The organism is Streptomyces sp. NPDC102441, from assembly GCF_044765585.1.
Classification (GTDB): domain Bacteria; phylum Actinomycetota; class Actinomycetes; order Streptomycetales; family Streptomycetaceae; genus Streptomyces.
On record NZ_JBIWKH010000007.1, the window covers coordinates 228,696 to 285,033 of the forward strand.

The following is a 56,338-nucleotide window of genomic DNA, read 5'->3' on the forward strand; positions in this document are numbered from 1 at the left end:
GGCGATCGCGAAGTCGCCGGGCAGCACGGCGCCCGGGAGGACGACGACGACCTTGTCGCCGACGGAGAAGTTACGGGCGCCGCAGACGATCTCCTGCGGCTCGCCGGTGCCGTTGGCCGTGCCGACGTCGACGGTGCAGAAGCGGATGGGCTTCTTGAAGCCCTCCAGCTCCTCGATGGTCAGGACCTGTCCGACGACCAGGGGGCCCTTGAGGCCGGCGCCGGTCTGCTCGACGGTCTCGACCTCCAGGCCGACGGAGACGAGCTTGGCCTGCACGTCACGGCCGGTCTCCGTCGCCGGCAGGTCGACGTATTCCCGCAGCCAGGAAAGCGGGACGCGCATCAGATCTCCATCCCGAACGGCCGGGTGAACCGGACGTCGCCCTCGACCATGTCTCGCATGTCCTCGACGTTGTGGCGGAACATCAGCATCCGCTCGATACCGAACCCGAAGGCGAATCCGCTGTACTTCTCGGGGTCCACACCGCAGGCGACGAGCACCTTGGGGTTGACCATGCCGCAGCCGCCGAGCTCGATCCAGCCCTCGCTGCCGCAGGTGCGGCAGGGGCGGTCCGGGTTGCCGACGGACTCGCCGCGGCAGACGTAGCAGACCATGTCCATCTCGGCGGACGGCTCGGTGAACGGGAAGAAGTTCGGCCGCAGCCGGGTCTTCATGTCCGGGCCGAAGAGCGCCTGGACCATGTGGTCGAGGGTGCCCTTGAGGTCGGCCATGGTGAGGCCCTCGTCGACGGCGAGCAGCTCGATCTGGTGGAAGACCGGGGTGTGCGTGGCGTCGAGCTCGTCGGTGCGGTAGACCCGGCCGGGGCAGACCACGTAGACGGGGGGCTTACGGCTGAGCAGCGAGCGCGCCTGGACCGGTGAGGTGTGCGTACGCAGCACGACACCGGACTCGTCGCCCTTGGCACCGTCGGCGCCCTGCACGAAGAAGGTGTCCTGCATCTGCCGTGCCGGGTGGTCGGGCACGAAGTTCAGGGCGTCGAAGTTGAACCACTCCGCCTCGGCCTCGGGGCCCTCGGCGATCTCGTAGCCCATCGCGACGAAGACGTCGGCGACGCGCTCCATGATGGTCGTCAGGGGGTGGCGCGCGCCTGCGGGGGTGCGGTCGTAGGGCAGCGTGACATCCACCGCCTCCTCGACCAGCACCCGGGCGTCACGCTCGGCCTCCAGCTCGGCCTGGCGGGCGGCCAGTGCCTTGGAGACGGCGCCGCGGGCCTGGCCCACGCGCTTGCCCGCCTCGGCCTTGGCCTGCGGCGGCAGGGCGCCGATCTCGCGGTTGGCGAGCGACAGGGGCGAGGTACCACCGGTGTGCGCGGTCTTCGCCTGGGCGAGCGCGTCGAGGTCGCCCGCGGCGGCGAAGGCGGCGAACGCCTCGTCCCGCATGCGCTCGATCTCTTCCGGTTTCAGTGCCTCGACCTCGACTGGGTCGTACGACTTGTTCGGTGCCGACATCTCTTCCCGTGCTTCCGATTGGCTGGTGGCGACCTGGCTCGACGACTGAGGACGCAAAGGTGCCAAAAGTCGAGTCTACGGGCCGCCGGGAGGCGAAGAAGCCCGTGGGCAGCTCAGGCCAGGTAGGCCGGCATGCTCACGGGCAGGATAAATCGGAACTCGGCGCCACCGCCGGGCGCCCTGGCGACGGTGATCGTGCCGCCGTGCGCCTCGACGATGCCCTTGACGATGTACAGCCCCAGGCCGGTCCCGCCGCGCTTGCTCCCCCGCCAGAAGCGGGTGAAGACGCGGCCCATCGACTCCTCGGGGATGCCGGGACCTTCGTCGCTCACGGTGACTGCCGTTCCGCTCTCGTCGTCCTTGCCCGGTGCGGGTGCAGGGGCGATGTCAATGGTGACGGTTCCCTCGCCGTGCCGCACCGCGTTTTCCAGGAGGTTCCCCAGGACCTGGTCGACCTTGTCCGGGTCCGCCCAGAGCGCGGGCAGCGGCTGCCGGGTGTGCACGAGGAAGCGGCCGGGCGCCTGGCCGTTCGCGATGTGCGCCTGGATGTGGCGTTCGACGGCCGCGGCGACGTCGACGGGCTGGCGGCGCAGCTCGAGCCGGCCGGAGTCGATACGGGAGATGTCGAGCAGCTCGGCGATGAGCCGGGTGACCCGGTTGGCGTCGGCGTCGACGGTCTCCAGCATCAGCCGCTTCTGGTCGTCGGTGAACCGCTCCCACTTGGCCAGCAGCGTGGCGGTGAAGCCCTTGACCGAGGTCAGCGGGGAGCGCAGCTCATGGGCGACGGTGGCGATGAGCTCCGCGTGACTGAGCTCGGTGCGGCGGCGCGCCTCGGTGCCGCGCAGCGACACGACGAACCGGCGGACGGGCCCGGTCGGGGTCTCGCGTACGTACCGCGCGGAGACCAGGACCTCACGGCCGCCGGGGAGCAGCAGATTCTGCTCGGGCTGGCCGACCCTGATGGCGAGTCCGCCGTACGGATCGGTCAGGTCCCACCAGCGGCGTCCCTTGAGGTCCTCGAGGGGCAGCGCCTGGTCGAGGGAGCGGCCGAGCGCGTCCGTCGCGGGTGTGGCGGTGATCCGGGCCGCGGCCGCGTTGAAGCAGATGACCTTGCCGTTCTCGTCGGCGACGACGAGACCGTCAGGAAGATCGTCCGGGTCGATGCCCGTCATGGGGTCCCCGGCGGCACGGCTCTCGCCGGCCTCGTCGGAGAGGGCGCGCACGGCGGCCGTGTGTGTCGCTCGCGGCCTGCTCATGCCGACAGCCATCTTCCCGTACCCCACCTCTCGAACCGGTGCAGTGGGCCCCCGAGTTCGTCACCCTACTAGGCGTCGGCGGCCGGGCGACACCCTCCGGTCCCGCGCCGGCGGGGTCCGGCCCGAATCGATCGGTGGTGATCCCGCGGGGATCAGCCGGCCTGCCGCGGGCGCTGGGCCCGCGCGGAGGCGTAGAGGCAGACGGCGGCTGCGGTGGCGAGGTTGAGGCTCTCGGCCTTTCCGTGGATCGGGACCCGGACCACGGCGTCGGCCAGTGCGCGTGTCTCCTCGGGGAGGCCCCACGCCTCGTTGCCGAACACCCAGGCGGTGGGTCCGCCCATGGTGCCCGCGTCGAGCTCGTCGTCGAGGTCGTCCCCCGCACCGTCGGCCGCCAGGATGCGCACACCGGCGCCCCGGAGCCCCTGCACCGCCTGTTCCACGGGCACTCCGACGGCGACCGGCAGATGGAAGAGCGAGCCGACGGAGGCACGGACCGACTTGGGGTTGTAGAGGTCGACGGAGGCGTCGGTGAGCACGACCGCGTCCGCACCGGCGGCGTCCGCGCAGCGCAGCACCGTCCCGGCGTTCCCTGGGTCCCGTACGTGGGCGAGTACGGCGACCAGCGTGGGCTTCGCCGCGAGGATCTCCTCGAAGGGCGAGTCCAGGAAGCGGCAGACACCGATCAGGCCCTGCGGGGTGACGGTCTGCGACACGTCGGCCAGCACGTCGCTGTCCGCGAGATGCACCCGGGCGCCCGCCGCGTGGGCGGCATCGATGATGTCGGCGTACCGGTCGGCGGCTTCGACGGTGGCGAAGAGCTCGGTCAGCGTGGGCTCACCGTCACCGCCCCGGTGCGTGGCGGCCTCCCGCACGGCCTGCGGCCCCTCGGCGATGAACCTGCGCTCCTTGCCGCGGAAGTTCCGCCTGGCCAGCCGGCGTGCGGCGGCGATTCGCGGCGACCGCGCGGAGATCAGTTCGGGGGTGCCCATGGTCGGCGGCGAGCCTCTCTGCGTAACTCTGCTTCTCTGCGTACGTTTCTCCGCGTACGGATGACCACGTACACGGAGCGTGCTGCAACGCACCGGACCCGCAGACGACTTGCGCCTGCGGGTCCGGTCACACACCTGGAAGAGCTGCCTGGATCAGGCGGCCTTCGGGGCGTTGACGTCGCTCGGAAGGGCCTTCTGGGCGACCTCGACGAGAGCGGCGAACGCGTTGGCGTCGTTGACCGCGAGCTCGGCCAGGATCTTGCGGTCCACCTCGATGTTGGCGGCCTTCAGACCCTGGATGAGGCGGTTGTACGTCATGCCGTTCTGGCGGGCAGCCGCGTTGATGCGCTGGATCCAGAGCTGACGGAAGTCGCCCTTGCGCTTCTTGCGGTCGTTGTAGTTGTAGACCAGGGAGTGGGTGACCTGCTCCTTGGCCTTGCGGTACAGGCGCGAACGCTGACCGCGGTAGCCCTTGGCGGCCTCGAGGATCGCCCGGCGCTTCTTGTGGGCGTTTACTGCCCGCTTGACGCGTGCCACTTTTAACTCCTTGCAGCGGGGCCGTGGTTGGACTCACACGGCCCGGAAACGAATTGGTCCCGGTCGGATCGAGGTCGCGCCTCCGGGTTCACCGGAGGCGGCACCTCACTTGCCGAGAAGCTTCTTGACCTTCTTGACGTCGGCCGGAGCCACGACGACCGTGCCGGTCAGCGAGCGGGTCTTCTTGGACGACTTGTGCTCGAGCAGGTGGCGCTTGCCGGCCCTCTCTCGGAGCACCTTGCCGGAGCCGGTGATCTTGAAGCGCTTGCTGGCACCGCTGTGCGTCTTGTTCTTCGGCATCGCGCCGTTCTCTCCTCGTCAGTGGCGCCCCTCTCGGTGCGGAGCACCGGATTGCAGGGGCGTCAGATCTTTGGGTGGTTCCCGAGGGACCCGGGGGCGCCTGGATGGCAGCCCCCAGAGGTCACGCCTCGGAAGGTGTCTCGGCCGGAGCCTCGGCAGCTGCGGCCGGGGCCTCAGCGGCTTCGTCCTCGGGCTCGGCGTCGTGGGCGTAACCCTGACGCTCCGCCTTACGGGCGGCCTGGGCCTCGCGGGCCTCGGCCATGGCTTCGGTCTTCTTCTTGTGCGGGCCCAGAACCATGATCATGTTCCGGCCGTCCTGCTTCGGGTTCGACTCGATGAAGCCGAGGTCCTCGACATCCGAAGCGAGACGCTGGAGCAGTCGGAAACCCAGCTCGGGGCGGGACTGCTCACGACCACGGAACATGATCGTGATCTTGACCTTGTCCCCCTGCTTGAGGAACCGGACGACGTGACCCTTCTTGGTGTCGTAGTCGTGCGGGTCGATCTTCGGCCGGAGCTTCATTTCCTTGATGACCGTGTGCGCCTGGTTCTTGCGCGCCTCACGGGCCTTCATGGCCGACTCGTACTTGAACTTCCCGTAGTCCATGAGCTTGCACACGGGGGGACGGGCTGTCGCCGCCACCTCGACCAGGTCGAGGTCGTACTCCTGTGCGAGCTCCAGGGCCTTGGCAAGCGGAACAATCCCGACCTGCTCGCCGCTGGGACCGACAAGTCGCACCTCGGGAACGCGAATCCGGTCGTTGATGCGGGGCTCGGCGCTGATGGATCCTCCTCGGTAGCACCACGCGACCGCCTGGCGGACAGCCGCGTAACGTCTGTTTCGTAAGACCAACCGAGCCGGGAAAGGAAAAATGCCCCGGACGGGACACAGGCGGGGCTCCTGGAAATACCGGAACACCGCCGCGGTCAACCGCGGGGCGCATCGAGCAGCTCCATCGTCCGTACGGAACGATGGTCGCTACCTGACCGGTGACCTGCCATCCGCGAGGACGGCCAGGTGGGAGATCGGAGCCTCCACTTGTGGGCCGAGCACATAGGTGTCCGGCCGGTCGTTACACAAGGTTAGCAGCTCCCCGGGGCTACGGCGAACCCGCTGCCGGGAGGCTCCCGCAGGAGGAGCCGCGCCGACGTGGCCTTATCGTGTGGGGCATGAGCGACGCGACCACTCCCAGCACCGAGAACCCCGGCTTCGACGACATGGCCCGCGACATCGCGGAGGTCCCCGCGGTCGAGGTGATCGTGACCGTCGCCGTCAATCTGATGAGCGCGGCAGCCGTGAAGCTCGGCCTGACCGAGGAGGGCGAGCAGCACAAGGACCTGGACGAAGCCCGCAAGCTGGTCCAGGCCCTGGCCGGGCTGCTCGACGCGAGCGCCACGGAGATCAGCACCTTCCACGCCTCGCCGCTGCGCGACGGCCTGAAGTCGCTCCAGCTGGCCTTCCGTGAGGCCTCGCTCGTGCCGGACGAGCCCGGCCAGGGCCCGGGCGAGAAGTACACGGGCCCCGTCTACGGCTGAGCCCTCCGCACCTCACACCGCTGAGCCCGCTGCCTGCGACAGGCGGCGGGCTCTCGCGTGTGTCAGCGGGTGAAGAGCGGCTCACCGGGGGCCTCGGAACCGGCCGGCAGAACCGCCAGGTCGATCCCGCGCACCAGCCGGGCGCGCAGCACCTCGCTGGCCGACAGCGCGTCGGCGACCCGTCGGGCGGCGTCGCCGACCACGGCGTCCGGGGCGAGGACCAGGGCGAGAGTGCCGTCGGCCCGGCCCGGCCCGAGGTGGGCGCGCAGGACCGCGGGCTCGGCGGCGACCGCCTCCCGCACCGCGGCGACGACCGCGGGGTCGTCGAGCGGGTCCGCGCTGGCACGGTTCTCGGCCAGCGCCAGCAGGGCGGGGCCTGTCAGCTCGAAGGCGACGGGCCCGGCCAGGTCGAGCACCACCGTGTCCGCCTTCTCGTGCGCGGCGGCCTGCAGCGCCTGGTGCAGGGGTACGGCGACGGGGCGCGCCTGAGCGTCCCAGCGGGCCAGCGAGGCGGTGGAGGTGAAGGCAGGGAGGGCGCGCCGGTCACCGGCCTGGAGGGTCGGCACGGCCATGTCGCTGCTCTTCTCGCGGCGCAGGCCGCCCCCCCGTCGCCCGCCGCCACCCTTCTCAGGAGCTTCGCGCCCCTCCCCGCTGTCCTCCTCGGCCTCGCCGAGTACGGCGACGACCGGCACGAGGAGCCGGGCCGCACGGAGGGCCGCGAGGACCGGACCGACCGCCGTCCTGTCATCGGCCCACGCCGCGAGGGCCGCCGTCAGTTCGGGCGAGGCAGTGCCGTCGTCGTCGGAGAAGCCTGAGTCCGGGATGTTCTTGAGCGCCACACGACGAGCGTAGTGGGTCCGTTCTCCCACCCCGGCGACAGGTCGGGCACAGGCTGCTGCCAGCTGGGCTTTCCAGCGTCCGGGCCATGCCCCGTCACAGAACACTCAGGCCGCGCTGTCCGGCCTCATGACCGCTGCCGTCGTGCTGCTGGCCGGTTCCGCCGCGGGAGGTGCGTATCTGGTGGGTCGCTCCCCGGATGACGCGCCCGCGGCCGTGGCCGCCGTATCGTCCGCCTCGACCCCGTCGGCCCCGGCGGGCCGGAGCGAGGAGCCCGAGGTGCATCTCGACGCTGAGCTGGCGGACGCCCTGGCGCCACTGGCGGACGGCGCCGATGTGTCGGTGGCCGTGCTGGACACGGACAGCGGCGCGGGTGCCGCTTACGGGGACGGGACGTACGACGCGGCCAGCATCGTCAAGGTCGACATCCTGGCGGCTCTGCTGCTCCGGGCGCAGGACGAGGACCGGGAGCTGAGCGGCGCCGAGCAGGCGTACGCGGAGGCCATGATCCAGCGAAGCGACAACACCTCGGCCACCGAGCTGCTCAAGGTGATCGGCGGGGAGGACGGCCTCGACGCTGCCAACGTACGGCTGGGGCTGACCGGGACGGACGCCGCCCACGCGTGGGGGCTGACCCAGACCACGGCCGCCGACCAGGTGCGGCTGCTGGAGGCGGTGTCCGGGGACGATTCGGAGCTGTCGGCGGCCTCGCGTGCCTACCTGACGGGGCTGATGGGCCAGGTCGAGGCGGACCAGCGGTGGGGAGTGTCGGCGGCGGGCACCGACGCCGTGCTGAAGAACGGCTGGATGCCCCGGACGACGACCGGGCTGTGGGACGTCAACAGCATCGGACGCGTGGCGAGCGGCGGGCACACCGTACTGGTGGCGGTGCTGTCGCGCGGTCACGCGACGAAGGAGGCGGGCATCGCTCTCGTGGAGTCCGTCGCGAAGGCGGCGGTGGACGTGACCGGTGCGGCGGCCGCGTCGGGGTGACGCCGGTCCGCTCAGCGGAGGGGGCGGGTGGGGAACGGGGCGTATCCGGGGGTGGCGGAGTTCCTGCCGCCGGGCCTGCCGCCCGAGTGCCTGCCGCGCCACAGCACGACGGCCAGTGCGAGGAGCATCGCTCCGAGGCCGCCCGCGGAGGGGGCCAGCCAGCCGGCCGGGTCTCCGTCGTCGCCGCGGGGAGCGGGGCCTGAGCCGAAGTACTTCTCGCGGTAGCCGGCCCGGGCGGCCCGCGCGCTCAGACCGTCGGGGCGCAGCTTCGCCCCGGCCTCGATCGCGGCGGCGGGGTCGACCAGGCCGTAGCCCCTGGCGTCGTCGCGGCCACCCGAGGGGGCGTTGCCGGCGGTGTCCGCGAGCAGGGTCTTGATCTGCGCGGGTGAGAGACCCGGGTGTGCGGCGCGCACGAGGGCCACGGCTCCGGAGACGAAGGCCGAGGCGGCGGAGGTGCCCCACTCGATGTAGTAGTGCTGGTCCGGGTTGGCGACGACGATGTCGACGCCCGGCGCGCTGACGGTGGCGTACCAGCGCCGGGTGGAGAACGCGGCGTGTGTGCCGTACTTGTCGACGGCCGCCGCGGCGATCACACCGGGGTAGGCGGCGGGGTAGGAGGTCCGGTCCCCCTTCTCCCCGCTGTTGCCCGCGGAGGCGACGACGGCGACGCCCCTGCCGAGGGCGTACTGCACGGCGGCGTCCTCGCCGGCCTCCGGGTGGGCCGACTCGCTGTCGTCCCCGAGGGAGAGATTGATGACGTCGGCGCCGTGGTCGGCCGCCCAGCGGATCCCGTCGGCGAGCGCGGTCCCGCGTGACTCACGGGCCTTGGTGCGCGACGGGTCGCCGGACTCGAGGATCACCCGCACGGGCAGGATCTTCGCTTCCGGGGCGACGCCGAGGATGCCGTCGCCCTGCCCGGGGCCGTTGCCGCGGCCCGCGATGATGCCGGCCATCGCGGTGCCGTGCAGGGCCCAGGAGCGGTCGCCGGGTTCGGCACCGAAGCCGATGAGGTCCTTGCCTGGGAGCACCTGGCCGGTGAGGTCGGGGTGGTCGTCGTCGACCCCGGTGTCCAGGACCGCGACCGTGATGCCCTTGCCCTTCGTGGTCTGCCAGGCCTTGTCGGTGTGGAGGGCCTCCAGGCCCCACTGCTGGTCACGGATGGCGTCCGCCTGGGCTGGGACGGCGGGCAGCAGGGCGAAGGCGGTGGCCGTGGCCAGGGCGGCGAGCGCCCGAAGCCGGCGGGGACGGGTCATTCCGGCTTCTCCGTGAGGTCGGTGACGGTCCTGCGCAGGGAGCGCTCCACGCGGTCGGCGACCCCCTTCGCCTCGTGGCCGAGACCCGCCTGGGCGGGGGGCGTGGTGGCGTCCGCGGCCATGGCCGCTGCGGCGGGCTGCGGCTCGGTGACGGTGCGGCCGTCGGCGAAGCCGGAGACGGAGAACACGACGACGGGCAGCTCGGTCAGGACATGGACCGTCCAGCTGGCGCGCTGCCGGTCGCCGAAGCCCGCGGCGACGGTGTCCTTGGCCGGGTAGGTACGGGGCATCAGATCGGAGCGGTCGGCGAGGCGCTGGGTGGTGAACCGGGTGTCGAGCGCGCTCATCGCCTCGGCGCCGCCCTCGGTGAAGACGACGCCGACGGTGGTGACGCTGCTGCGGGTGGCGTCGGTGTAGGTGGCGCGTACCAGGCGTTCGCAGCCGACCGGGCGGAGCGTCTTGAGGAGCAGCGGGTCCAGGCCGGCCGCGCAGCCGCTGTCGCCCGCGACGGCGACCCTGGTCCAGACCCGGTCGGTGGCTCCGGGTCCGGCGCCGTCGCCCTTGAGCGTGGCCGGGAAGAGGGTGTCGACGGGCACGCTGTGCCAGAGGGAGCGGCTCACGGTGTACGCGCTCTCGTCGCCGGGCTCGGCGGCGGAGTCGCCGGTGAGCCAGCTGCCGGTGACCGCGCCGCCGATGAGCCCGAGGCCGAGCACGGCGCACACCGCGGCCGCGGCGGTCCTGACGGGGTTGCGGGCCTTCACGGGGCGGAGCCGGGTGGTGGTCTCGGCGGGGGTCTCGGCGTACGCGTAGTAGGCCCCCGGAGGGGCCGGGGTGGCGCCGGGGCGCGGGGTGAGGTCCACCGCGCCGACGGGCCTACGCCTGGTGGAGGCGGGCGGTGGCGGTACGGGACCACCGGCGGGCGGTGGCGGTACGGGACCGGCGGGCGGCACGGGGCGGAGCCGGGTCGTCGTCTCCACCGGCGGCACGGGGGCGCTGCCGGGCACGGGCGGCGCGGAAGTACTGCCGGGCACGGGCGGCGGGGAGGTCGGCCGGGGCGGCACTGGAGCGCGCTGCGCTTCGGTACTCATCCGTCCCCCTGGTCCACGTCCCCGCACCGCCCACGGACCACCGTTGCGCACGGGCCCGTCGGTCGATCGTGTGACGGTCACTCTACGGTGTGAACGGCGTCCCGTGGGAACGGGACAGGGAGCGCGGGACGATCTGTACCGAACGTCCCCTACCCAGTGGTACAGCCGTCTGGCAGGCTCCGACCATGACTGTCCGCACCGCAGACCGCACCCGTTACAACCGCGCCACCGCGCATCTCGACGCCCCGGTGGCCGTCGTCGACCTGGAGGCCTTCGACGCCAACGCCGACGACCTCGTGCGCCGGGCGGGCGGGAAACCCATCCGGGTGGCGAGCAAGTCCGTACGCTGCCGTGCCCTCCTGGAGCGCGTTCTCGCGCGTCCGGGCTTCGCGGGGATCATGTCGTTCACGCTCGCGGAGTCGCTGTGGCTGGCCCGTGCCGGATTCGACGACATACTCCTGGCCTATCCGTCGGCCGACCGGTCCGCCTACGCCGAGCTGGCGGCCGATCCCAAGCTGGCGGCGGCCGTGACGGTGATGGTGGACGATCACGCGCAGCTGGAGCTGATCGACGCGGCGCGGGCGGGCGGCACCGAGGAGATCCGGGTCTGCCTGGAGCTGGACACCTCGCTGCGGCTGCTCGGCGGCCGGGTCAGGATCGGCGCTCTGCGGTCGCCCCTCCGCTCCCCCGCCCAACTGGCCGAGCTGGCCCGCTCGGTGGAGCGCAGGCCCGGCTTCCGGCTGGTGGGGCTGATGGCGTACGAGGGGCACGTCGCCGGCGTGGGCGACTCGGTGGCGGGCCGGCCGCTGTGGTCGCGCGCGGTCCGGGTGATGCAGGCGGCGGCCCGCAGGGAGCTGGCGGCGCGGCGCGCGGAGGTCGTGCGGGCGGTCCGCGCGGTGGCGCCCGGCCTGGAGTTCGTCAACGGGGGCGGGACCGGCAGCGTGCAGCACACGGCCGCCGAGTCCGCTGTGACGGAGATCGCGGCGGGGTCCGGGCTCTACGTGCCGCGGCTGTTCGACAACTACACCTCGTTCACGGGCCGTCCTGCGGCACTGTTCGCGCAGCCGGTGGTGCGGCGTCCTGGCGTGGGCGTGGTGACGGTGCTCGGCGGCGGCTACCCGGCGTCGGGGGCGGCCGGCGCGGACCGGCTGCCGGTGCCGTATCTGCCGGAAGGTCTTCGCTACGACCCGCAGGAGGGTCCGGGCGAGGTCCAGACCCCGCTGCTCGGCGCCCCCGCGGACGATCTGCTGATCGGCGACAAGGTGTGGTTCCGGCACGCCAAGGCGGGTGAGCTGTGTGAGCGCTTCGACGAACTGCGGCTGATCGAGGGCGAACGGGTCACGGCCACCGTGCCGACGTACCGCGGCGAGGGCCGCACGTTCCTCTAGGCCCTCGGGTCAGGGCGCCACTGTGCTTCCCACGCCGCCGCCGGTGGCGTCGCCGATCGGGCGGATGCCCTCGGCGATGGTGTCCATGAGGGAGAGCGGCAGCGCGTCCTGGCCCGCGTCGAACGCGAAGCGCACGATCACCGGCGTCTCGCTGCCCACCGCGGAGGGGAAGACGAGCGACTCCACGTATCCGCCGGGGCCCCTGCCCGTGGTGACCTGACGGCGCACCAGGTACCCGGTGCGTCCTGCCACGGTCACGGACCTGGACGCCAGATCCTTGTGGGACGTGATGCCCCCGTGGATGCGGTCGCCGACGGTGTCCTCGCCGTAGGCGCGGTCGGACGCCGTCCCGATGTCCTCCTCGGCCGACGCCTTCATGTCCGTGAGGTCGGTGCCGCCGGCCGTTCGGACCGTGACGGTGCCGTGGTAGCAGAAGCTTCCCGAGTCGCCGGGGCAGGTGTAGGAGCCGACCGTACGCATCGTGGAGGCGTCGTCGAGGGTGTTCTCCGGCTTCTCCCAGCCGGCGGGAACCGGGACGGTGATCCCGTTGAGCTGGTCGACCAGCACCGTGGGGTCGTCCTCCGGGCCTTCGGCGGGCGTCGGGCCGGCCGCGCTCGCGCTGTCCGTCGCGGTGGGCGGCGCGCCGCTGCTGGGCGCGGCCGCCGGCGGCGTGCCGCCGCCGTCATCGCCCAGCACCAGGAACCCGGTGACGACGGCGGCCACGACAGCCAGGCCCGCCACGGTCATGGCGACGGCCCGGGTGGTGGTACCGGCCCCCGGGGGCGCGGCCTGCGGCCGGAGCCCCATCGGCCGGGTGCCAGCGGTCGAACGGGTGTAGCCGGTCCAGGCCGTGCCGTCCCACCAGCGCTCGGCTCCGGGCACGTTCACGTCCGGGTACCAGCCGGGCGGTGTCGCGTTGCTCATGGCGCCAGCCTAGGAGTGTCAGTCGAGGGGGGTCACGTACGCCCCCGAGATCCCGCCGTCGACGAGGAAGTCGGTCGCGTTGACGAACGAGGAGTCGTCGCTCGCGAGGAAGGCGACGGCGGCCGCGATCTCCGTGGCCTCGGCGAACCGGCCGAGGGGAATGTGCACGAGCCGGCGTGCGGCCCGGTCGGGGTTCGTGGCGAACAGCTCTTGCAGCAGCGGGGTGTTGACCGGCCCGGGGCACAGGGCGTTGACCCGGATCCCCTCGCGGGCGAACTGCACCCCGAGTTCGCGGGACAGGGCGAGGACACCGCCCTTGGACGCGGTGTACGAGATCTGGGAGGTCGCGGCGCCCATCCGGGCCACGAAGGACGCGGTGTTGATGATCGATCCGCGGCCCTGGCGCCTCATGTAGGGGAGGGCTGCCTTGCAGCAGAGGTAGACGGAGGTGAGGTTGACGTCCTGGACGCGTTTCCAGGCCTCGAGACCGGTGGTGAGGATGGAGTCGTCGTCGGGCGGCGAGATGCCCGCGTTGTTGAAGGCGATGTCGACGGAGCCGTAGGTGTCGTCCGCGGCGGCGAAGAGTGCCTCGACCTGGCCGGGGTCGGTGACGTCGACCGGTACGAAGGTGCCTCCCGCCTCCTCGGCGGCGGCCCGGCCCGCGCTCTCGTCGATGTCGCCGCAGACGACGTGCGCTCCCTCCGATGCCAGCCGGCGGGCGGTGGCGAGGCCGATGCCGCTGCCCGCGCCGGTGATGACGGCGGTGCGGCCGGTCAGGCGGCGGCAGATGTTCCCGGAGTCGGTGGTCATGTGAGCTCAGGCCTCCGTGCCGATGAAGACGTTCTTGGTTTCGGTGAAGGCCGCGAGGGCGTCGGGCCCCAGTTCACGGCCGAGCCCGGACTGTTTGTACCCGCCGAAGGGGGTCCAGTAGCGGACGGCGGAGTGGGAGTTGACGGACAGGTTCCCGGCCCGGACCGCCCGGGAGACCCGCAGGGCGCGGCCCACGTCACGGGTCCAGACCGAGCCGGCGAGACCGTGTTCGGTGGCGTCGGCCAGCCGTACGGCGTGGTCCTCGTCGTCGAAGGGCAGGACGACGGCGACCGGTCCGAAGACCTCCTCGGTGGCGACGGGTGCGTCGGGGGCGATCCCGGTGAGGACGGTCGGGGGGAACCAGAAGCCGGGGCCGGCGGGCGCGCTGCCCCGGATGCCGTCCGCGCCGGCCGGGACGTAGCCGTGGACGCGCTCCAGCTGGGTCCGGGAGATCAGCGGGCCCATCTGTGTCCTCTCGTCCGACGGGTCCCCCACGACGACGGAGGCGACGGCCGGGACCAGGAGTTCCAGGAAGCGCTCGTACGCGGACCGCTGGACCAGGATGCGGGTGCGGGCGCAGCAGTCCTGGCCGGCGTTGTCCAGGAAGGACATGGGGGCGGCGGCCGCGGCGGCCTCGATGTCGGCGTCGGCGAAGACGATGTTGGGGCTCTTGCCGCCGAGTTCGAGGGTCAGCCGCTTCACCCGGTCCGCGCACCTGGCCATGATCCGCTTGCCGACGCGGGTCGACCCGGTGAAGACGATCTTGGCCACGCCGGGGTGTTCGACGAGGGCGTTGCCCGTCACGTCGCCCGCGCCGGGCAGCACCTGGAAGAGGTGTTCGGGGAGGCCGGCGTCGAGGGCGAGCCGGGCCAGCCGGAGGGCGGTGAGCGGGGTGGTCTCGGCCGGCTTGAGGAGGACGGCGTTGCCGGCCGCGAGGGCGGGGGCGGCCCCCCATGCGGCGATGGGCATGGGGAAGTTCCACGGGGCGATCACTCCGACGACGCCCAGCGGTTCGAGGAACGTGAGGTCGATCCCTCCCGGTACGGGGATCTGGCGCCCCGTCAGGCGTTCCACTCCCCCGGCCGCGTAGTCCAGCAGGTCCCGGACGTTGGCCGCCTCCCAGCGGGCGTTGCCCAGGGTGTGCCCCGCTTCGGTGACCTCCAGCAAGGCCAGTTCCTCGATGTGTTCGTCGACGAGGACGGCGAAGCGGCGCAGCAGCCGGGCGCGGTCGGCGGGGGCCAGGGCCGCCCAGGTGCGCTGGGCGGCGGCGGCGCGGGTGACTGCGGCGCCGACGTCGGCGGCGGTGGTGGCGGGGACGGTGGCGACGAGCTCCTCGGTCGCCGGGTTCAGGACGCGGTGCTCTTGGATCACGGGTGCCTCACAGACGTTCGAAGGAGCGGCGGAGCTCCCAGTCGGTCACCGCCGCGTCGAAGGCCTCCAGTTCGACGCGCGCCATGTTGCGGTAGTGCGCGACGACGCCTTCGCCGAAGGCCTCCCGGGCCACGTCGCTGTTCTCCCAGAGGACGGCGGCCTCGCGGAGTGTGGCGGGGACCTGGTCGTATCCGGCGGTGTAGGCGTTGCCCTCGCAGGCGTCGGGGAGTTCCAGCTGGTTCTCGATGCCGTGGAGTCCGGCGGCGACGAGGCCTGCGACCGCCAGGTACGGGTTGACGTCGCCGCCGGGCAGCCGGTTCTCGAAGCGCATCGAGCGGCCGTGCCCGACGACGCGCAGGGCACAGGTGCGGTTGTCGTGGCCCCAGGCCACGGCGGTCGGGGCGAAGGAGCCGGGCTGGAACCGCTTGTAGGAGTTGATGTTCGGCGCGTACAGCAGGGAGAAGTCGCTCAGGGCGGCGAGCTGGCCCGCGAGGAACTGCCGCATGACGGGGGACATCGTGCCGCCCTCGCCCGCCATGACGCTGTGTCCGTCGGCGTCCTGGAGCGAGAGGTGTATGTGGCAGGAGTTGCCCTCGCGCTCGTTGAACTTGGCCATGAAGGTGAGCGAGACGCCTTCCTGGGCGGCGATCTCCTTGGAACCGGTCTTGTAGACGGCGTGCTGGTCACAGGTGACGAGGGCCTCGTCGTAGCGGAAGACGATCTCGTGCTGGCCGGGGTTGCACTCGCCCTTGGCGGACTCGACGGTGAGCCCGGCGGCCGCCATCTCGTTGCGGATGCGGCGCAGCAGGGGTTCGATGCGGCCGGTGCCGAGCACGGAGTAGTCGATGTTGTACTGGTTGGCCGGGGTGAGGCCGCGGTAGTTGCGGTCCCATGCCTGCTCGTAGGTGTCCTTGAAGACGATGAACTCGAGCTCCGTGCCGACATGGGCGGTCAGCCCGTGCGCGGCGAGCCGCTCCAGCTGCCGGCGGAGGATCTGGCGGGGTGCGGCGACGACCGGGGACCCGTCCTCCCAGGCGAGGTCGGCCATGACCAGGGCCGTCCCGTCGTGCCAGGGGATCCGGCGCAGGGTCGTGAGGTCGGGGCGCATCGCGAAGTCGCCGTATCCGCTGGACCAGGAGGACATGGCGAATCCGTCGACGGTGTTCATGTCCGTGTCGACGGCGAGCAGGTAGTTGCAGCCCTCCGTGCCGTGTTCCAGCACCTCGTCGAGGAAGAAGGACGCCGCGAACCGTTTGCCCTGCAGCCTGCCCTGCATGTCGGTGAAGGCGAGGACCACGGTGTCGATCTCACCGCGCTCGACGAGCAGGCGCAGCTCGTCGGTCCCCAGCGGGGGTGTTCGGTCTGCCACGGAACGCTCCTCGGTCGGTCAGCCGGAGGGCTTGGACTGCCCGGCAGTCTTAAGGTATGGGAGAAAACCATTAGGGGGAAGGGAATCGGGACGTGGCGGAAGAGACCGGTGAGCCCGGGTACTCCGGCCGGCTGCTGCCCGCCCTGCGGCCGGTCCGCGCGGGCAACGGCTTCGAGGAGGCCCTTGAGCAGATCCTCCAGGTGGTCCGGCTCGGCCTGGTGCCCGGCGGCGGGCGGCTGCCTGCCGAGCGCGAGCTGGCCGGGCTGCTCGGCATCAGCCGGGTGACCCTGCGTGAGGTGCTGAAGGTACTCCAGGACCAGGGCCTGATCGAGGCCAGACGCGGCCGGTACGGCGGTACGTTCGTGCTCCCCCGCACCGGCCCCGCCGACGGTGGAGAGCTGCGCCGCCGGACGGCCGGCACCGACATCGAGGACGTCCTGCTCTTCCGCGAGGTCCTGGAGTCGGGGGCGGCCGGGCTCTGCGCGTCGCGCGGCCTCGACGACGAGGGGGCGGACCGGCTGCGTGCGGCTCTGGCGGCGACTCACGAGGCACCTCTGCCCGACTACCGCAGGATCGACACCCTTTTCCATCTGACGCTGGCCGGGCTCTCCGGCTCCCCCTCGCTCGCGGCCCGTTACGCGACGGTGAGGGCGAGCGTCAACGAGCTGCTGGACTGCATCCCCCTGCTGGTGCGGAACCTCGAACACTCGCAGCACCAGCACACCGCCCTGGTCGCCGCGGTGCTCGCAGGGGACGAGGAGGGCGCGCGGACGGTGATGCGCGAGCACTGCGCGGGAACGGCCGCGCTGCTCCGCGGCTTCCTGGCTTGAACCGGCCCTTCCGGATCACTGCTCTTGCGCGACGGCCCGGTACGAACAAAGGTATGACGCAACACCATTGCACCGGGCCGGCCGGCAGACCGGCCGCCGGAGGGACCGCACCATGCACGAACCGCTCATCGGCGTCACGACCTATCTGGAGCCGGCGGCTCGCTGGGGCGTCTGGGAACTCCCGGCGGCGGTGCTCCCCTCCGCCTACCCCGCGCTGGTCCAGCGCTCCGGCGGACTGGCCGCGCTGCTGCCGCCGGACGAACCGTCGAAGGCAGCGGCCGTCGTCGCCCGGGTGGACGGCCTCGTGATCGCGGGCGGCGCCGATGTCGACCCCGGACTGTACGGCGCGGAGCGCGACTTCAGGACAGGTCCGCCGGCCCACGAGCGCGACACCTGGGAAGTGGCCCTGCTGCGCGCGGCGAGGGAGGCCGGCGTTCCGGTGCTGGGGATCTGCCGCGGTATGCAGCTGCTCAACGTGGCGCTGGGCGGCACGCTGACCCAGCATCTGGACGGCCACGCGGGCCCCTTCGGCAAGGCCGGTGTCCTGGGCGAGCACGCGGTGACGCCGGTCCCCGGGACGCTGTACGCCTCGCTCGTGCCCGAGGAGGCATCCGTACCCACGTACCACCACCAGGCCGTGGACCGGCTCGCGCCGGGTCTGGTGGCCTCCGCGCACGCGGCGGACGGCACGGTGGAGGCGGTCGAACTGACGGGCGACCCGTGGGTGCTGGGTGTGCAGTGGCACCCTGAGATGGGCGACGACCTGCGGATCATGCGGGCCCTGGTGGAGGCGGCCAGGCCGGGGGCGGCCGTGCCTCAGGTCTGACCCGCCTCCCGGGCGGTCAGGGAGAGCAGGTCCCGGGCAGGTCCCGTGGGCCGGTGGCCGGCGGGCCAGACGGCGCGCAGCTGCCTGCGCAGCCGGACGCCCGCGACCGGGACCTTGACCAGGCGCCGCGCCGAGAGCTCCTCGCCCAGCGCGAGCTCGCTCAGCACACAGGGACCGGCGCCGCTCTCGGCGGCCCCCTTCACCGCGGTCGTCGAGGAGAGTTCGAGCAGAGGACGCGCCAGTCCGCCGTGCACGGCGAGCGCGGCGTCCAGGACCTGGCGGGTGCCCGAACCGTGTTCCCGCAGGATCAGGGGCGTCTCGGCGAGTTCCCCCGGGGTCAGCCGCTCCCGGCGCGCCCACGGGTGGGAGGGCGCGACCACGACGACGAGCCGGTCGTGCGCGATGACGGTGCCGTCGAGCCCCTCCGGTATCGAGAGCCCCTCGACGAAGCCCAGATCCGCCTCACCGGCCAGCAGCCGCAGGGCGACCGCCGCCGAGTTGCCCGCGAGCAGGGACACGGCGGTCCCGGGGCGCTCGGCCCGCAGCGCGATCAGCCAGCCCGGCAGCAGATACTCCGCGATGGTCATGCTCGCGGCGACCCGCAGCCGGGAGTCGCGCCGGTCCCGCAGCGCCTGGGCTCCGGCGTCGAACGCCTCCGCCGCCTCGACGACCCTGCGCGCCCAGTCGGTGACGAGGGCGCCGGCGTCGGTCAGCCGGGAGCCGCGCGGTGAGCGGTCCAGGAGCGCGACGCCCAGCTGCCGCTCCATCGACCGGATACGGCCGGAGGCGGCGGGCTGGCTGATGCCGACGTCCCGCGCCGCCCTGCCCAGACTGCCGTGCCGCGCGACGGCGAGCAGCAGCACCATGGCTCCCAGGTCGGGAACACGGTGGGGCAGGGAGGACGTGGGCGCGGGACCGGACATAAGGCCAGCCTATGACCTCATAGCTCCGCGCTCCCTGGTGGGCCACGGTGCACCCGGCGAGAATCGTGGCATGGCCATCCTTCCGCAGACCAAGACCGGGGCTCCAGCCTCCCGCCCCGTCGCCCCCCGGCTGCCGTCCCTGCGTCATCTCGGCCCCAACTGGTACGCGACGGTGATGGGAACCGCCATCGTCGCGACAGCCGGTGCCGCGCTGCCCGTGGGGGTGCCGGGTCTGCGGACCGCCTGTGTCGTGGTGTGGGCCCTGTCCGCCGTGCTGCTGGCCCTCGTGCTGGCCGCCCGTGCCGGGCACTGGGTCCTGCACCGCGACCAGGCCCGCGCCCACCTCCTGGATCCTGCCGTCGCCCCGTTCCACGGCTGTCTGTCCATGGCGCTGCTCGCCGTCGGCGCGGGGACCCTGGTGGCGGGCCAGGACGTCATCGGTCATCCGGCCGCCGTCGCCGTGGACGCGGTTCTGTTCACGGCGGGCACGGTCGCCGGCCTCGCCGCCGCCGTCGCCATCCCGTACCTCATGGTCGTACGCCACCGTCCCGCACCGGGCACCGCGTCGCCGGTCTGGCTGCTGCCTCTGGTGGCCCCCATGGTCTCGGCCGCGGTCGGCCCCCTGCTGGTGCCCGAACTGGCCCCCGGGCAGGCGCGGGAGGCGCTCCTGCTCGCCTGTTACGCGATGTTCGGGCTGTCCCTGCTGTCGACCCTGGTGGTCGTTCCGCTGGTCTTCGCGCGGCTGGTCCACCAGGGACCACCGCCGCTCGCCCTGACCCCGACGCTGTTCCTCGTGCTCGGACCGCTCGGACAGTCCACGACGGCCGTCACCCAGCTGGCCGATGTGGCGCCCGGCACGGTCTCGGCGCCGTACGCCTCGGCCTTCGGCGCGTTCGCCGTCCTCTACGGGGTCCCGGTGATGGGCTTCGCACTGCTGTGGCTGGCCCTGTCGGCCGCGCTCGTGGTGCGCGCGATGCGGCGCGGCATGCGGTTCACGATGACGTGGTGGGGCTTCACCTTCCCGGTGGGCACGTGTGTCACCGGCGCGGCGGGGCTGGCGAGGCACACCGGTCTTGACGCCTTCACCTGGCTCGCCGTGGCGCTCTACGCGCTGCTGGTGACCGCCTGGGCGGTCGCCGGCGTACGGACGCTGGGCGGGCTGTTCAGCGGAGCGCTGCTCGCGGCGCCGCGGCCGCTCCGGCCGGTGTCGGTCCCTACCACGTGAGGTACGCCCGTCGACGCGTGGGGCGGGACGACGCGCATCGGCACTCCTCCGTCAGCGGCGTGAGTCGTACGTCGCGTCGATGTGCTCGGCGACCGAGACGACCAGCAGCCGGGTGCCCGGTACGGTCGCCCGCCACCGGTGCCTGACCCCGCCGGAGAGGAAGAGGGTGTCGTTCCGGCCCAGCCGGTGGGCCCGGCCCTCGGCCTCGACCTCGACGGCGCCCTCCACGACGTACATCACCTCGTCGTTGCGGTGCTGGAACTCGCGCCCCAGGTCCTGCTCGCCGATGAACTCCAGCGCGCTGAGCTGGTGCCGCCCGCGCACCAGCCTGCGTACGCCGTTCTCGTCGTCCGCCCGTACGACGTCAACGGAGCGTGCCGAGTCCGCCGCGGCCCGCAGCCGCTCGGTCGTGGTCTCCAGCGCCTCCGCCACCCGGTGCAGGGAGCGCGGGCTGGGTCTGGCCCGTTCGTTCTCGATCTGGCTGAGAAACGGTACGGACAGTCCGCTGCGCCCGGCCACCGCGGCCAGGGTGAGTCCGAGCGTCCTGCGGCGTCGGCGGACCGCCGCGCCCACTCGAAGGGCTTCCTTGTCGTCCATGTCCGGCTCCCTCCCCGGATCGCCATCCTCCCGGTTGCCAGCACCCTACGCATGTAGTTTGCGCAGACGGAGAGGAAGCCGACGTACGGGGCCGGGCGGGTAACCCTCGGGGATCCCCTCCGACCAGCCTGAAGGGGACGGCCCCGGTCCGCTACCGGGGCCGTCCCCTTCATCGTGACGGCTGTGTCGATCCGCTGATCAGCTGCCGACGGGTGCCATCTTCGCCACCACATCCGGGTTGGCGTCCATCCAGCGGCGGGCGGACTCCTTCTCCTTGCCGGCGCCGCCCTTCTGCATCTCCACCTCGAGCGAGGCCAGCTGCGCCTCGCTGAGCTTGAAGTCCTTCAGCCATCCGGTCAGCTCCGGGAAGTCCTTGGCGAAGTCCTTCTTGGCGACCGTGTGGATCTGCTCGCCCTTGCCCCAGGCACCCTTCGGGTCCTTGAGCTTCTTCAGGTCGTGCTTGCCGTAGGCCCAGTGCGGCGACCACAGGGTCACCACGACCGGCTCCTTCTTCTTGATCGACCGGTTCAGCTCGGCCAGCATCGAGGAGGTGCTGGACGAGACGACCTCGTACTCACCTTCGAGGCCGTACTCCTTGAGCACCTTCTTGTTCAGCGTGCCCATCATCCCGGCGCTCGACTCGATGCCGATGATCTTGCCGTCGAACTTCTTGCCCTGGCCCTTGAGGTCCTCGAGCGAGTCGATGCCCTTGACGTACGACGGGACCGACAGCTCCAGCGACGTCGGGCCGTACCAGGAACCGAGATCGACGAGGTTCTCCTTGTACCGGTCCCAGTAGTCCTTGTGGGTCGTCGGCAGCCAGGAGTCGAACTGGACGTCGAGCTGGCCCTGCGCGAGACCGGTGTAGAGCGGGCCCGGGTCGAGCTGCTTGACCGACGTCTTGTAGCCCCGGTCCTCCAGCACGTTCTGCCACAGGTAGGTGCTGGCGATGGCCTCGTCCCACGGGAAGTACCCCATGTTGACGGTCTTGCCCGCGTCCTTGCCCTGCTGCGAACCGCCCGCGCCTCCCGGCACCGGAGCCAGCTTGTCGATCAGGCCGGAGTTCTTCTTCAGCCAGGTGCGGACGCCGTCCTGCTCCTTGCCCTGGCCGGCGTTCTGGATCTCGTTCTCGAGGCTCGTGAGCTGCTTCTCGGTGAGCTTGAAGTCCTTGAGCCAGTCGGCGACGGCGGGAGCCTTCTTCGCGAAGCCCTTGTGGGCGACGGTGTGCACTTCTTCGCCCTTGCCCCAGGCACCCTTCGGGTCCTTGAGCTTCTTCAGGTCGTGCGCCCCGTAGGCCCAGTGCGGCGACCACAGGGTCACCACGACCGGCTCCTTCTTCTTGATGGAGGCGTTGAGCTCGGCGAGCATCGAGGAGGTGCTGGACGAGACGACCTCGTACTCACCTTCGAGGCCGTACTCCTTGAGCACCTTCTTGTTCAGCGTGCCCATCATCCCGGCGCTGGCCTCGATGCCGATGATCTTGCCGTCGAACTTCTTGCCCTGGCCCTTGAGGTCCTCGAGCGAGTCGATGCCCTTGACGTACGAGGGGACAGTCAGCTCCAGCGAGGTCGGCCCGTACCAGGAACCCAGGTCGTCCAGCTGGTCGCTGTACTTGTCCCAGTAGTCCTTGTGCGTGGTCGGCAGCCAGGAGTCCGTCTGGAAGTCGATGTCGCCACGGGCGACACCGGAGTAGAGCGGGCCGGCGTCGAGCTGGGTGATCCCGGTCTCGTAACCACGCTGTTCGAGGATCTCCTTCCACAGGAAGGTGGAGGCGATGCCCTCGTCCCAGGGGATGTACCCCATGTTGATCTTCTGGCCCTGGCCGACGTTGCCGCTGTCGGCCTGCGTGGCCTTCGAGTCGCCGGAACCGACGATGTTGAGGCCGCCCGCGACGAGCGCGAGCACGACGACACCGGTCATCGCGACGGCGGTTCCCGGCTTGTAGTGCGTGAACTTGAGGCGCCGCGCACCGGCGGCGACCTTGGCGGCGGCGCGGCGGCCGAGCGGGGAGACCCGCTCGTTGAGCGCGCCGGTCATCCTGTCCAGGTACATGGCGAGGATGACGACGGCGATCCCGCTCTCGGCGGCGAGGCCGACCTGGAGCTGGGTGATCGCCGCGTACACCTTCTCGCCGAGGCCGCCGGCGCCGGCCATGCCGCCGATGACGACCATCGACAGAGCCAGCATGATGACCTGGTTGATCCCGGCCATGATCGTCGGCAGGGCGAGCGGCAGCTGCACCCGGGTGAGGGTGTGCTTGGGCGTGGTACCGAAGGCCTCGGCGGCCTCCACCAGCTCCCCGTCGACCTGGCGGATGCCGAGCTCTGTCATCCGGACGCCGGGCGGCATCGCGAAGACGATCGTGGCGATCACACCGGGGGTGACGCCGACGCCGAAGAACATGACGCCGGGGATCAGGTAGACGAAGGCCGGCATCGTCTGCATGACGTCGAGCACCGGCCGCAGCGTGGCGCTGACCCTGTTGTTGCGCGCCGCCCAGATACCCATGGGCACCGCGATCACGATGGTGATGACCGCTGCGACGACGACCAGCGAAAGGGTCGCCATCGCCTCGTCCCAGAGGGCGAGGGAGTCGATGAGCGCGAAGCCCACGAAGGTGAGCACGGCGGGTACCACCCCGCGCAGCCAGAACGCGAGGACGGCGAAGATCCCGGCCATCAGCAGCGGCTCACCGCCGCCCAGCACGGCGTTGACGCCGTCGTACATCCCGCCGAGCACGGCCTTGATGAAGTCGAAGATCCAGGTGAGGTTCGACTGGAGCCAGTCGACCGCGTCCTCGACCCACGAGCCGAAGGTGAATCTAGGCACCGGCGATCACCTTCTTGACCTCACGCGGGGCCGGAACCTGGTTGTCGACCTGGGGTTCCTCGCCGAGCGCGGCGAGCAGCCGGGCGCGCGGGACGACGCCTATGACCTTGCCGCCCTCATCGGTGACGGCGACGGCCGACCCGCTGGTGGAGCAGGGGGTGAAGAGCTCGGCGATGGGCGTCTCGGCGGACACCGTCGCGGGTGCCTCGGCCTTCAGCTCGGCATCGGAGCGGCCCTTCCCGGGCGCCTCCATGATCGAACCGGCGGTGAGCACCCGGGAGCGGTCCACGTCCTGGATGAACGACGCGACGTAGTCGTTGGACGGCCGGACGAGGATGTCCTCGGCGGTGCCCTGCTGGACGATCTCACCGTCCCGCATCACGGCGATACGGTCACCGAGGCGCATGGCCTCGTTGAGGTCGTGCGTGATGAAGACGATCGTCTTCTTCAGGCGCTTCTGCAGTTCGAGCAGCTGGTCCTGCATGTCGCGCCGGATCAGCGGGTCGAGCGCGCTGAAGGACTCGTCCATCAGGAGCAGGTCGGCGTCGGTGGCGAGCGCGCGGGCCAGACCCACACGCTGCTGCATACCGCCGGACAGCTCGTCGGGCCAGGACTTCTCCCAGCCGGCGAGGCCGGTCATCTCGAGCGCCTCGGCGGCACGGGCCTCCCGCGCGACCCGCGGGACGCCCTGGACCTCCAGGCCGTACGCGGCGTTCTCCAGCACGCTCCTGTGGGGGAAGAGCGCGAAGTGCTGGAAGACCATGCTGATCTTCCTGGAGCGGACGGTACGCAGATCACGGGGACTCAGGGCTGTCAGGTCCTCCCCGTCGAACAGCACACGTCCAGCGGTGGGCTCCAGCAGGCCGTTGAGCATCCGCAGCAATGTGGACTTCCCCGAACCGGAGAGTCCCATGACGACGAAGATCTGGCCAGGTTCCACGGTGAACGAGGCGTCGATCACCGCTGCGGTCGTTCCGTCGGCGCGCAGCTCGTCGCGGTGGGTACCGCTTTCGAGCATCTGCACGGCTTGATCGGGTCGTCTGCCGAATACCTTGTACAGGTGCTCAGCTTGCAGCCTTGACACATACACCTCACGCGTTGAACCGAAAACGGTCTGCCATCCCCGTCGGCAGACCGTGGAGCGGTGCGGATTCGGTCCGCAGAGCACGTGCATTTTGTTGAAAAATGGACGTGGTCCGCTCCGATGCCGCGCCTTCCCCCACTTACGCGACCCAAACACATGTGTGATTCAGATCACTATGAACGAATCGCTGTCGCGGGAACCACTCCGCACCGCCCTGACTGTCGGAGCGGTGCGGCATCATCGAGGTGTGACGCGACGCCTGATGCTCCTCGACACCGCCTCCCTGTATTTCCGCGCCTATTTCGGCGTCCCGGACTCGGTGCGCGCACCGGACGGCACGCCGGTCAACGCCGTGCGCGGACTCCTCGACTTCATCGCCAGGCTGGTGCAGGACCACCGGCCGGACGACCTGGTCGCCTGCATGGACGCGGACTGGCGCCCGCAGTGGCGCGTCGACCTCATCCCGACCTACAAGGCGCACCGGGTGGCCGTCGAGACCACCGAGGGCGTCCCCGACGAGGAGGAGGTCCCCGACACCCTCTCCCCGCAGGTCCCGGTGATCGAGGCCGTGCTGGACGCTCTCGGGATCGCCCGGGTGGGCGTCTCGCCGTACGAGGCGGACGACGTGATCGGCACGCTGGCCGGGCGTGCCACCGGTCCGGTGGACATCGTGACCGGTGACCGCGATCTCTATCAGCTGGTCGACGACGCCCGCCGGGTGCGGGTGCTCTATCCGCTGAAGGGCGTGGGGACGCTCCAGGTGACGGACGAGGCGTGGCTGCGCGGGAAGTACGGCGTGGACGGCGGCGGATACGTCGACCTGGCCCTGCTGCGAGGCGATCCGAGCGACGGGTTGCCGGGGGTCCCCGGCATCGGCGAGAAGACGGCGGCGAAGCTGCTGGACGCCTTCGGTGACCTGGCCGGCATCATGGCCGCGGTGGACGATCCAGCCGCCCGGCTGACCCCGTCCCAGCGCAAGCGGCTGGACGAGGCCCGGGATTATGTGGCGGTCGCCCCGAAGGTCGTCCGTGTCGCCGATGACGTGCCCCTGCCCGAGTTCACCCCCGCGCTCCCTCGCGAGCCGCGCGATCCCGCCGCCCTGGAGGCCCTGGCGACACGGTGGGGCCTCGGGAACGCACTGCAGCGCCTGCTCCTCACACTCCAGACCTGAAGGTGTTAGCTTAGGTAAGCCTAAGTGGGCAGAGACTCACGTACGTCCAGAGCAGAGCAGGGAGAAACCCCGTGGCAGAGCGGCCGCAACGCCGGGCACCGAAGGCTCAGGGGGCGCAGGTTCTGCGCACCGAAGTGATCACCCCGCACATGGTGCGCGTGGTCCTCGGCGGCGACGGCCTGGCCGACTTCACCCTCGCGGGCTACACCGACCACTACATCAAGCTGTGCTTCGCCCCGGAGGGCGCCGACTACACGCACCCCTTCGACATGGCCAGGATCCGCGAGGAGTATCCGCGTGAGCTGTGGCCCACCACCCGGACGTACACGGTGCGCTCCTGGGACCCCGAGGCCCGTGAGCTCGCCGTCGACTTCGTGGTGCACGGCGACGAGGGCCTGGCAGGCCCCTGGGCGGCGCACGCACAGCGCGGCGACCAGGTGACCTTCCTGGGACCCGGCGGCGGTTACGCGCCGGAGGCCTCGGCCGACTGGCATCTGCTGGTGGGCGACGAGAGCGCCCTGCCCGCGATCGCCGCGTCGCTGGAGCACCTGCCGGAGGGTGCGGTGGTGCACGCCTTCGTGGAGGTTCCGGACCCCTCGGAGGAGCAGAAGCTCGCGGCGCCGGACGGCGTCTCGGTGACCTGGCTGCACCGCGGCGACCGCCCGGTGGGCGAAGCCCTCGTCGCGGCGGTGAGCGGACTGGAGTTCCCCGAGGGCGAGGTGCAGGCCTTCGTCCACGGCGAGGCCGGCTTCGTGAAGGAGATCCGGCGCCACCTCCGCCTGGAGCGCGGCATCCCTCTGCGGCAGCTGTCGATCTCGGGTTACTGGCGTCTCGGCCAGAACGACGACGCCTGGCGCGAGGTCAAGCGCGAGTGGAACGAGCAGGTGGAGCGCGAGCAGGAGAGCGCAGCGTAGGCGCGCCTCCCCCGCACCCCCGTAACCCGGTCGCCGTCCTGGACGGCGACCGGGTTCACGTATGTCACTCCCGGCCCGTCTCCCCTCCACCCCCGTACGCACGGGCGGAGGCGTCCACATGGGCGAGCCGTCGCAGGGCGCCGAACATGGCCTCCCCGCTGACCGTCCTGCCCTTGCTCACTCTCTGGGCGGTGATGGCCGCCCCGGTGCGGTGCTCCCGGAGCTGTGGACGGCTGTGAGCAGTCCGGACATCGACACCTTCCGCGATCTGACCGCACTGGCGAACGGCGCCGGGGCGGTCTGGGCGGTCTGGGCGGTCTGGGCGCAGATCATCGCCTGGGATCTGCTGCTCGGGCAGTGGATCTTCCTGGAGGCCCGCAGACTGGGGATGTCCCCGCTGGTGGCGGGCCCGCTCCTGGTCCTGACGATTCTGCTCTCGCCGCTCGGGCTGGCGCTCTTCCTCGTCATCCGCGCGGCCCGCAGGACCCGGCCCCGGCCGGCCCCGCGTGCGTACGAGAAGGTGGGCGGGGCGGCGAAGCCCTGAGCTGCCGGACCAATCCTCCGGGCCGCCGGCTCCGAATTACCCAGTAAACCGATGCGTGCTCCGGGAGGACCGTCCGCGTGAGAGAAGCCGTACACATCAGTGGGGTCCCTTCGTCGGGCCCCGGCCTGCAGGAGCTGCTCGGCCAGGTCGCCCGTGGCGACCAGTCCGCCTTCACGCAGGTGTACGACCAGGTCAGCGGGCCGGTCCTCGGCCTGGTGCGGAGTGTTCTCCGCGACCCCGCCCAGTCCGAGGAGGTGGCCCAGGAGGTCCTGGTCGAGGTGTGGCGCACCGCCCCCCGCTACCAGCCGTCCCGTGGCAGCGCCATGAACTGGGTGCTGACGCTCGCCCACCACCGCGCGGTGGACCGGGTCAGGTCGGCCGAGGCGACCGCGGCGCGGGAGCACAAGGCCGCGCTGCTCGACCGCACCCCGGAATTCGACGAGGTGTCCGAGCAGGTCGAGAGCCGGCTGGAGAGAGAGCAGGTCCGGCGCTGTCTGCGGACGCTCTCCGAGCTCCAGCGGGAGTCGGTGAAGCTGGCGTACTACCGCGGACTGACCTACCGCGAGGTCGGCGAGCTCCTGTCCGTACCACTGGGAACCATCAAGACACGGCTGCGCGACGGGCTCATCCGGCTGCGCGACTGCCTGGGGGTGAACGCATGAGCACGGCCGAGCTGCACACGCTGACCGGGGCCTATGCCCTGCACGCGCTGCCGGACGACGAACGCCTGGCGTTCGAACGGCATCTGGGTGCCTGCGAGGCGTGCGCCCAGGAGGTACGTGAGCTGTCCGCCACCGCCGCGCGTCTCGGACTCGCCGTGTCCGCCACCCCGCCGCCCGCACTCCGGGAGCGGGTGCTGCGTGACATCACGACCGTACGGCAGGAGCCGCCGCCCCGGGGCCGGAACTCCGGCCCCGGGGTCTCCGCCCGCCGGGCGGGCCGCTGGTCGACGTACGCGCTGGCCGCCTGCGTCGCCGCCGCTGCCGCCTTCGGCGGGGTGGCCGTGTGGCAGAACCAGGTCGCGCAGGACGCGCGTCAGGAGACCGCCCGGGCCGAGCAGCACAACGAGCAGGTGGCGCGGGTGCTGAGCGCCCCGGACGCCACGACCGGTGCCGCGGATCTCGGGGACGGTGCCCGGGGCACGGTGGTGGTCTCGCAGAGCGTGAACCGGGCGGTGTTCCTCGCGTCGGACCTGGCACGGCCACCCAGCGGCAAGGTGTACCAGCTGTGGTTCGACGACGGCGGCACGATGCGGGGGGCAGGCCTGATGAACCCGTCCGCCACGGATGACGCGGTCCTGCTGGACGGACCCGTGGACCGCGCGTCCGGCATGGGCATCACCGTCGAGCCGGCGGGCGGATCCGAACAGCCGACCTCGGATCCGGTGGCCCTGATGGAGTTCGGGGACGCCTGAGCCCGGTGGGCGCGCCCATGCCGGGGGCGCGCCCATGCCTCTCGTCTCAGCGCCGGACGGGCGGACGCGGGAAGAAGCCGCTGGTGCGGGCCCGGTACTCCTCGTACCCCGGCCGTCCGGCCATGTGCCGCTCCAGGAGCGCCTTTCCGCTGCCTCTGGTCAGCAGCAGGCTCATGACGACGGGCGATACGAGGGTCGCCGCGGCGACCGCGGGGTTCGCGCAGACGATCAGGAACAGCCCCCACCAGACGCAGAAGTCCCCGAAGTAGTTGGGGTGCCGGGTCCAGGACCACAGGCCCCGGTCCATGATCCGCCCCTGGTTCGCGGGATCGGCCTTGAACCGCGCCAGCTGGCTGTCACCCAGCGCCTCGAAGCCGAGCCCCACCGCCCACAGCGCGGTCCCCGCCCACGCCCAGCCGTCGAGCGGCCCGGTGAGGTGCTGAGCGGCCTGCACCGGCAGGGAGATAAGCCAGACGAGCGCACCCTGGAGGAGGTACACCGTGCGCAGGGCGTACAGGCCGGGGTTGCCCGGTGCCTTGGCCAGCATGGCCTCGTAGCGCGGGTCCTCCCCGTGGCCACGGCCCCGCCGGCCGATGTGCACGGCCAGGCGCAGACCCCAGACCACGGTGAGCACCGTCACCAGGACACGGCGCCCGTCGTCGCCGTCGCCGTCGGACATCGCGTACGTCACCAGAGCGACGGCCGAGAAGCCGATTCCCCATGCCACGTCGACGATCCGGTGCACCCCCTTGCGCAGGGCGATCAGGAACGTGACGACCATGACGCCGAGGGCGGCGCCCGCCGCGACCGGAAGGTGGCGGGCGAACTCCGCCCAGTCGAAGCCGCTCACCGGGCGTCCGGTGCCGTGGTCCGGAGGGGGGTGTCACCGGTCTTCGCGTACCAGCCGTGACGGGTGGCCGGAGGGCCGGCCGAGCCCGAGGCGTCGGGGCGCACCGAGAGGATCTGGTCGACACCCATGCGCCGTTCCTCGAAGGCGAGGGCGCCGCCCACCAGGTAGAGGCGCCACACCCGCGCCGTCTCCTCACCCACCAGCGCCACGAATTCGGGCCAGCGCTCCTCCAGGGTGCGGTGCCAGGCCTCGACGGTCAGAACGTAGTGCTCACGCATCGACTCGACGTCACGGACCTCGAAGCCGGCGCCCTCCAGCAGGCCCACGGTCTCGCCGAGCGGACGCATGTGCATGTCGGGTGCGATGTACGACTCGATGAACGCTCCGCCGCCGGGGGCGGTCGAGCCGCGGGACATCTGCTGGACCAGGGCACGCCCCTGCGGCCGGAGCACGGCGTGGAGCAGCGCGGTGAAGGCCGGGTACTGGGCGTCGCCCACGTGCTCCCCCATCTCGATGGTGGACACGGCGTCGTACCCGCCCCGGAAGCCGGGCAGGGCTGCGACGTCCCGGTAGTCGCAGCAGTGCACCTCGACGAGGTCCTCCAGGCCGCGCGCCTCCACCTGCCCGCGTACGTGGGCGGCTTGTTCGGCGGCGAGAGTGACGGCGGTGACCCGGACTCCGTGCCTGGCCGCGGCGTGGAGGGTCAGTGATCCCCAGCCGCAGCCGATGTCGAGCAGCCGCGAGCCTGCCGTCAGCCGGAGCTTGCGGCAGATCAGCTCCAGCTTGTCGCGCTGCGCGTCGGCCGGTCCGTAACCGGGGGCGTCGCTGGTCCAGTAGCCGCACGAGTAGGCCATGGTCTCGTCGAGCAGCAGGGAGTAGAAGGCGTTGGACAGGTCGTAGTGGTGGCTGACGGCCGCCCGGTCGCGTGCCTTGCTGTGCGGCGTGCCGTGAAGCCCCGCGCGGGCGGTGGGAGTCGGCGGGCGGGGCCCGATCGCACCGAGGCGCAGGGCGGTGCCGGCTGCCCGGAGACGGTCGGCGACACCGGGGCGGGGCAGCCGCGGGCCCTGCGGCCCCGACGCGCGGCGCAGCGCGCGCAGCCCGTCCGCCAGGTCGTCGGCGATGTCGATGTCACCGGTGATGTAGGCCTCGGCGAGCCCGAGTTCGCCCGGCTGCCACAGGAGCCTGCGCAGCGCCCTGCGGGAGCGCACCTGCACCGTGGGCGCGTCCCGCGGTCCGGTCTCGCTGCCGTCCCACATCCTGATCCTGACCGGCGGGGGACCGCCGAGGAACTGCTCGATGACGGGTGCGATCCGCTGCGCCGCTCGTCCCGGGGTGTCGGTCATGGTGTTCACGCGGTGTCCTCACGGGTCAGGAGAATCTGCTGCACGTCGAGATAGCCGGACCGGAAGCCGGCCTCGGAGTAGGCGAGATAGAAGGTCCACATACGGCGGAAGGTCGCGTCGAACCCGAGCGCGTCGACCTCCGCGGCCCGCTCGCCGAAGCGTTCCCGCCACAGCCTCAGGGTCTCGGCGTAGTGCGCGCCGAAGCTGTCGCGCCGCTCCGTCCGCAGGGAGGTGTGACCGGCGGTGACGCGCTCCATCGCCTCGGTGGAGGGCAGCAGGCCGCCGGGGAAGATGTACTTCTGGATCCAGGTGTAGGTGCTGCGGCTGGCCAGCATCCGGTCGTCCGGCATCGTGATCGCCTGGAGGGCGATCCGCCCGCCGGGGGCGAGGCAGCGCTCCAGGGTCCGGAAGTACTCGGGCCAGAACTCCTCCCCGACCGCCTCGATCATCTCGACGCTGACGACCGCGTCGTACTCCCCGGTGACGTCCCGGTAGTCGCGGAGCCGTACGTCGACCCGGTCCTGAAGGCCTGCCTCGCGGATCCGGCCGCGGGCCAGCTCCTGCTGCTCGCGGGAGAGGGTGAGGGTGGTGACCCGGGCGCCCCGTGCTGCCGCCCGTACGGCGAGTTCGCCCCAGCCGGTACCGATCTCCAGCAGCTCGGTGCCGTCGCCCACGCCGGCCAGGTCGAGGAGCCGGTCGATCTTGCGGTGCTGCGCGGCGGGCAGCAGGCCCTGTTCGGCCGGGAACCCGCGGAAGACGGCGGCGGAGTACGTGAGTGTGTCGTCCAGGAAGAGGGCGAAGAGGTCGTTCGACAGGTCGTAGTGGTGACTGATGTTGTCGCGGGCGCCCTCGGGGGTGTTGGCCTGCGCGGCGGGCTGCCGCAGCGCCCACAGACCCCGCAGCTTCTGCAGCGGTGCGGGGACGAGGCCGGCCGCGTTCCCCGCGAGGACCGTGAGGACGCCGACGAGGTCGGGCGAGTCCCACTCGCCCGCCATGTACGACTCGCCGAAGCCGATGAGGCCGCTCGCGCCGATCCGCCGGAAGAAGGCGTCGGGCCGGCGGATCTCCATGAGCGGTCCGCCGAGGCCGACGCTGTCGCGGCCCGCGAGCCGTGCACGGAGGGGGAGCCGGGCGAGCGCGTGGCGCACGAGCCGCTCGGCGACGGCGGTCCTCACCCCCGAGGACCGTGGCGGACGGGCGACATCCGGCCATCGGTCCGGGTCCACGCCGGCGAAGGGGGTCGTGGCGGCCCGGGTCTGCGCCGGGACGGCGCCGCCGCCGTGGGCCGGATCTACGGACGGGGTGGAGGAGGTGGGCGCCTTCACTGCATGCCTTCCTGGGTGCGATGACGGGGACGTGGCTGTACGGGATGCCGGCGCAGGAACAGCCTGACGCCGTGCAGCCGGATGGCGGCGGACACCACCACGGTGGAGAAGGGGTGGCGCAGGAACAGCCGGATCAGCTGGGCGGGCGTACCGGGGCGCCGGGTGCCGCGTACGGTCGCGGTGAACGGGCGTGCTTCCTCGCGCTCGAGGTGGACCGTCAGGTCGAGCCGTGCGCCCGGTTCGGGGAGCCGCATCCGGTAGTCGCCGTCCACGGGGAAGAAGGGCGACACGTAGAAGTCCTTGCCGGTCACCGCCCGGCCCGCCTCGTCCGTCCTCAGCAGGTAGCAGTGCCGCTCCCCGTAGGTGTTGTGGACCTCAGCGACGACGCAGAGCGGGGAGCCGTCGGGACGGTGGCACCAGTAGACGGTCAGCGGGTTGAACACATGGCCGAGGACCCGGGCCTGGGTGAGCATGGTGACGTTTCCGTCGGCGAGGTCGACGCCACGTGCCCGGAGGAACCGTTCCAGTCCTGCCCGGACGGTGGGGGCCGTGCCGCCGAAGTGGTCGCGGGCGTCGAAGCCGGCCAGCGGGCGCAGGACGGCCGGCAGCCGCGGCGGGCGGTCCGGGTCGATGAGCCACAGATAGGTACGGTGCCGCAGGGCGTACCTGCGGGGCGCGGTCCGTATGTGGGTGATGGCGCACGGGTAGAGGGCGTTCACCAGGTCACCCCCAGCGCTTGGGCCGCCCGCACACCCGAACGGCAGCCGTCCTCGTGGAACCCCCAGCCGTGGTACGCCCCCGCGAAGGCGGTGACCGGCCCGGAGAGCGCCGGCAGTCCGGCCTGTGCGGCGACCGACTCCGGGGTGAAGACGGGGTGTTCGTAGACCGTGCGGGCCCGAACGAGGTCGGGATCGACCCGCTCGGCGCCGTTCAGCGTGACGACGAACCGCTCGGGGGCGTCCAGCCGCTGGAGGCGGTTCATGTCGTAGCTGACGGTGACCCGGTCGGCGTCTGCCGCGCAGGACGGCATCAGGTAGTTCCAGGACGCCGCGGCACCCCGGCTGCGCGGCAGCAGCGTGGTGTCGGTGTGCAGCAGCGTGGGGTTGCGGGAGTAGCGGAAGGCCCCGAGGGTGCGCCGCTCCTCGTCGGTGGGGTCGGCGAGCAGCCTGAGTGCTTGATCGGGATGGGTGGCGACGACCACCGAGTCGTACTCCTCGGTGGCGCCGTCCTCGGTGACGATCTCCACTCCTCCGCCGCCGAGCCGCCGCACGGTGCGGACCGGGGTGGACGTGCGCAGCGAGTGCACCTGCTTCGCGACGCGGTCGACGTACTCCCGTGATCCGCCCGTGACGGTCCGCCAGACCGGCGAGTCCCCGACCGAGAGCATCCCGTGGTGTTCCAGGAAGCTGAAGAGGTAGCGGGCCGGGTAGCGCATCGCGGTCACCGGGTCGCAGGACCACACGGCTGAGACCATCGGCGTCAGGAAGTGCGCGGAGAAGTAGGCGGAGAACCGGCCTCGCGCCGCGAACTCGCCCAGCGTCATGACCCCCGTGCCTTCGGGCACGGCGAGCAACGCCCTGGCTGCCCGGTGGAAGCGGGGCACCTCGGCCAGCATCCGCAGATACGGGCCACGGAGCACCGACCCGGGCCGGGCGAACAGTCCTGCGGCACCGCGGGCGCCCGCGTACTCCAGTCCGCATCCCTCGCAGCGAACGGACATGCTCATCTCCGACTCCTGAGTGGCCACTCCGAGTTCGTCGAAGAGCCGGAGGAGATTCGGATACGTCCGCCGGTTGTGCACGATGAACCCCGAGTCGACGCGGTGTGTCCGGCCGTCCGACGAGCTCAGCTCATGGGTGTGCGCGTGCCCGCCCACGCGCCCGTCCGCCTCCAGGAGCGTCACGTCGTGCGCCCTCCCCAGGACGTGTGCGGCGGTCAGTCCCGCCACCCCGCTGCCGACTACGGCTGTGCGCCGCCGCTCCCGTGCCATTCGGGTTCCTTCCGGTGTCGCGTGCCTGGCCAGGGCGCTGTTGGAGTGCCCCTCAGAGGTCATTCGGGGCAGCGGTCGCCGCGGATTGGCCGATGATCGGACTTCCTTCGATCGGGTGAACGACCAATCCGCCGGGCGATCCGCACCGAACCCCTGGTGTGAGAACAGACCGAGACGTTTCGCAGAAGCAAGGGGCCCCCGGGTCCCGGCGGTCCCGCTGGGCACGTGCCGCGCTCGCCGCGCTCAGTGGTCTGATCGCCGGGTTCACCGCGCTGTGCGTCGCCGAACTGGTCGCCGCAGCCGTCCGTCCCGAGGCGGGTCCGGTCACGGCCGTGGGCGGGGCGGTCATCGACCGCACTCCCCCGGCCGTCAAGGACTTCGCCGTACGGAACTTCGGCACCGACGACAAGCTGGTGCTGCAGCTCGGGATCCTCGTCCTCCTGGCGGTCTTCGCCATGGCGGTGGGGGTCCTCGCACTGCGGCACCGGTGGACCGGCGCTGCGGCCGTCCTGGTCTTCGGCGTGGTCGGGGCGGTGTCCGCGGCCGGCCGGCCGGAGGGCCGGCCGGGCGACGCACTGCCCTCGGCCGTGGGCGCACTGGTCGCCGCAGGAGTGCTGTATCTCCTGGCCGGACGGCTGCGCGTCCCGGAAACCGTGCCGTCTCCCGCGGCCGGTGAGACGGACGGTGGGGCCCAAGGCGCCTTGGACGGTGGGGCGCAAGGCGCCTTCGACCGCCGCGGATTCGTGATCGCGGCGACCGCCGCCGCGGCGGCCTCGGCCGGTGCGGGGCTCCTGGGCCGACAGCTCCAGGCGTCCCAGCTGGCCGGGGTCTCCGCCTCACGCGGCGACATCACCCTCCCGGCACCGGCCTCGGCGGCACCCCCGATACCCAGCGGAGCCGACCTCGGCATCCGGGGCCTGAGCTCCTTCACCACCCCGAACAAGGACTTCTACCGGGTGGACACCGCTCTGGTGGTTCCGCGCGTCGACGCCGACCGGTGGCGGCTGCGGATCCACGGCAAGGGGGTGGCGCGACCCGTCACCCTCAGCTTCCAGGACCTCCTGGGACGCGAGCTCGTCGAGCGCGACATCACGCTGACCTGCGTGTCCAACCAGGTGGGCGGACCCTATGTGGGCACCGCCCGGTGGATCGGCGTACGCCTGGCCGATCTGCTGCGCGAGGCCGGGGTGAAGCCCCCGTCGAAGGGCGGGCCCGCGGACCAGATCGTGGCCCGCTCCGTGGACGGGATGACGATCGGGACTCCGGTCGAGGAGGTCATGGACGGCCGTGACGCACTGCTCGCGGTCGGTATGAACGGCGAACCGCTGCCGTTCGACCACGGCTTCCCGGTCCGGATGGTCGTCCCCGGCCTCTACGGCTACGTCTCGGCCTGCAAGTGGATCCAGGACATCGAGCTCACGACGTTCGACACGTACGACGCCTACTGGGTCAAGCGTGACTGGTCCCGCGAGGCTCCGATCAAGACCCAGTCCCGTATCGACACGCCGCGCCCCTTCGCCGCCCCGCGAGCGGGGACCGTACCGGTCGCGGGTGTCGCCTGGGCCCAACACCGGGGCATCGCCCGGGTCGAGGTCCGGGTCGACGACGGCGAGTGGCACACCGCGCGGCTGGCCGCGGAGGCCGGCCGTGACACCTGGCGCCAGTGGGTGTGGGAGTGGGCGGCCACCACCGGCCACCACACCCTCGAGGTCCGTGCGACGGACCGCACCGGCGCCACCCAGACCGACAAGCGGGTCGGCACCGTCCCCGACGGTGCGACCGGGTGGCACTCGGTGGTGGTCGACGTGACCTGACTACCGACCCGCACACCCTTTCTCTTCCCATTCCCTGATCAACGATCCACCCAGGAGAACATCATGAACAACCGTCACCTTCGCCGTATCGCCGTCACCGCCTCCGCCGCGGCCATGCTGCCGCTCGCGCTGACCGCCTGCTCCGGCGACTCCGAGACCTCCTCGTCCGACTCCGGTGCGGACAAGGCCGCGTCGAGCGCGCCGGCCAAGGAGACCCAGCCCATGGACGAGCCGTTCGGCCCGGGCTGTGCGACGGTCCCGAAGGACGGCGCCGGCTCGTTCGCGGGCATGGCGCAGGACCCGGTCGCCACGGCCGCGTCGAACAACCCGGCGCTGTCCACCCTGGTGACGGCCGTCAAGCAGGCCGGTCTCGTCGACACCCTGAACAGCGCCGAGAACATCACCGTGTTCGCACCGACCAACGACGCCTTCGCCAAGATCCCGAAGGCGGACCTGGACAAGCTGCTCGCGAACAAGGCCGAACTCACCAAGGTGCTCACCTCGCACGTGGTGGGCGAGAAGCTGACGCCGAAGCAGCTGGAGAAGGGCTCCTTCGACACCCTGGCGAAGACGAAGCTGACGACGTCGGGTTCGGAGATGTCCTACACCGTGAACGACTCCTCCAAGGTCGTCTGCGGCAACGTCCCGACCGCCAACGCGACGGTCTACATCGTGGACACCGTCCTGATGCCGGCGAGCTGAGCCGGCGGCCGTCGCGACACCGACGGCAGGACGTCACCGAGCCCCGATGCCCGCGCTGCTCCGACCACACGGCCGGAGCAGCGCGGGCCGCGGGGCTCCCGCCGTCGGCACGGTCGCCTTCGTGGTCGTCGCGACGGAACCGCAGAATTCGACCACCAGAAAAACTACACATAAGGGGCATATAAGAGCACACTGGTCTGGAGAGCCGATGACCGCACCCCCTGGTCGCGGTCGCTCCAGCAAGTGCGAAGGAGAACATCCTCATGAGTAACATCTCGCACGCCGGAAGGGATGTGTCCGGGAAGACCAGAGACGTTTCCGGACACACCGGAAAAGACATCTCCGGGCACCCCGACGCCGAAGAAATGCGGGCACGCCACGACCGCGTGGTAGGCGGAGGTGGCCGAACCACCGCCGGTGCGGACGCACCGGTGTTCCTGCTCGGCCTGTACTGCGCCGTCTCGCCGTGGGTGCTTCACTTCACCGCGAGCCAGCCCTCCCTGGTGACGCACAACCTCGTCATCGGTCTCGCGATAGCCGTGCTGGCACTCTGCTTCACCGCCATGCCCGAGCGGATGACCGGGATGAGCATCGCCATCGTCGCGCTGGGCGCCTGGCTCATCGTGTCGACGTGGATCGTCGGCCAGAGCCCCGACATGGGCGTCGTCCTCAACAACGTGATCGTCGGTGGTCTGGCGATTGTGCTGGGGGCAGCCTGCGCGGGACTCTCGATGAAGAACAAGAAGAAGACCTGACGGGAGAACGCACAGGAGTGGCCACAGGCACGCACAGCCGCCCGTGGCCACTCATCCGTTCGTTCGACCCCGCCTGGCGGGGTCCCGCTCACCCCACGGAGCTGTACGCCACCACACCCCGCAGCACCGCGTCGACGGCCTTGTGGGCGTTCTTCGCGACCGAACTCCCGTCCCGGGGCGCGGCGGCCGCGATCTGACCGAGTACGTCGATGACCTGCTTGCACCACCGCACGAAGTCGCCGGCCGGCATCTCCGCCTCGCGGAGGACCTCGTCCAGCGTCCGCCCGGAGGCCCACATGTAGACCGCCCAGGCGAAGCCGAGGTCGGGTTCACGCTGGCCGACCCCTTCCGTCTGGCTGATCTTGAAGTCCTCCTCCAGGGCGTCGAGACGGCCCCAGATGCGGATCATCTCGCCCATCGCGGCCTTCGCCGGCCCCGAGGGCAGCTTGGGTGCGACCGCGTCGTCCGCCTGGCGCGCCTCGTAGACGAGCGCCGAGACACACGCGGCGAGTTCGGCGGGGTTGAGCCCCTCCCAGACACCGTCCCGCAGGCATTCACTGGCCAGCAGGTCGAGCTCGCCGTAGAGCCGCGCCAGCCGCCGGCCGTTGTCGGTGACCTCGGTGCCCCGCAGATAGTCCAGCTCGGTCAGGAGCGCGACGATGCGGTCGAAGGTGCGGGCGATGGTGTTCGTCCGGCCCTCGATGCGGTGCTCCAGCTGCCGGGTGTCGCGCTGCAGCCGGTGATAGCGCTCGGCCCAGCGCGCGTGGTCCTCGCGCTCGTCGCACCCGTGGCAGGGATGGGCGCGCAGCTCCGTACGCAGCCGGGCGATCTCCTGGTCGTCGGCCGCGGCGGCCCGCTGCTTGCGGTGCCGTCCCGGATCGATGTGTCCCGCCTTGCTCCTCAGCGCGGACGCCAGGTCGCGGCGGGACTGCGGTGAACGCGGGTTGAACGACTTGGGCACCCGCATCCGCTCCAGGGCCTCGACCGGCACCGGGAAGTCGATGTGGGCCAGCCGCTTGACCTGCCGCTCGGCGGTGAGCACCAGAGGGCGCGGGCCGTCGTGGTACTCGAGCCCGCGATGGCCGTTGGTGCGCCCGGCGGGCAGCCCCGGGTCCAGGACCAGGGCGAGCCCGGCGAACTTGCCGGTGGGCACATGGATGACGTCACCGGGCTTCAGCTTCTCCAGGGACGCCGCGGCGGCCGCCCGCCGCTGGGACGCCCCCTGCTTGGCCAGCTCCGTCTCGCGGTCCTTGAGGTCGCGGCGCAACCGCGCGTACTCCTCGAAGTCCCCGAGGTGGCAGGTCATGCCCTCCTTGTAGCCCTCGATGCCCTCCTCGTTGCGCTGGACCTGCCGGGAGATCCCAACGACGGACCGGTCGGCCTGGAACTGCGCGAAGGAGGTCTCGAGCAGCTCGCGCGAGCGGTGCCGCCCGAACTGCTGGACGAGGTTGACGGCCATGTTGTACGAGGGGCGGAAGCTGGAGCGCAGCGGATACGTACGCGTCCCCGCGAGTCCGGCGAGCGCGCCGGGGTCCATCCCCCGCTGCCAGAGGACGACCGCGTGGCCCTCGACGTCGATGCCGCGGCGCCCGGCCCGCCCGGTCAGCTGGGTGTACTCGCCGGGGGTGATGTCGGCGTGCTGCTCGCCGTTCCACTTGACGAGCTTCTCCAGCACCACGGAGCGCGCGGGCATGTTGATGCCGAGCGCCAGGGTCTCGGTCGCGAAGACCGCCCTGACCAGGCCGCGGACGAACAGCTCCTCCACGACCTCCTTGAAGGTCGGCAGCATTCCGGCGTGGTGCGCCGCGATGCCGCGCTCCAGCCCTTCGAGCCATTCGTAGTATCCGAGGACATGGAGGTCCTCGGGGGGAATGGACGCAGTCCGCTCCTCGACGATCTCCCGCACCAGCCCGCGCTTGCTCTCGTCGTTCAGACGCAGCCCGGCCTGCAGACACTGCTGCACGGCCGCCTGGCAGCCGGCCCGGCTGAAGATGAAGGTGATGGCGGGCAGGAGCCCCTCGGCGTCGAGCCGGTCGATGACCTCGGGCCTGGACGGGGTCCAGATCCTGCTGCGCTGACGACGCTCGCGCTCCCGGTCCGCCTCGCGCACCATCTTTCCGCGCCGGCGCTCGCGCGGGTTGTACCCGCGCTGGTTCTCCATCCGGGCGAGCCGGACGAGATCCGGGCTGACCTCGCGGCGGCCGGTGCCCCGGCCGCCGTGGTCGGTCTCCTCCTCGAAGAGGTCGTACATCCGGCGTCCGGCCATGACGTGCTGCCACAGCGGCACGGGCCGGTGCTCGGAGACGATCACCTGGGTGTCACCACGGACGGTGTCCAGCCAGTCGCCGAACTCCTCGGCGTTGGACACGGTCGCCGACAGCGACACCAGTGTCACGGACTCCGGCAGGTGGATGATCACTTCCTCCCACACGGCGCCCCGGAAGCGGTCGGAGAGGTAATGCACCTCGTCCATGACCACATAGCCGAGCCCGGTGAGGGCCTGGGAGCCCGCGTACAGCATGTTGCGCAGGACCTCGGTCGTCATCACGACCACGGGTGCGTCCGCGTTGACGCTGTTGTCACCGGTCAGCAGACCGACCTTGTCCGCGCCGTAGCGCCGGACGAGATCGGTGAACTTCTGGTTGGACAGGGCCTTGATGGGCGTGGTGTAGAAACACTTGCGGCCCTGCTCCAGGGCCAGGTGTACGGCGAATTCACCGACGATCGTCTTGCCCGACCCGGTGGGGGCCGCGACCAGCACCCCCTTGCCGGCCTCCAGGGCCTGGCAGGCCTCGATCTGGAACGGGTCCAGTCCGAATTCGTACATCTCCCGGAAGGGCCCGAGGGCCGTGGTCTGCTCGGCCGCACGGACCCGGGACGCCTGGTATCGCTCAGCTGGTGAGAGGTCCTCTGTCATCTTGATACGAGCCTACCCGCCCCGTATGACAGTCAGCCCGATCTTTATTTCATGGTGCAAGGACCCGGACGGCACCGGGTACGCAGGTGGCGGTGAGCGGCAGCGCGCCCAGCGGCTCCCCGTCCGCGTACGCCGTGACACCGGCCGCGGCGAGCTCTATCGAGGACACCCGGTGCACGGTGACCTTCGGGTGGCCGAGGTGCGTGCCCTTGTACACCTTCGGGAAGACCTTCAGCAGCGTGGTCCGGCTGCAGTCACCGACCACGGTCACATCGAAGAGCCCGTCGTCCATGACCGCGTCCGCGCAGATCCGCATCCCGCCGCCGTACGTGCTGCCGTTACCCACCGCGATCAGCGTCGCCTCGATCTCCGTCACCGGTCCGCCGTCCAGCCTGACGCGGTACGGGATCGGCCTGAAGGAGGCCAGCTCGGCGAGGATCGCCAGGTCGTACTTGAAACGCCCCCCGGCCCAGCGCATCCGGTTCCCCCTGTCGTTGACCCGCGAGTCGAAGCCCGAGGCCAGCACGGAACCGAACCAGCGCTCCCCTGTCCGGCCCAGGTCGATCGCGCGCGCCGCCCCGGCCTTGAGCAACTCGGCGGCCAGCCGCCCGGCGGCGGCCGGATCACGGATCGGCAGCCCGAGGGCGCGGGCGAAGTCGTTCCCGGTGCCCACGGCCACGGCGCCGAGCGGTGTCGAGGTGCCCGCGACGGCCTGCAGGGCGAGGGACATCACGCCGTCCCCGCCCACGGCTATCAGAGCCCCGGTCCCGTAGGCCACCGCCTCCCGGGCCCGTCGCAGCGCGTCGTCGGCGTCCTCGCCCAGAACCGTCCGTACGGAGAAGCCGGCGTCCCGCAGAGCGGAAGCGGCCGGCTGCGCGGCACGCGCGCCCCGGCCGCTCCCCGCGGTGGGATTGACGAAGAGGGTGATCTCGCTGGTCACCCGCGGGACCTTACAAGGTCAGGTGATGTCGTCGTAACCGTTGAGCCGGTGCGAACGCCCACCGTCCGCGTCGCCGCCCGCCTGCTCGGGCAGGGCCGGCCGGGAGGCCACGGGTTCGACGGCGCCGACCGTCTCCGGGGTGAGATCCAGGCTGGACGCCTCGTCGTCGTCGAGCTCGGCGTCGGGGTTCGCACGCCGCTTGCGCTTGTCGTTGAGCAGCGAGAAGCCGACGGCCATGAAGTAGAGCACGGCCAGCGGGCCGGCCAGCAGCAGCATCGAGATGGGCTCGCCGCCCGGGGTGGCGACGGCCGCGAACGCGGTAAGCCCGACGAGCATCCCGCGCCACCAGCGCAGCATGCGGGCGCCGGACAGGGCACCGGTCAGGTTGAGCAGGATCAGCAGGAGCGGCAGCTCGAAGGCGAGCCCGAAGACGATCACCATGCGGGTGATCAGGTCCAGGAAGTCGTCCAGCGGCAGCAGGTTCTTCACGTTGTCCGGTGTGAAGCCGAGCATGATCTGCGCGGTCTGCGGGAGGATCGCGTACGCCAGGTAGGCACCGGCGACGAAGAGCGGCACCCCCGCCACGACGAAGGCGACCGAGTAACGCTTCTCCTGCTTGTGCAGGCCGGGGGCGACGAACCCCCACAGCTGGTACAGCCACACCGGGGTGGCCACCAGCACGCCTGCCATCAGGGACACCTTCAGCGCGATGGTGAACGGCGACAGCAGACCGTTGGTGGTCATCTCCGCGCAGGGCCGACCGTTGATCATGGTCACGGCGCCGTTCTTGCAGCCGACTGAGTCCAGGATCGGCTTCATCAGGAACTCGAAGATTTCCTTCTGGAAGAACGCCGCTACGATCACGGCGACGATGATCGCCAGGACCGACTTCAGCAGCCGGTTGCGCAGCTCACGCAGGTGATCGAGGAGGGGCATCCGCCCCTCGTCGTCCTTCTCCTGCTTGCGGGCAGACTTGAGCAACCCACTTCCCTCGTCTCGTGCGGCAGCGTCCGGAGTTCCGGATCAGCTGTCAGCTCTGGGTGGTGGGCTTGGCCTCGCTGACCGGGCGGGAGCTGGTGACATCTCCCGGAGCGGCCTGGATCGTGCGCGCGGTGGCCGCGGGCGGGGTGGTGTCCGCGACGTTCTCCGCAGTGGGCGCCGCGGGCTCCGCGTCGTCCTTCTTCATGGCCTTGGCCTCGCTCTTGAGGATGCGGGCCGACTTGCCGAGTGAACGCGCCATGTCGGGGAGCTTCTTGGCACCGAAGAGCAGCAGGACGACAGCGATGATCAGAACGATCTCGAGGGGCTTCAGATTGCCGATCATGTGCGACTTCCTTCTCACTGAGGCGTCTGGAGGGTGGGTCCGCTACCCGCTCGACCGGACAGGTGTCCGACCTTCGCGCTGGCAGCGATCGTAACCCGCAGGGGTAAACGTGAGGCAATGCCTGTGCGTACTCCCGCTTGCGGCCCACACCTCCCTGCCTGGGCCGCTCCAGCAGCGTACCCCCCGAACCGGTGAATCAGGAGGCCGCGCACTGCTATCGCAAGGCCTCTCCGGTATCGGCGAGGGTGGTGGCCGCTCGTTCGAGATCCTCCGCCGCTCGGTTGATCCGCCGCGTTGTCGCGGCGACCTGTCCGGCGAGCCGCTGTGCCTCGACGAAGACCTTGACGGCCAGCACGCCGAGCACGGCCAGGCCGGCGAATCCCAGAGCGATGGCGAGCATGGGCCAGAACATGGGCGGATCCTCGGTGTTTCTCGTTACCGCAGGGCGGTGTGCAGGCGCAGTGTCCGTACCCCGCCGCCGCTGAGGAGCTCGATGATGCGCTCCCCGGCCGGCTTGCGGACCGCGGAACCACACGCGGGACACGTGAAGGAGTAGAAGGTCGTACGGCGGCTGGCTCCTATGGCCAGGCGCAGTGCGCCCGCCACGAGCTCGAACCGCTCGCGGCAGTCCGGGCAGGCGGCCCGGAAGCGCACGGTGTCGGGCACCGGGACCGGAACCGGTCCCGTCCGTGTGCTCGATATCGCAGTCATATGGCCTTCGTCCCCTCGATGCACCGGTGGCCGCCCCCTCAGAGCGCGCCGTCGTAGGCGGCCAGCGCCTCACGCGCCGCCAGCCGGGCGCTCTCGGCCAGGTCCGGGGGCGAGGTGATACGTCCCTCGCCGCCCAGCCGCAGGGCGAGCCTGCGCAGCGAGGCCGGGGCGGGGGTGCGGAGGGTGATCCGCAGGCCACCGTCGGGCAGTTCCTCCGCACTGTCGTGCGGGTAGTACTCGGCGACCCACCGGCCGCCGGGGCCGACCTCGATCACGACCTCCGGGTCCTCGGCGGCCGGCTGCACCAGCCCCTCGGAGAGGTCACGCAGCTCCAGCTCCGGCGGGGCCGACGGGGCGTCGAGGAGTCTGATCTCGGCGACCCGGTCGAGCCGGAACGTACGCCGCGCCTCGGTGAGCCGGCACCAGCCCTCCATATAGGTGTGACCGACGGCGAACAGCCGGATCGGGTCCACCTCGCGTTCGGTCAGCTCGTCGCGCGCGGGTGAGTAGTAGCGCAGCCAGAGCCTGCGCCGCTCGGAGATCGCCCGGTCGACGTCGGCGAAGACACCGCCCTCGGACTCGAAGGTGACCGAGAGCCGTGAGCTGGCGGCCCCCACCTCACCGGCCGCCGTCTCCAGCTTCGCGGTCGCGCGCACCAGCGCCTGGCGGTCGCTCTCCCGCAGGCCGGGGAGCGTGGCGACGGCACGGGCGGCGACGAGCAGGGCGGTCGCCTCGTCCGCGGCGAGCCGCAGCGGCGCCGCGACGTCGTCCGGGTTGTGCCACCAGATCCGGTCGCCGTCGGTGTCGATGTCCAGCAGGTCACCGCCGCGGAAGCTGGTCCCGCACATGGGCAGCACGTCGAGGTCGGAGATCAGCTCGTCCTCGGTGATCCCGAAGGCCCGGGCCACGTCCTGGACGTGGGCGCCGGGGCGCTCACGCAGGTAGGTGACGAGGGAGAGCATCCGCCGGGTCTGGTCGATCGCGTTCGTGGCCACGAGTACGGGTCCCCTCAGTCCTTGGCCACGGCGCGCAGCCGGTCCATCACGTCGGCCCGCAGATCGGCGGGTTCGCTCACGATCACGTCGGGCCCGAACTCCACGAGCCAGGCGTCCAGGCCGTGTCCGTACGGGATCTCCAACTCGTCCCAGCCGTCGCCCAGTTCCCGTACCGATATCGCGCGGGAGCGCAGCGGGTAGCCGGAGCCCGTACGCAGTCTGATCCGGGCGGTCCTGGTGGCGGTCTCGCCCGCCCAGCTCTCCACCGTCTCGCGGACGGTCACGGCGTCGGGGACCTGGGCCGTGAAGGCCCCGGCGCGGGAGCGGACCCGCCCGGAGATCCGGGACAGCCGGAAGACCCGCTCGGCGCCCCGGTCGCGGTCCCAGCCGGCCAGATACCAGTGGCCGCGCCAGCATTCGAGCGTCCAGGGCTCGACCTGGCGCTGCTCCGGGCGGGCGGCGTTGCCCTTGCGGTAGTCGAAGGTGACGGGGCGGCGGTCACGGCAGGCCAGCATCAGCGGCTCGAAGGCGGCCTCGTGGACCGGGATGCGGGGTTCGAGGGCGCTGTGCACCTCGTAGGCGTCCTCGGCCTCCGGCATGCCGGCCGCCCGCAGCTTCTGCAGCGCCCCGCTGGCGGCACCGGCGAGCCGGGCCTGCTGCCAGACCTTGGCGGCGAGCCCGAGGGCTGCGGCCTCCTCGGCGTCGAGGGTGATGGGGGGCAGCCGGTTGCTGTCGCGGCGCGCGAGGTAGCCGGTGTCGCCGTCCAGGTTCTCCACGGTCTCGATGACCAGACCGAGTTCACGCAGATCGTCCTTGTCGCGCTCGAACATCCGGTTGAAGGATTCGTCCGAGCCCGCCTCCAGGTAGGCCTCGATGGACCCGCGGAGCTCACGCTTGCTGAGCGGGCGCCGGGTACCCAGCAGACACAGTGCCAGGTTCATCAGCCGTTCGGCCTTGGCAATCGCCATCGACGCCCTTTCTCGACGTGCTCTCCGACCGTCGACCGTACCGCCCCGGGGTGTCCGGACCAAAGCGAGGGCCCGTGCCTTGCGGCACGGGCCCCGGCTGCTGTAAACGGACGGGTCAGACGCCGACGAGGTCGCAGACGAAGATCAGCGTCTCGCCCGGGGCGATCGCGCCGCCACCTGCGCCGCGGTCGCCGTAGGCCAGGTGCGCGGGAATGGTCAGCTGGCGACGGCCGCCGACCTTCATGCCCTGGACACCCTTGTCCCAGCCGGCGATGACCTGACCGGCACCGAGCTGGAACTGCAGCGGGGTGCCGCGGTTCCACGAGGCGTCGAACTCCTCGCCGGTGGAGAAGGCCACACCGACGTAGTGCACGGAGACGGTCTGGCCCGCCTGGGCCACCGGCCCGTCGCCCTCCCAGATTTCCTTGATCTCCAGGTCGGCCGGCGGCTCGCCACCCGGGAAGTCGATCTCGGGCTTCTCGATGCTCACTGAACTGCTCCTCTTACTGATGAACTGGTCAACCGGGACAGTCTTACATCTTTGTCAGGATGTCCACGGACCACACGAGCGTGGAGTTGGCGGGGACGGTCTGCTGCGCCTGGTCACCGAAACCCTGGTCCGGCGGGATGACGAGCAGGACACGACTGCCGACCTTCTTGCCCGCCAGGCCGGCCTTGAGGCCCTTGACGGTGATCTGGGCCAGCGGGAAGCTCGCGACCTTGCCCGTGTCGTAGGTGCTGTCGAACTTCTTCGCACCCTTCCACAGGTAGGCCTCGTAGTTCACGACGACGGTGTCGGTCTCCTTCACCGCCTCCCCGTCGGACTCGAGGACGTAGTTGGAGACCAGCTTCTTGGGCGGGTCGCTCTTGGGGATCGTGACCTTGGGCGCCTTGCCGTCGGTGTTGTCGGCGACCTTGGGCAGGTCGATGTTGTCCTGGGCGACCGTGCTGCCCTTCGGGGACTTCGGGACCGCCTTGCCGCTCACCACGTCCACGACGAAGACCAGGGTGGCGTTGGGCTTGATGTCCTCGCCCTGGCCCTGCTCGCCGTAGGCGAGCTCGGGCGGGATGACCAACTGCACACGGCTGCCGACCTTCTGGCCGACGAGCCCCTGCTCCCAGCCCGGGATGACCATGCCGGCACCGAGAATCAGCCCGAACGGCTGCTTGCGGTCGAAGCTGTTGTCGAACGGCTTGGTGGAGTCCCAGGCCTGCCCGAGGTAGTTGACCTCCGCCGCGTCGCCGTTCTTGAGCTTCGCGCCGTCACCCTCACTGATGACTTCGGTCTTCAGCTTCTTGGGTGGATCGCCCTCACCCTTCGCCAGAGTGGGCTTCTCCCCGAACTTCGTCCCCGCGCTGATCGCGGGAAAACCGTTCTTGGAGACGGAGTCGGAGGCCTTGTCGTCGCCGCATGCCGCCGTGGACAGCAGCAGTAGGGGGACGACGAGAAGGCCGGCAAGTCGGCGCACTGGTTCCTCAGATCTCAGACGGCACGTGGATGGTCCCCGACACTCTAGGCGGACCGAAGGGCCCCGTACGAGGAACGTACGGGGCCCGGTCGGATACGGGGCGGGACATTCCTGTCCCGGATCACATGCCCGCGATCAGCTTCTCCACCCGGTCGTCGACGGAACGGAAGGGGTCCTTGCACAGCACGGTGCGCTGCGCCTGGTCGTTGAGCTTGAGATGGACCCAGTCGACGGTGAAGTCCCGCCGCTGCTCCTGGGCACGGCGGATGAAGTCGCCGCGCAGCCGCGCCCTGGTCGTCTGCGGGGGCACCGACTTGCCCTCGAAGATCTTCAGGTCGTTGCAGATACGGGCGACCTGGCCCTTGCGCTCCAGGAGGTAGTAGAGCCCGCGCCGCCGGTGGATGTCGTGGTAGGCGAGGTCTATCTGGGCGACCCGCGGGTTCGACATGGTCATGTTGTGCTTGGCCCGGTACCGCTCGATGAGCTTGTACTTCATGACCCAGTCGATCTCGGTGCCGATCCGGTCGAGGTCCTCCGCCTCGATGGCGTCCAGCGTGCGGCCCCACAGCTCGAGGACCTGGTCGACGGTGCCGGTGCGGATGCCACGGCGCTCGACGAAGTCGACGGCCTTCTCGTAGTACTCGCGCTGGACCTCGATGGCCGATGCCTCGCGGCCGCTGGCCAGGCGCACCTTGCGCTGCCCCGTGATGTCGTGGCTGACCTCGCGGATGGCCCGGATCGGGTTCTCCAGGGTCAGGTCACGCATCACGGTGCCGGCCTCGATCATGCGCAGCACGAGGTCGGTGGCGCCGACCTTGAGCAGCATGGTCGTCTCGGACATGTTGGAGTCACCGACGATGACGTGGAGGCGGCGGTACCGCTCCGCGTCGGCGTGCGGTTCGTCCCTGGTGTTGATGATCGGACGGGAACGCGTCGTCGCGGAACTGACGCCCTCCCAGATGTGCTCGGCCCGCTGGCTCACGCAGTAGACGGCTCCACGCGGTGTCTGGAGCACCTTGCCGGCACCACAGATCAGCTGACGGGTGACGAGGAACGGAATGAGGATGTCCGCGAGCCGGGAGAATTCTCCGTGCCGGGCCACGAGGTAGTTCTCGTGGCACCCGTAGGAGTTTCCTGCCGAGTCGGTGTTGTTCTTGAAGAGATAGACGTCGCCCGCGATTCCCTCCTCGTGCAGGCGGCGTTCGGCGTCGACGAGCAGGCCTTCGAGAATGCGCTCGCCCGCCTTGTCGTGCGTGACCAGTTCGGTCACGTCGTCGCATTCGGGTGTCGCGTATTCCGGATGCGATCCCACGTCGAGGTAGAGGCGGGCGCCGTTCCGCAGGAAGACATTGCTGCTGCGGCCCCATGACACAACACGGCGGAAGAGGTAGCGCGCCACTTCGTCAGGTGACAGTCGGCGCTGTCCCCTGAACGTGCACGTGACGCCGTACTCGTTCTCCAGCCCGAAAATGCGGCGGTCCATGACTGAACATTACGCCTTATGGCCTGAGCTGAAACCGGGTTCGGCAGCACCGTTTCGATCATTTTCCGAACCGGCCACGACCGAGGCCGTACGCCCGGGAGCTGCGAGGACCCTTCCGGTGGCCAGGAGAACCAGCAGCGCCGCCACTCCACCGGCCCCGGCGACGGCGAAACTCCACGCCGTCCCGCCGAGCTCGACGGCCGGGCCCGCCACCGCCGTTCCGGCCGCGGCGCCCACCCCGAAGGTCGTCACCAGCCAGGAGAACGCCTCGGTCACCGTGCCCTGCGGCGCGTGCCGGTCCACGACGATGAACGAGCACGCGATCGCCGGTGCCAGGAACACTCCGGCGAGTGCCGCCAGTGCGGTCATGGCGGGCACGCCGGGCGTGAGCATCAGCGGCAGATAGCCCAGCGCCAGCAGCGCGACGATGATCCGCAGCCTGCGCTCGGGCGCCCCTGCCCACTGCCGCGCCCCGTACACCGCTCCGCCGATCAGCGCGCCGAGGCCGAGCGCGGCCATCAGCCAGCCGTACACGGACTCCCGGCCGTGGTCGTCGGCGTAGGCGACACCGGCCACCGTGATCGAGCCGAGGGCGAGTCCCACGAAGAAGAAGGCGCCCAGCAGGGCGAGCAGCCCCGGCGAGCGCAGGGCGCCGAGCCAGTGCGCCTCGCGGGGGGCCGAGCGCCACACCCTGGAGGGCTCGGAGAGGATGACGGACAGTGCTCCCAGCACCCCTATGGCGTTGATGACCAGGAGTGCGGCCGCGGGCGACCAGAGGGACACCAGGACCGTCACGAGGAGCGGCCCGACGGTGAACATGATCTCCTGGGCCACCGCGTCCATGGCGTACGCACGGTGCACCCGCTCCTCCCCGCCGAGGACCGCCGGCCACAGGGCGCGCAGGCCGCCCTCCAGCGGGGGTGTGAAGAGTCCGGCCACCACGACCGCCGCGTAGGCGGCCGGCTGCGAGCCGAGGCCGATCAGGGCGAGCACGGTCATGCCGAGCGCGGAGACGACCGCCGCGGGAAGCTGGACGCGTGGCTGGCCGTACAGGTCCACGGCCCGGCCCAGCAGAGGCTGTCCCACCGCTGTGGCGAGGCCGTACGCCGCCGCCAGAGCTCCGGCCAGCGAGTAGCTGCCGCCCTCCGCACGGGTGAACAGGACGATCGCGATGGGGGCGGTGCCGTTCGGCAGCCGCCCCACCAGCGTTCCCGTCAGCAGCCGGGCGGCGTGCCGCGTCCGGAGGATGTCCATATACCCCGCGGCCATGTCCGCCCCTCTCCCCCGACGGTGTCGCAGCCGCGAGGTTTTACGTATAACGTCGAGGCTCATACGTACCATGTGGGCAGCCCGGGAGTCCATACCGCCGGGCCGCACCGCCCCGACCGACCTGCCCAGCACGGAGGCACGAGTGAGCAGCACGCGGCAGCCCTCCCCACCGCGGCCCACCAGCCGTGACGTGGCGAGGGCCGCGGGCGTCTCACAGGCGACGGTCTCGCTCGTGCTCGGTGACAAATGGCGGGGCCGGGTGTCGGCGGCGACCGCCGAGCGGGTCCGGGGCAGCGCCAGGGACCTCGGCTACCGGCCGAATTTCGCCGCCCGCAGTCTCCGGCTGGGTCGCACGCGCACCGCCCTCCTCGTCGTTCCGGCGCTCACCAACGAGTTCTTCGCCCGGGTGTACACGGGCGCCGCGGCCGTCGCCGCCCAGCACGACTTCGGCGTCGTCCTCTACCCGTCCCCCGACGGCGCCGGCCCCGCCAGGGATCCGTTCGCCTCGGCGCGCGCGGCGCTCGACGGGGTGATCGCCTCGTCGATGGCGGCGGATGCCCTGGGGGCACTGCGGGGCGCGGACCTGCCGCTGGTGATGCTGGACAGCGATCCCGAGGGCCAAGGCGCGGCGGCGTGTGTGAACCTCGACATCGCGGACGGCATGCGCCAGGTGACGGACCACCTGCTGGGCCTCGGCCACCGCCGGATCACGCACCTCGCCTCCGCCGTGGACACCTGGACCTTCGCGGTGCGCGCCCGGGCACTGCGGGAGGCCGTGCGTGACGTCCCCGGAGCCCTCCTGAGCACCGTCACCGCCCCGCTGGACGTACGCGCCGGACGCGAGGCCGCCGAGAGGGTCCTGGCCTCCCCGGGCCCGCTGCCCACCGCCATCGTCTGCGACGACGACATCCTGGCTGCTGGCGCCTGCAAGGCGGTGCGCAGACGGGGGCTGAGGGTGCCCGACGACATCTCCGTGACCGGTTTCGACGACCTGGCGCTCGCCACAGCGGTGGAACCGGAGCTGACCACCGTGCGCCTCCCGGCCGAACAGGTGGGCGAGCGCGGGATGACTGCTCTGCTGGCCGTCCTGGAGAGCAGCCCCGCCGAGCAGCCCGACCTCCCCGTCCACCTGGTGGTGCGGGGCTCCACGGCTCCCCCGGCCACTGCGTGAAGGAGCCCTCCGGCCGCCGTGTGCGACGGCTGGAAGGCTCCTTCACGCGTTCTTCCGGACCGGGCTACTCCTTCGGGGCTTCGCCCGTGCCCTCCGTGGGACCGTCGGCGTCCTTCTCAGGGGCGTCCGTGCCCTTCGCGGGCGTGTCGGTGCCCTTCTTCGCGGGCGTGTCGGTGCCCTTCTTCGCGGGGGTGTCGGTCCCTGCGGCCGCGGTGCTGCCGCCTTCGGGCTCCTCCGTGTCGGACGGAGCGTCCGTCGGGGTCGCCCCGGCGCCGTCCGCGTCCAGCAGCCTGGTCAGCTGCCGGCCGACGATCCGCTTGAACTTGCGCTGCTGCGGCCTCGTACGGTCCAGGACCGCGACCTCGAGCCGCTCGGCGGGGATCTCCCGCTCATTGCCGTTGGCCTCGCGGGACAGAGCCTGCACGGCCAGCTTCAGCGCCTCGGCGAGAGACATCCCGTCGCGGTGGCGCTGGTCCAGGAAGGTGCTGATCTGCTCGGCGTTCCCGCCGACCGCGACCGAGCCGTGCTCGTCCACGATCGAGCCGTCGTGCGGCAGCCGGTAGATCTGGTCGCCGTCGGGCCCGGCGCCGACCTCGGCGACCACCAGCTCCACCTCGTACGGCTTCTCGGCCGCACTGGAGAAGATCGTGCCGAGCGTCTGCGCGTAGACGTTGGCCAGCCCACGGGCCGTCACGTCGTCGCGGTCGTAGGTGTAGCCCCGCAGATCGGCGTAGCGCACACCGCCGATGCGGAGGTTCTCGTACTCGTTGTACTTGCCGGCGGCCGCGAAGCCGATCCGGTCGTAGATCTCGCTGAACTTGTGCAGCGCACGGGACGGGTTCTCGCCGACGAACACAATGCCGTCGGCGTACTGCAGCACAACCAGGCTGCGACCACGGGCGATGCCCTTCCGGGCGTATTCCGCCCGGTCGGCCATGGCCTGCTGAGGTGAGACATAGAACGGCGTCGACACCGGCTATCCGTCCCTTTCTGTCAGTGACGAGTGCATCGGAGAAGCATCGGGCCGGTCAGAGCAGCGCTGCGCGGGGGCCGTCGGGCTGCTCGAGCCGGCGCTCCAGGATCGCGCGCGCGATCTCCGCGGATTCCGTGTCGTCCAGCCTGCGGAAGCCCTCGTCGGTGATGACGGTGACGATGGGATAGATCCGGCGGGCCACGTCCGGGCCACCGGTCGCCGAGTCGTCGTCGGCCGCGTCGTACAGCGCCTGCACGACCAGGGTGAGCGTCTGCTCCTCCGTCAGGTCCTCGCGGTACAGCTTCTTCATCGACCCGCGCGCGAAGACGGAGCCTGAGCCGGTGGACGCGTAGCCGTGTTCCTCGGAGCGCCCGCCGGTGACGTCGTACGAGAAGATCCGGCCCTTCTCACGGTCGACGTCGTACCCGGCGAACAGCGGGACGACCGCCAGTCCCTGCATGGCCATCGCCAGATTGCCGCGGATCATCGTGGAGAGCCGGTTGGCCTTGCCCTCCAGGGAGAGCGTGGCGCCCTCGACCTTCTCGAAGTGTTCCAGCTCCAGCTGGAACAGCTTGACCATCTCCACGGCGAGGCCCGCCGTGCCGGCGATTCCCACCGCCGAGTACTCGTCGGCCGGGAACACCTTTTCGATGTCGCGCTGCGCGATCATGTTGCCCATGGTCGCCCGCCGGTCACCGGCGAGCACTACGCCACCGGGGAACGAGGCCGCGACGATGGTCGTGCCGTGCGGCGCCTCGATGGCACCCTGCAGCGGCGGCAACTGCCGGTTTCCCGGAAGCATCCCGGGTGAATGGTCGGACAGGAAGTCCATGAACGAGGACGATCCCGGCGTCAGGAAGGCAGCTGGTAGACGCCCGGTGCTACGAGTGTTGGCTTCCACGCGTTTCCCTCCAGGTATGCGATGGCCCTGCGCAAGGAGTCAGGATCATCCCCCAACTTGCCGATGGCCGGATTGCAGTTGAAGCAGTACGCCACGGACCCTACCCGCCCTGTGACAGTGATCAACATGATCCCGGGTGCGGAAGCATTTCCGTGGGATGCCCCTTTCTGGGCCAGGACATCCCACGGAAAGCTCCGTCCGACTGCGCGAGCTCGTCGGCGAACGGTCCGGAGCGGATCTCCGGCTGTTACTCGCCGCCCTTTTGAACGAACGACCGAACGAAGTCCTCGGCATTGGACTCGAGTACGTCGTCGATCTCGTCGAGGACGTCGTCCACGTCGTCGCTGAGCTTCTCCTGGCGCTCCGCGAGGTCCTCGGACGCCTGCGCTTCCTGCGCCTGCTCCTCGGTGTCCTCGGTGGAACGTGTCGCCTTCTGCTGTCCGCCGCCGGTGTCCTTGGTCGCCATCTAGCTCACCCCGCTCGGTTCGAAGCACTTGATCAGACCCTACCTACGGGGTCCGACATCGGCTCGGTACTTTCCTCAACGTCCGGAGGTCATCTGATTGATTCCCAGCCGGAGCGCCTTTCAGCCCCCCGTGAGCGTCCGGACCAGCTCTTCCGCGGTGCGGCAGCGGTCCAGGAGCTCCTTGACGTGGGCGCGCGTACCCCGCAACGGTTCCATCGTGGGTACCCGTTGCAGCGAGTCACGATCGGGCAGATCGAAGATGACCGAGTCCCAGGACGCCGCGGCGACGTCGTCCGCGTACTGCTCCAGGCAGCGGCCCCGGAAATAGGCCCTGGTGTCCTCGGGCGGCTTCGTACGGGCCCGCTCGACGTCGTTCTCGTCGAGCAGCCGCTTGATCTTCCCCCGGGCCGCCAGGCGGTTGTACAGGCCCTTGTCGGCGCGCACGTCGGCGTACTGGAGGTCCACGAGGTGCAGGCGCGGGGCGTCCCAGTCCAGGCCGTCACGTCGCCTGTAGCCCTCCATGAGCTCCCGCTTGGCGATCCAGTCCAGCTCGCCCGACAGGCTCATCGGGTCGGTCTCCAGACGGTTCAGGGTGTCCTCCCAGCGGGCCAGGACGTCCTTCGTCTGCTCGTCGGCGTCCGACCCGTACCGCTCCTCGACGTATTTGCGGCCCAGCTCGAAGTACTCCATCTGCAGCTGCACCGCGGTGAGTGTCCGGCCACTACGGAGTGTGATCAGCTGCTTCAGCGTCGGGTCGTGCGAGACCTGGTGCAGCGTGCGGACCGGCTGGTCGATCGCCAGGTCGACATTGATGAAGCCGTCCTCGATCATGGCCAGGACCAGCGAGGTGGTGCCGAGCTTCAGATAGGTCGAGATCTCGGAAAGGTTCGCGTCGCCGATGATCACGTGCAGCCTGCGGTACTTCTCGGCGTCGGAGTGCGGTTCGTCCCGGGTGTTGATGATGGGGCGCTTGAGGGTCGTCTCGAGGCCGACCTCGACCTCGAAGTAGTCGGCGCGCTGACTGATCTGGAATCCGTGCTCATGGCCGTCCTGGCCGATGCCGACCCGGCCGGCGCCGGTGACGACCTGCCGGGAGACGAAGAACGGGGTCAGATGGCGCACGATGTCCGAGAAGGGGGTCTCCCGCTTCATCAGGTAGTTCTCGTGCGTGCCGTAGGACGCGCCCTTGTTGTCGGTGTTGTTCTTGTACAGATGGATCGGCTGGGCCCCGGGGATCGCGGCGGCCCGTTCGGCCGCTTCCGCCATCACCCGCTCGCCGGCCTTGTCCCAGAGCACCGCGTCCAGCGGATTGGTGATCTCGGGTGAGCTGTATTCGGGGTGCGCGTGGTCGACGTACAGCCGCGCACCGTTGGTGAGGATGACATTGGCCAGGCCGATGTCCTCGTCGGTGAGCTGGCTGGAGTCCGCGGTCTCACGGGCGAGGTCGAAGCCTCGCGCGTCGCGCAGCGGGTTCTCCTCCTCGAAATCCCAGCGGGCGCGGCGCGCCCGGTGCATCGCCGCCGCGTAGGCGTTGACGATCTGGGACGAGGTGAGCATGGCATTGGCGTTGGGTTGACCGGGGACGGAGATCCCGTACTCCGTCTCGATGCCCATCACTCGCCGTACGGTCATGCGGCCCTCCTTGCCCGGCGTCGCTCCCGTCCGGGAGCGGCGCTCAAGTACCGCTGCTGGTCCGCGGTGCCCGTCCCCGCACTGCGCGACTCGGCGGTAGTGCAGAGCCTAGAGCGCCTCTGCTCCGGTGGGGAGATCAATTGCGTCATTGTTCGGGTGTGGCCGGAGCTGCCGGGAAAACGGCCGGCTGCGGACACCCTGCCGGGCATCCGCAGCCGGTCTGCGTTTTACAGGTACTGTCCGGTATTTGCCACCGTGTCGATGGAACGACCGGTGTCTGCGCCCTGCTTTCCGGTGACGAGTGTGCGGATGAACACGATCCGCTCGCCCTTCTTTCCGGAAATCCTGGCCCAGTCGTCCGGGTTGGTGGTGTTGGGCAGGTCCTCGTTCTCCTTGAACTCGTCCACGCAGGCCTGGAGGAGATGGGAGACGCGCAGGCCCTTCTGGCCCTGCTCGAGGAATGCCTTGATGGCCATTTTCTTTGCCCGGTCCACGATGTTCTGAATCATCGCTCCGGAGTTGAAGTCCTTGAAGTACAGGACTTCCTTGTCGCCGTTCGCGTAGGTGACCTCGAGGAAGCGGTTCTCCTCGGATTCCGTGTACATCCGCTCCACGACCGACTGGATCATCGCGTGGGCGGCGGCCTCCCTCGATCCGGTGTGCTCGGACAGGTCGTCCGCGTGCAGCGGCAGCGAGGGAGTGAGGTACTTCGCGAAGATGTCCTTCGCCGCTTCCGCGTCCGGACGCTCGATCTTGATCTTCACATCGAGACGGCCGGGCCGCAGGATCGCGGGGTCGATCATGTCCTCACGGTTGGAGGCACCGATGACGATGACGTTCTCCAGGCCCTCCACACCGTCGATCTCGGCGAGCAGCTGGGGGACGATGGTGTTCTCCACGTCCGAGCTGACACCGGAACCACGGGTGCGGAAGAGGGATTCCATCTCGTCGAAGAAGACGATGACGGGGGTGCCCTCGCTCGCCTTCTCCCGGGCACGCTGGAAGACGAGGCGGATGTGCCGCTCGGTCTCACCGACGTACTTGTTGAGGAGCTCGGGGCCCTTGATATTGAGGAAGTAGCTCTTCCCCGCGGGCTGTCCGGTGACCTCGGCGACCTTCTTGGCCAGCGAGTTGGCGACGGCCTTGGCAATGAGTGTCTTGCCGCAGCCAGGAGGACCGTAGAGCAGGATGCCCTTCGGCGGACGCAGTTCGTGCTCCTTGAAGAGGTCCGGGTGGAGGTACGGGAGCTCGACCGCGTCGCGGATCAGTTCGATCTGGTCGCCCAGACCGCCGATCTTGTTGTAGTCGATGTCCGGGACCTCTTCGAGAACGAGCTCCTCGACCTCGCTCTTGGGGACCACTTCGTAGACGTAGCCGGACCTGGGTTCGAGCAGAAGGGCGTCGCCGGGGCGGATGGTGATGTCCAGCAGAGGCTCGGCGAGCCTCACCACCCGTTCCTCGTCGGTGTGCCCGACGACCAGGGCACGCTCGCCGTCCTCAAGGATCTCCTTGAGGGTGACGATGTCCCCGGCCCGCTCGAATTCCATGGCCTCGACCACGTTGAGCGCCTCGTTGAGCATGACTTCCTGGCCTCGCCGGAGACCCTCGAGCTCGACGCTTGGGCTGACGTTCACCCGGAGCTTGCGGCCCCCGGTGAAGATGTCGCAGGTGTCGTCCTCGTTGGCCTGCAGGAAGACACCGAAGCCGGCCGGCGGCTGCGCGAGCCGGTCGACCTCCTCCTTGAGGGCCACGATCTGGTCGCGGGCCTCACGGAGTGTGCCGGCGAGCCGCTCGTTCTGCGCGGACACGCCTGCCAGGTTGGTCTGCAACTCGACGATCCGCTCTTCGAGAATCCTCGAATGG

Annotated in this window: 54 protein-coding genes and 2 pseudogenes (2 of these 56 only partly in view); 15 read left to right on the forward strand and 41 right to left on the reverse strand. The window is 70.8% G+C overall.

Features of this window, described 5'->3' with window-relative positions; genetic code table 11:
• The 7 genes from pheT to infC all read right to left on the reverse strand — a co-directional run.
• Positions 1-342: the 5' end (the start) of a phenylalanine--tRNA ligase subunit beta gene (gene pheT / locus ACIREO_RS17525; protein WP_404110496.1), read on the reverse strand. It extends 2,169 nt beyond the left edge of the window; only the first 342 of its 2,511 coding nucleotides appear in the window; its start codon is at positions 340-342; its stop codon lies beyond the left edge, outside the window.
• Positions 342-1,469 carry a phenylalanine--tRNA ligase subunit alpha gene (pheS, locus tag ACIREO_RS17530; RefSeq protein WP_404110498.1) on the reverse strand — a complete coding sequence of 376 codons (1,128 nt, stop codon included), beginning with the start codon at positions 1,467-1,469 and terminating at the stop codon, positions 342-344. The genes pheT and pheS overlap by 1 nt, the downstream gene beginning before the upstream one ends.
• A gap of 113 nt (positions 1,470-1,582) precedes the next feature.
• Positions 1,583-2,737, reverse strand: a complete 1,155-nt coding sequence (locus tag ACIREO_RS17535) for an ATP-binding protein (RefSeq protein WP_404110500.1) — start codon at positions 2,735-2,737, stop codon at positions 1,583-1,585.
• A gap of 140 nt (positions 2,738-2,877) precedes the next feature.
• Positions 2,878-3,714, reverse strand: coding sequence for a TrmH family RNA methyltransferase (locus ACIREO_RS17540; protein ID WP_404110502.1), 837 nt, complete (start codon positions 3,712-3,714; stop codon positions 2,878-2,880).
• 153 nt (positions 3,715-3,867) lie between these two features.
• Entirely contained in the window at positions 3,868-4,251 is a 384-nt protein-coding gene (rplT, locus tag ACIREO_RS17545; protein ID WP_007457565.1) for a 50S ribosomal protein L20, read from the reverse strand.
• A gap of 105 nt (positions 4,252-4,356) precedes the next feature.
• Positions 4,357-4,551, reverse strand: coding sequence for a 50S ribosomal protein L35 (gene rpmI / locus ACIREO_RS17550; protein ID WP_404110505.1), 195 nt, complete (start codon positions 4,549-4,551; stop codon positions 4,357-4,359).
• Positions 4,552-4,672: 121 nt separating this feature from the next.
• On the reverse strand, positions 4,673-5,404 hold the full coding sequence (infC, locus tag ACIREO_RS17555; RefSeq protein ID WP_404110507.1) for a translation initiation factor IF-3: 732 nt from the start codon (positions 5,402-5,404) through the stop codon (positions 4,673-4,675).
• Positions 5,405-5,721: 317 nt separating this feature from the next.
• On the opposite strand from infC, the gene ACIREO_RS17560 reads away from it, so the two are divergent.
• The gene (locus ACIREO_RS17560; protein ID WP_031097477.1) at positions 5,722-6,087 is read left to right on the forward strand and encodes a DUF1844 domain-containing protein; all 366 of its coding nucleotides are present in this window, start codon (positions 5,722-5,724) and stop codon (positions 6,085-6,087) included.
• A gap of 62 nt (positions 6,088-6,149) precedes the next feature.
• Here the strand turns inward: ACIREO_RS17560 and ACIREO_RS17565 are convergent, their stop codons facing one another.
• On the reverse strand, positions 6,150-6,926 hold the full coding sequence (locus tag ACIREO_RS17565) for an SseB family protein (protein WP_404110510.1): 777 nt from the start codon (positions 6,924-6,926) through the stop codon (positions 6,150-6,152).
• A gap of 127 nt (positions 6,927-7,053) precedes the next feature.
• Here ACIREO_RS17565 and ACIREO_RS17570 point away from each other — a divergent pair, with 127 nt between their 5' ends.
• Entirely contained in the window at positions 7,054-7,917 is an 864-nt protein-coding gene (locus ACIREO_RS17570) for a serine hydrolase (RefSeq protein WP_404110512.1), read from the forward strand.
• Positions 7,918-7,928: 11 nt separating this feature from the next.
• Here ACIREO_RS17570 and mycP read toward each other — a convergent pair whose 3' ends face one another.
• Entirely contained in the window at positions 7,929-9,170 is a 1,242-nt protein-coding gene (gene mycP, locus ACIREO_RS17575; protein WP_404110515.1) for a type VII secretion-associated serine protease mycosin, read from the reverse strand.
• Positions 9,167-10,030 carry a hypothetical protein gene (locus ACIREO_RS17580; RefSeq protein ID WP_404111067.1) on the reverse strand — a complete coding sequence of 288 codons (864 nt, stop codon included), beginning with the start codon at positions 10,028-10,030 and terminating at the stop codon, positions 9,167-9,169. Before ACIREO_RS17580 ends, mycP begins: the two co-directional genes overlap by 4 nt.
• A 413-nt stretch (positions 10,031-10,443) precedes the next feature.
• Between ACIREO_RS17580 and ACIREO_RS17585 the strand changes: the two genes are divergently transcribed.
• Positions 10,444-11,646 carry an amino acid deaminase/aldolase gene (locus ACIREO_RS17585; protein ID WP_404110518.1) on the forward strand — a complete coding sequence of 401 codons (1,203 nt, stop codon included), beginning with the start codon at positions 10,444-10,446 and terminating at the stop codon, positions 11,644-11,646.
• Positions 11,647-11,655: 9 nt separating this feature from the next.
• On the opposite strand, the gene ACIREO_RS17590 is transcribed toward ACIREO_RS17585, so the two are convergent.
• Genes ACIREO_RS17590 through ACIREO_RS17605 form a run of 4 tightly spaced genes read right to left on the reverse strand, consistent with a single transcriptional unit; the run spans position 11,656 to position 16,120 of the window.
• Positions 11,656-12,570 carry a DUF2510 domain-containing protein gene (locus ACIREO_RS17590; RefSeq protein WP_404110521.1) on the reverse strand — a complete coding sequence of 305 codons (915 nt, stop codon included), beginning with the start codon at positions 12,568-12,570 and terminating at the stop codon, positions 11,656-11,658.
• Between the two features lie 18 nt (positions 12,571-12,588).
• On the reverse strand, positions 12,589-13,380 hold the full coding sequence (locus ACIREO_RS17595) for a 3-oxoacyl-ACP reductase (protein ID WP_404110523.1): 792 nt from the start codon (positions 13,378-13,380) through the stop codon (positions 12,589-12,591).
• 6 nt (positions 13,381-13,386) lie between these two features.
• Complete coding sequence (locus ACIREO_RS17600) at positions 13,387-14,751, reverse strand: aldehyde dehydrogenase family protein (protein ID WP_404110526.1); 1,365 nt, start codon at positions 14,749-14,751, stop codon at positions 13,387-13,389.
• A gap of 7 nt (positions 14,752-14,758) precedes the next feature.
• Entirely contained in the window at positions 14,759-16,120 is a 1,362-nt protein-coding gene (locus tag ACIREO_RS17605) for a glutamine synthetase family protein (protein ID WP_404110528.1), read from the reverse strand.
• Positions 16,121-16,212: 92 nt separating this feature from the next.
• Between ACIREO_RS17605 and ACIREO_RS17610 the strand changes: the two genes are divergently transcribed.
• Positions 16,213-16,950: a FadR/GntR family transcriptional regulator gene (locus tag ACIREO_RS17610; RefSeq protein WP_404110530.1), complete on the forward strand. Its 738-nt coding sequence runs from the start codon at positions 16,213-16,215 to the stop codon at positions 16,948-16,950.
• A 112-nt stretch (positions 16,951-17,062) separates the two neighbouring features.
• Positions 17,063-17,776, forward strand: a complete 714-nt coding sequence (locus ACIREO_RS17615) for a gamma-glutamyl-gamma-aminobutyrate hydrolase family protein (protein ID WP_404110532.1) — start codon at positions 17,063-17,065, stop codon at positions 17,774-17,776.
• Here ACIREO_RS17615 and ACIREO_RS17620 read toward each other — a convergent pair.
• Positions 17,767-18,699, reverse strand: coding sequence for a LysR family transcriptional regulator (locus tag ACIREO_RS17620; RefSeq protein ID WP_404110536.1), 933 nt, complete (start codon positions 18,697-18,699; stop codon positions 17,767-17,769). The two genes, ACIREO_RS17615 and ACIREO_RS17620, sit on opposite strands and share 10 nt — an antisense overlap.
• A 70-nt stretch (positions 18,700-18,769) precedes the next feature.
• Between ACIREO_RS17620 and ACIREO_RS17625 the strand changes: the two genes are divergently transcribed.
• Positions 18,770-19,924: a TDT family transporter gene (locus ACIREO_RS17625; protein ID WP_404110539.1), complete on the forward strand. Its 1,155-nt coding sequence runs from the start codon at positions 18,770-18,772 to the stop codon at positions 19,922-19,924.
• A 51-nt stretch (positions 19,925-19,975) separates the two neighbouring features.
• On the opposite strand, the gene ACIREO_RS17630 is transcribed toward ACIREO_RS17625, so the two are convergent.
• From ACIREO_RS17630 to ACIREO_RS17640, 3 genes are all read right to left on the reverse strand, one after another.
• Positions 19,976-20,521 carry a helix-turn-helix domain-containing protein gene (locus ACIREO_RS17630; RefSeq protein WP_404110541.1) on the reverse strand — a complete coding sequence of 182 codons (546 nt, stop codon included), beginning with the start codon at positions 20,519-20,521 and terminating at the stop codon, positions 19,976-19,978.
• Between the two features lie 198 nt (positions 20,522-20,719).
• Positions 20,720-23,350: an ABC transporter permease/substrate binding protein gene (locus ACIREO_RS17635; protein ID WP_404110543.1), complete on the reverse strand. Its 2,631-nt coding sequence runs from the start codon at positions 23,348-23,350 to the stop codon at positions 20,720-20,722.
• Positions 23,343-24,434, reverse strand: coding sequence for a glycine betaine/L-proline ABC transporter ATP-binding protein (locus tag ACIREO_RS17640; protein ID WP_404110545.1), 1,092 nt, complete (start codon positions 24,432-24,434; stop codon positions 23,343-23,345). Before ACIREO_RS17640 ends, ACIREO_RS17635 begins: the two co-directional genes overlap by 8 nt.
• Positions 24,435-24,696: 262 nt before the next feature.
• On the opposite strand from ACIREO_RS17640, the gene ACIREO_RS17645 reads away from it, so the two are divergent.
• The 5 genes and pseudogenes from ACIREO_RS17645 to ACIREO_RS17665 all read left to right on the forward strand — a co-directional run bounded on the left by ACIREO_RS17645 (position 24,697) and on the right by ACIREO_RS17665 (position 28,477).
• Complete coding sequence (locus tag ACIREO_RS17645; protein ID WP_404111070.1) at positions 24,697-25,605, forward strand: 5'-3' exonuclease H3TH domain-containing protein; 909 nt, start codon at positions 24,697-24,699, stop codon at positions 25,603-25,605.
• Between the two features lie 71 nt (positions 25,606-25,676).
• Complete coding sequence (locus tag ACIREO_RS17650; RefSeq protein ID WP_404110548.1) at positions 25,677-26,519, forward strand: siderophore-interacting protein; 843 nt, start codon at positions 25,677-25,679, stop codon at positions 26,517-26,519.
• A 110-nt stretch (positions 26,520-26,629) separates the two neighbouring features.
• Positions 26,630-27,063, forward strand: a pseudogene (locus tag ACIREO_RS17655) (abscisic acid-deficient protein Aba4 family protein); the annotation flags it as partial.
• Positions 27,064-27,140: 77 nt separating this feature from the next.
• On the forward strand, positions 27,141-27,725 hold the full coding sequence (locus ACIREO_RS17660) for a sigma-70 family RNA polymerase sigma factor (protein WP_404110551.1): 585 nt from the start codon (positions 27,141-27,143) through the stop codon (positions 27,723-27,725).
• Complete coding sequence (locus ACIREO_RS17665) at positions 27,722-28,477, forward strand: anti-sigma factor domain-containing protein (protein WP_404110554.1); 756 nt, start codon at positions 27,722-27,724, stop codon at positions 28,475-28,477. The genes ACIREO_RS17660 and ACIREO_RS17665 overlap by 4 nt, the downstream gene beginning before the upstream one ends.
• Positions 28,478-28,523: 46 nt before the next feature.
• Here ACIREO_RS17665 and ACIREO_RS17670 read toward each other — a convergent pair whose 3' ends face one another.
• The 5 genes from ACIREO_RS17670 to ACIREO_RS17690 are packed head-to-tail and all read right to left on the reverse strand — an operon-like array spanning position 28,524 to position 33,985.
• A complete protein-coding gene (locus ACIREO_RS17670) occupies positions 28,524-29,327 on the reverse strand; it encodes a DUF1295 domain-containing protein (RefSeq protein WP_404110557.1) in 804 nt (267 codons plus the stop codon).
• On the reverse strand, positions 29,324-30,670 hold the full coding sequence (locus tag ACIREO_RS17675) for a class I SAM-dependent methyltransferase (protein ID WP_404111072.1): 1,347 nt from the start codon (positions 30,668-30,670) through the stop codon (positions 29,324-29,326). The genes ACIREO_RS17670 and ACIREO_RS17675 overlap by 4 nt, the downstream gene beginning before the upstream one ends.
• A 5-nt stretch (positions 30,671-30,675) precedes the next feature.
• Entirely contained in the window at positions 30,676-31,995 is a 1,320-nt protein-coding gene (locus ACIREO_RS17680; protein ID WP_404110560.1) for a class I SAM-dependent methyltransferase, read from the reverse strand.
• On the reverse strand, positions 31,992-32,717 hold the full coding sequence (locus ACIREO_RS17685) for a DUF1365 domain-containing protein (RefSeq protein WP_404111074.1): 726 nt from the start codon (positions 32,715-32,717) through the stop codon (positions 31,992-31,994). Before ACIREO_RS17685 ends, ACIREO_RS17680 begins: the two co-directional genes overlap by 4 nt.
• A complete protein-coding gene (locus tag ACIREO_RS17690; protein WP_404110564.1) occupies positions 32,711-33,985 on the reverse strand; it encodes an NAD(P)/FAD-dependent oxidoreductase in 1,275 nt (424 codons plus the stop codon). The genes ACIREO_RS17685 and ACIREO_RS17690 overlap by 7 nt, the downstream gene beginning before the upstream one ends.
• A gap of 251 nt (positions 33,986-34,236) precedes the next feature.
• Between ACIREO_RS17690 and ACIREO_RS17695 the strand changes: the two genes are divergently transcribed.
• The 3 genes from ACIREO_RS17695 (at position 34,237) to ACIREO_RS17705 (ending at position 37,256) form a co-directional block, all read left to right on the forward strand.
• Complete coding sequence (locus tag ACIREO_RS17695) at positions 34,237-35,799, forward strand: molybdopterin-dependent oxidoreductase (protein WP_404111075.1); 1,563 nt, start codon at positions 34,237-34,239, stop codon at positions 35,797-35,799.
• Between the two features lie 63 nt (positions 35,800-35,862).
• Positions 35,863-36,501, forward strand: a complete 639-nt coding sequence (locus ACIREO_RS17700; protein WP_404110567.1) for a fasciclin domain-containing protein — start codon at positions 35,863-35,865, stop codon at positions 36,499-36,501.
• Positions 36,502-36,764: 263 nt separating this feature from the next.
• On the forward strand, positions 36,765-37,256 hold the full coding sequence (locus tag ACIREO_RS17705) for an SPW repeat protein (protein WP_404110570.1): 492 nt from the start codon (positions 36,765-36,767) through the stop codon (positions 37,254-37,256).
• An 88-nt stretch (positions 37,257-37,344) separates the two neighbouring features.
• Here the strand turns inward: ACIREO_RS17705 and ACIREO_RS17710 are convergent, their stop codons facing one another.
• From ACIREO_RS17710 to ACIREO_RS17765, 12 genes are all read right to left on the reverse strand, one after another.
• On the reverse strand, positions 37,345-40,173 hold the full coding sequence (locus ACIREO_RS17710; RefSeq protein WP_404110573.1) for a DEAD/DEAH box helicase: 2,829 nt from the start codon (positions 40,171-40,173) through the stop codon (positions 37,345-37,347).
• Positions 40,174-40,222: 49 nt separating this feature from the next.
• Positions 40,223-41,113, reverse strand: coding sequence for a diacylglycerol kinase (locus ACIREO_RS17715; protein ID WP_404110575.1), 891 nt, complete (start codon positions 41,111-41,113; stop codon positions 40,223-40,225).
• 18 nt (positions 41,114-41,131) lie between these two features.
• Positions 41,132-42,094 carry a twin-arginine translocase subunit TatC gene (gene tatC / locus ACIREO_RS17720; protein ID WP_404110578.1) on the reverse strand — a complete coding sequence of 321 codons (963 nt, stop codon included), beginning with the start codon at positions 42,092-42,094 and terminating at the stop codon, positions 41,132-41,134.
• A 49-nt stretch (positions 42,095-42,143) separates the two neighbouring features.
• Entirely contained in the window at positions 42,144-42,437 is a 294-nt protein-coding gene (tatA, locus tag ACIREO_RS17725; RefSeq protein WP_404110581.1) for a Sec-independent protein translocase subunit TatA, read from the reverse strand.
• Positions 42,438-42,651: 214 nt separating this feature from the next.
• The gene (locus tag ACIREO_RS17730; RefSeq protein ID WP_129261536.1) at positions 42,652-42,849 is read right to left on the reverse strand and encodes a hypothetical protein; all 198 of its coding nucleotides are present in this window, start codon (positions 42,847-42,849) and stop codon (positions 42,652-42,654) included.
• 23 nt (positions 42,850-42,872) lie between these two features.
• Positions 42,873-43,148, reverse strand: coding sequence for a hypothetical protein (locus ACIREO_RS17735; RefSeq protein WP_404110583.1), 276 nt, complete (start codon positions 43,146-43,148; stop codon positions 42,873-42,875).
• Between the two features lie 38 nt (positions 43,149-43,186).
• Positions 43,187-44,143, reverse strand: a complete 957-nt coding sequence (locus ACIREO_RS17740; RefSeq protein WP_404110586.1) for a helix-turn-helix transcriptional regulator — start codon at positions 44,141-44,143, stop codon at positions 43,187-43,189.
• Between the two features lie 14 nt (positions 44,144-44,157).
• Positions 44,158-45,111: a helix-turn-helix transcriptional regulator gene (locus ACIREO_RS17745; RefSeq protein WP_404110589.1), complete on the reverse strand. Its 954-nt coding sequence runs from the start codon at positions 45,109-45,111 to the stop codon at positions 44,158-44,160.
• 115 nt (positions 45,112-45,226) lie between these two features.
• On the reverse strand, positions 45,227-45,601 hold the full coding sequence (locus tag ACIREO_RS17750) for an FKBP-type peptidyl-prolyl cis-trans isomerase (protein ID WP_031099446.1): 375 nt from the start codon (positions 45,599-45,601) through the stop codon (positions 45,227-45,229).
• 43 nt (positions 45,602-45,644) lie between these two features.
• Entirely contained in the window at positions 45,645-46,580 is a 936-nt protein-coding gene (locus tag ACIREO_RS17755; protein WP_404110592.1) for an FKBP-type peptidyl-prolyl cis-trans isomerase, read from the reverse strand.
• Between the two features lie 121 nt (positions 46,581-46,701).
• Positions 46,702-48,063: a Pup--protein ligase gene (pafA, locus tag ACIREO_RS17760; protein WP_275533904.1), complete on the reverse strand. Its 1,362-nt coding sequence runs from the start codon at positions 48,061-48,063 to the stop codon at positions 46,702-46,704.
• Between the two features lie 9 nt (positions 48,064-48,072).
• Positions 48,073-49,332: an MFS transporter gene (locus ACIREO_RS17765; protein WP_404110595.1), complete on the reverse strand. Its 1,260-nt coding sequence runs from the start codon at positions 49,330-49,332 to the stop codon at positions 48,073-48,075.
• A 142-nt stretch (positions 49,333-49,474) separates the two neighbouring features.
• Here ACIREO_RS17765 and ACIREO_RS17770 point away from each other — a divergent pair, with 142 nt between their 5' ends.
• Entirely contained in the window at positions 49,475-50,503 is a 1,029-nt protein-coding gene (locus ACIREO_RS17770) for a LacI family DNA-binding transcriptional regulator (protein ID WP_404110598.1), read from the forward strand.
• Between the two features lie 64 nt (positions 50,504-50,567).
• On the opposite strand, the gene prcA is transcribed toward ACIREO_RS17770, so the two are convergent.
• The 6 genes and pseudogenes from prcA to arc all read right to left on the reverse strand — a co-directional run.
• Positions 50,568-51,476, reverse strand: a complete 909-nt coding sequence (gene prcA / locus ACIREO_RS17775) for a proteasome subunit alpha (RefSeq protein ID WP_404110600.1) — start codon at positions 51,474-51,476, stop codon at positions 50,568-50,570.
• Positions 51,477-51,531: 55 nt separating this feature from the next.
• Positions 51,532-52,377 (reverse strand): proteasome subunit beta, encoded by an 846-nt coding sequence (gene prcB, locus ACIREO_RS17780; RefSeq protein WP_404110603.1) that lies wholly within the window; start codon positions 52,375-52,377, stop codon positions 51,532-51,534.
• Positions 52,329-52,506, reverse strand: a pseudogene (locus tag ACIREO_RS17785) (endonuclease domain-containing protein); the annotation flags it as partial. The pseudogene ACIREO_RS17785 and the gene prcB, both read right to left, overlap by 49 nt.
• A gap of 118 nt (positions 52,507-52,624) precedes the next feature.
• Positions 52,625-52,843, reverse strand: a complete 219-nt coding sequence (locus tag ACIREO_RS17790; protein WP_404110606.1) for a ubiquitin-like protein Pup — start codon at positions 52,841-52,843, stop codon at positions 52,625-52,627.
• 120 nt (positions 52,844-52,963) lie between these two features.
• Entirely contained in the window at positions 52,964-54,475 is a 1,512-nt protein-coding gene (dop, locus tag ACIREO_RS17795) for a depupylase/deamidase Dop (protein WP_404110609.1), read from the reverse strand.
• Between the two features lie 227 nt (positions 54,476-54,702).
• A protein-coding gene (arc, locus tag ACIREO_RS17800; protein ID WP_404110612.1) for a proteasome ATPase crosses the window boundary here: on the reverse strand, positions 54,703-56,338 show its 3' portion. 131 nt of this gene lie beyond the right edge of the window; the window shows 1,636 of its 1,767 coding nt (coding positions 132-1,767); the start codon falls outside the window, past its right edge — the gene reads right to left on this strand; the stop codon is at positions 54,703-54,705.

What these genes read in the sequence shown, in the direction of transcription:
- ACIREO_RS17615 (WP_404110532.1), top strand. Translation starts at nt 17,063, where the DNA reads ATGCACGAACCGCTCATCGGCGTCACGACCTATCTGGAGCCGGCGGCT.
- ACIREO_RS17620 (WP_404110536.1), bottom strand. Translation starts at nt 18,699, where the DNA reads ATGTCCGGTCCCGCGCCCACGTCCTCCCTGCCCCACCGTGTTCCCGAC.
- ACIREO_RS17790 (WP_404110606.1), bottom strand. Translation starts at nt 52,843, where the DNA reads ATGGCGACCAAGGACACCGGCGGCGGACAGCAGAAGGCGACACGTTCC.
- ACIREO_RS17700 (WP_404110567.1), top strand. Translation starts at nt 35,863, where the DNA reads ATGAACAACCGTCACCTTCGCCGTATCGCCGTCACCGCCTCCGCCGCG.
- ACIREO_RS17535 (WP_404110500.1), bottom strand. Translation starts at nt 2,737, where the DNA reads ATGGCTGTCGGCATGAGCAGGCCGCGAGCGACACACACGGCCGCCGTG.
- ACIREO_RS17665 (WP_404110554.1), top strand. Translation starts at nt 27,722, where the DNA reads ATGAGCACGGCCGAGCTGCACACGCTGACCGGGGCCTATGCCCTGCAC.
- tatA (WP_404110581.1), bottom strand. Translation starts at nt 42,437, where the DNA reads ATGATCGGCAATCTGAAGCCCCTCGAGATCGTTCTGATCATCGCTGTC.
- rpmI (WP_404110505.1), bottom strand. Translation starts at nt 4,551, where the DNA reads ATGCCGAAGAACAAGACGCACAGCGGTGCCAGCAAGCGCTTCAAGATC.
- ACIREO_RS17540 (WP_404110502.1), bottom strand. Translation starts at nt 3,714, where the DNA reads ATGGGCACCCCCGAACTGATCTCCGCGCGGTCGCCGCGAATCGCCGCC.
- ACIREO_RS17690 (WP_404110564.1), bottom strand. Translation starts at nt 33,985, where the DNA reads ATGGCACGGGAGCGGCGGCGCACAGCCGTAGTCGGCAGCGGGGTGGCG.
- mycP (WP_404110515.1), bottom strand. Translation starts at nt 9,170, where the DNA reads ATGACCCGTCCCCGCCGGCTTCGGGCGCTCGCCGCCCTGGCCACGGCC.
- ACIREO_RS17625 (WP_404110539.1), top strand. Translation starts at nt 18,770, where the DNA reads ATGGCCATCCTTCCGCAGACCAAGACCGGGGCTCCAGCCTCCCGCCCC.
- ACIREO_RS17675 (WP_404111072.1), bottom strand. Translation starts at nt 30,670, where the DNA reads ATGACCGACACCCCGGGACGAGCGGCGCAGCGGATCGCACCCGTCATC.
- ACIREO_RS17710 (WP_404110573.1), bottom strand. Translation starts at nt 40,173, where the DNA reads ATGACAGAGGACCTCTCACCAGCTGAGCGATACCAGGCGTCCCGGGTC.
- ACIREO_RS17765 (WP_404110595.1), bottom strand. Translation starts at nt 49,332, where the DNA reads ATGGCCGCGGGGTATATGGACATCCTCCGGACGCGGCACGCCGCCCGG.
- pafA (WP_275533904.1), bottom strand. Translation starts at nt 48,063, where the DNA reads ATGGACCGCCGCATTTTCGGGCTGGAGAACGAGTACGGCGTCACGTGC.
- ACIREO_RS17730 (WP_129261536.1), bottom strand. Translation starts at nt 42,849, where the DNA reads ATGTTCTGGCCCATGCTCGCCATCGCTCTGGGATTCGCCGGCCTGGCC.
- ACIREO_RS17595 (WP_404110523.1), bottom strand. Translation starts at nt 13,380, where the DNA reads ATGACCACCGACTCCGGGAACATCTGCCGCCGCCTGACCGGCCGCACC.
- ACIREO_RS17645 (WP_404111070.1), top strand. Translation starts at nt 24,697, where the DNA reads ATGCTCCTCGACACCGCCTCCCTGTATTTCCGCGCCTATTTCGGCGTC.
- ACIREO_RS17590 (WP_404110521.1), bottom strand. Translation starts at nt 12,570, where the DNA reads ATGAGCAACGCGACACCGCCCGGCTGGTACCCGGACGTGAACGTGCCC.
- ACIREO_RS17705 (WP_404110570.1), top strand. Translation starts at nt 36,765, where the DNA reads ATGAGTAACATCTCGCACGCCGGAAGGGATGTGTCCGGGAAGACCAGA.
- ACIREO_RS17630 (WP_404110541.1), bottom strand. Translation starts at nt 20,521, where the DNA reads ATGGACGACAAGGAAGCCCTTCGAGTGGGCGCGGCGGTCCGCCGACGC.
- ACIREO_RS17560 (WP_031097477.1), top strand. Translation starts at nt 5,722, where the DNA reads ATGAGCGACGCGACCACTCCCAGCACCGAGAACCCCGGCTTCGACGAC.
- pheS (WP_404110498.1), bottom strand. Translation starts at nt 1,469, where the DNA reads ATGTCGGCACCGAACAAGTCGTACGACCCAGTCGAGGTCGAGGCACTG.
- ACIREO_RS17570 (WP_404110512.1), top strand. Translation starts at nt 7,054, where the DNA reads ATGACCGCTGCCGTCGTGCTGCTGGCCGGTTCCGCCGCGGGAGGTGCG.
- ACIREO_RS17585 (WP_404110518.1), top strand. Translation starts at nt 10,444, where the DNA reads ATGACTGTCCGCACCGCAGACCGCACCCGTTACAACCGCGCCACCGCG.
- dop (WP_404110609.1), bottom strand. Translation starts at nt 54,475, where the DNA reads ATGACCGTACGGCGAGTGATGGGCATCGAGACGGAGTACGGGATCTCC.
- ACIREO_RS17735 (WP_404110583.1), bottom strand. Translation starts at nt 43,148, where the DNA reads ATGACTGCGATATCGAGCACACGGACGGGACCGGTTCCGGTCCCGGTG.
- ACIREO_RS17745 (WP_404110589.1), bottom strand. Translation starts at nt 45,111, where the DNA reads ATGGCGATTGCCAAGGCCGAACGGCTGATGAACCTGGCACTGTGTCTG.